The organism is Gordonia sp. VNK21 (assembly GCF_046098115.1).
In the GTDB taxonomy this organism is placed as follows: Bacteria; Actinomycetota; Actinomycetes; order Mycobacteriales; family Mycobacteriaceae; genus Gordonia.
Genome location: NZ_JBJURU010000001.1, coordinates 56,432 through 112,257 on the forward strand (window position 1 = coordinate 56,432; position 55,826 = coordinate 112,257).

Sequence of the window (55,826 nt, forward strand, 5' to 3'; positions counted from 1 at the left end):
ACTGGGCAACCAGCTCGCTCCACAGCAGCCGGGCCGCCCGCCGCTTGGCCACCTCCATGAAGAAGTTCATGCCGATGCCCCAGAAGAACGAGAGCCGCGGTGCGAACTTGTCGATGTCCAGGCCCGCCTCGAGACCGGCGCGGATGTACTCGACACCGTCGGCCAGGGTGTAGGCCAGCTCTAGATCGGCCGTGGCCCCGGCCTCCTGAATGTGGTAGCCGGAGATCGAGATCGAGTTGAACTTGGGCATCTTCGCGCTGGTGAAGGCGAAGATGTCCGAGATGATCCGCATCGACGGCTTCGGCGGATAGATGTAGGTGTTGCGGACCATGAACTCTTTGAGGATGTCGTTCTGGATGGTCCCGGCCAGTTTCTCCGGCGGCACGCCCTGTTCCTCGGCGGCCACCACGTACAGCGCCAGGACCGGCAGCACCGCACCGTTCATGGTCATCGACACCGACACGTTGCCCAGGTCGATGCCGTCGAAGAGCTGGCGCATGTCCAGGATCGAGTCGATGGCCACACCGGCCATGCCGACGTCGCCGGCCACCCGCGGATGGTCCGAGTCGTAGCCCCGGTGGGTGGCCAGGTCGAAGGCCACCGACAGACCCTTCTGGCCCGACGCCAGATTGCGGCGGTAGAAGGCGTTCGACTCGGCCGCGGTGGAGAAGCCCGCGTACTGGCGGATGGTCCACGGCTGGTTCACGTACATGGTGGGGTACGGCCCGCGGATGAAGGGTGCCTCGCCGGGGATCGAGTCGAGCGGGTAGCCCTGGTCGCCGGCGGCCACCGCGTCGCGGTCGGCACGGGTGAAGACCGGCGGCACGGGGATCTGCTCCGGGGTGTGCCAGACCGTCTGCTCGGGGGTGTAGCCGTGCGTCTGGGCCAGCGAGTCGACCAGGGCGGCGGCGTCGCCGGGACCGGCCGGGGCGGCCGGGCCTCCGCCGAGCTCGATGTCCGCGAAATTGGGGATGCTGTTCTCGGTCATGTCTTTCCTCACGCTCCCACGGTGGTTGCGGCGCCGGTGAGCCGGTCCAGAAGTTCGGTCAGGACGGTCACCGCGTCGATGCCCGCCTTCAGTGAGCCGTCCGGCGGTGAACCGGCCGGTGACGGCCCGTCCGGCCATTCGCGCTCGGGTCCGGCCAGCAGCAGGTGGTCGATGCCGGCGGCGCGGGCCGCGGCGGCCACCCCCGGACCGTCCTCCTGGTAGCGGGCCTTGGTGCCGCACAGGACGGCGATGGAACCGGGGTGCTCGGCGACCAGCGCAGCCACGCCGTCGGCGTCGACCGGCCCCGGATTGACCGCGGCGATGCCGCCGGCCGCAAGCAGATTGGTCACGAACGTGGTGCGGCCGTTGTGCTCGGCCACGGAGCCGAGCGGCAGCAGCAGGATCGACGGCCGGGCGCCGGCGTCGGCGGTGACCGCGTCGGCGCGGTCACGCAGCGCCTCGAAACGGCGCGCCACCCGGGCCAGGTTGGGGGCCGCGGTGGCCACCTCCACGGTGCCGGCGGTGCCGGTCAGGGTCGGCTCGCCCAGGTTGGGGAACTCGCTGACGCCGGTGACGGCCTGCCGGCGGTGCGCCACATCGTCGTCGCGGACGTTCAGGGCCGCCTCGATCTCCGCGGCCACGATCCCGTCGTCGAGGGCCGCCTGATAGCCGCCGGCCGCGTCGAGCCGGGTGAACAGCTCCCAGCCCGCGGCGGCCAGGTCGTCGGTGAGCGATTCGACGTACCAGGAGCCGCCGGCCGGATCGAGCACCCGGCCGATGTTGGACTCCTCGAGCAGCAGCAGCTGGGTGTTGCGGGCGATGCGCCGCGAGAAGGTCGACTTGGTGGTGCGCGCATCGGCGGGCAGCGAGGCGTCGAAGCCCAGCACCGTCACCTGATCGGCCCCACCGACCCCGGCGCCGAAGGCGGCGATGGTGCTGCGCAGCATGTTCACCCATGGATCGCGCTGGGTGAGCATGGCCAGGTCGGTGACCGCATGGGTGATCGCGGCTCCGGCCTCCGGGCCGCCGAGCACCTCGGCGACCCGCGACCACATGGCGCGCAGCGCACGCAGTTTGGCGATGCCGGCGAACTGGTCGTCGTCGACGGAGACGGCGAAGGTGATCTGGCGCAGCGCTGCGGCCGGCGTGAGCCCCGCCGCGACCAGGTCGCGCACGTGCGCCAGCCCCGCCGACACCAGCAGGCCGAGCTCCTGGCTGTTGCTGGCGCCGGACTGTGCGAAGTCGGTGCCGTCGACGCGGAAGGTCCGCACCCCCGCCGGGAGGTCGGCGGCCAGACCGGTGGCCTCGGCGACCGGCACGCTCGGGCGCCCGGAGTACGCGGCGGTGTACGGCGAGAGCCCGAGACTGTGCACGGTGCCGGCGGTGGCTTCGGCGGCCTGCGGGGCCGCCGGGGCGCCCGCGCGGAACTCCAGGTAGGCGCGGGCGGCCTCGATGCCGGCGCTGCCCGCATCGAGGGTCACCGGCAGCAGGTCGAGGTACACCCCGGCGAGCACCCGGCCCAGATCGGCCGGCGCGAGTGCGCCGCCGACGCGCAGCCAGAGCCCGGAGGTGCCGCTGCCGGCGGCGTCGAGCAGGGCCTCGTTGACCTCGGCGGCGCTCTGCCCGGGGTCGTCACCGAAACGCTCGGTGACCCGCCAGCCCAGATTCACGTCGCGGGCCGGGTCGGCGCCCCGCACGAACGGGAACGATCCGGGCAGGCCGTTCTCGGCGCGCTCGTCCTTGCGGGTGTACAGCGGCCGCACCGTGACGCCGTCGCGGGTGTGGGTGGCGAGCAGGTTCTCGGGAGTGTCCCCGAGTTCGTCGGGGGTCACCCGGCGGGCTTTGGCCAGTACCTCCGCTGCCGCGGTTGACCAGCGCTGATAGTCTTCTGCCAGCTCGTTGTCCGAGCGCTCGCTCTGTTCGGTCATAGAAGCGAAGCCTTCCATATGTGTTCGGGTCGCACATCTCACAGCAGACTAACCGATGGGCGCACCCTCACAGCAGGCCGGTCCCGGCTCGGCGCCGGAGCCGGGAGTGACTCGCCAGTAGACTCGTCGGAGTGTCCTTCACCGCCCGCCGCCGGCCGATCGAAGAGCCGGTCGACCTGTCCGGCGGACCCCTTGCGCCCGCCACTGAAGGGCGCCGGGTCAATCGGCGGGGAATCCGGCGCGCCGTGCTCGGGGCGCTGGTCTTCGTCGGTGTCCTGGCCGCGGCCTATCTGGTGCCGTTGCCCTCCGTCGAGCGTGTACGGGAGTGGTCGGACGGACTCGGCCCGTGGTTCGTCGTGGTCTTCTTCTTCGCCTATGCGGTGATCACGATCGGGCCCATCCCGCGCAGCCCGTTCACCGTGATGTCCGGGGTCCTCTTCGGTCCGGCCACCGGTTTCGCGGGTTCGATGCTCGCCTCGACCGCCGCGGCGCTGGCCGCCTTCGTGCTCGTCCGCCGATTCGGGCGGGAGCGGGTTCAGCCCTATCTGCAGCACCGCTGGCTGCGGGCGGCCGAGCTGCGTCTGGAGCGGCGCGGCTGGCTGGCCGTCGGCTCGCTGCGGATGATCGCCGCCTGCCCGTTCTCGGTGTGCAACTACGCCTCGGCACTGTCCTCGGTCCGGCCGGCGCCGTACCTGCTGGCCACCGTGATCGGCATGGCGCCGGGCACCGCTGCGGTCGTCTTCCTCGGCGACGCCCTGGCCGGCCAGGCCGATCCGGCGATGATCGTCGCCTCGGCCGGACTGTTCCTGGCCGGTGTCGCGGGCCTGGTCCTCGATGCCCGGATGCCGGTGACCGGCGGTCGGGACGGCGCTCCCCCGGCGGTCGGCGCCGACTCTCCGGCAGCTATCAAGTAAAAATGCTTGAATCTTATCTATCAAGTTTTTACACTTGATATCACCGTGTCATGTCCAGAGGCTTGATGGGAGCCGCCGATGTTCGTCCTCACCGCCGACCAGCGCGGCAGCAGAACCGATCGGGACCGGGTGGCCGACGTCCTGCGCGACTATGCGACGGTACCGGCCGTCCGCGGCATCGACCGGACGGCCGGCGACGAGTTCCAGGCGGTCTTCGACGACGCGGCCACGGTCGCCGGCCTGGCAGTCGACCTGGCCGTCGAGGGTCACTGGTCGGTGGGCATCGGCGTCGGCGAGGTGGAGCGGCCGCTGCCCGACCAGACCCGCGCCGGCCGCGGACCGGCCTTCGAATTCGCGCGGACCGCGGTGGAATCGGCCAAGGGGCACCGTCACCGGCTGTGGATCGCCGGCGACTCGCGATGGTGCGTGCACGCCCAGACCGCCGCCTGGCAGCTGGTGGACCTGCTGTCCGGACGGTCGGCCGCAGGCCGCGAAGCGGTGGCCCTGATCGACGAGGGACTCACGCAGTCAGAGGTGGCGGGCAGAATCGGCATCACCGCGCAGGCGGTGTCGCTCCGGCTGCAGGCCGCCCGCTGGGATCTGGAGGATCCGAGCCGGCGGCTGCTGGTGGACCTGCTCAGGCTCAGCGCCGCCCCGCCGCCCGCGTGAACCGCCTCCACAGCGTGGGAACCGAGGCCGGCCGATGCCGACCGGCAGAACAGGAGCCGCCGTGACCGTCATCGTGCTGTTGAGCGCGGCCGTCGTGCTCGCACTGGCCGCCGCCGCGATCCGTCGCGCGCTGGTGTCCGACACCCGGCGCACCGACCGGCAGGTGCTGACCGTCGACGTGGCCGCGAGTCTCGTCCTGGGTGCACTGCTGGCCGCGGCGGCCGTCTGCGCCGCTGTCGCGCCGCCGCCGTCGGACGCCGTGCGGATCACCGGCCAGGTCCTCGCCGTGCTGGTGGCCGCGACCGGCGGCGGCTATCCGGTGCGGATCGTCCTCCACGCCGGTGGCATCCCCACCCGCACCGACAACTTCGACGACCCTCCCGACGCCCCGGCGCTGCTGCGCGGCGGCCGGGTGATCGGGGTGCTCGAACGCACGGCGGTGGCGATCTGCCTGATCCTGGGTTGGCCGGCCGGGCTGGCGGTGGTGCTGGCCGTCAAGAGCCTGGCCCGGTTCCCGGAACTGCGCGAGCACCCGGCCAGTGAGCAGTTCATCCTGGGCACCTTCGCCTCGGTGCTCTGGGCCGCGGCGGCCGCCGGCGTCGGCTGTCTACCCGCCTGAGCCCGCGCCGCGGTCAGTTCGGGCGCGGCGGATCCACCCAGCCGGCCTGATCGGTGGCCGGACGGGTGTACTCGGTCTGCGAGTATTCGGCCTGCGGGTAGGCCGTCGGCGCCGGCGGCACCGGATCCGGCGGATAGACCGAGGGCGGATCGCCGGCGCCGAGGTTGGCCCGGGCCGCGGCCGCTTCGGCGCGCGCCAGGGCCTCGGCCGCCTCCGAATCGACGGGGCTGGTGAACCAGTCGTCAACGTCGTCGGATTCGACGTTCTCGGGCACCGGACCGGGCTCGTAGCGGAAGACTCCGTCGGCGTCCTGCCCGGCGAACGAGCGGGCGAAGCCCTGCAGCGCCGAACCGAAATCGGACGGGATCACCCAGACCGTGTTGCCCTCCCCGGCCGCCATCTCGGGCAGCTGCTGCAGATACTGGTACGCCAGCAGTTCCGGGGTGGGCTGGGCGGCCTTGATCGCGCCGAAGACCTTCTCCACCGACTTGGCCTCGCCCTGGGCCCGCAGATAGGTCGCCGCCCGGTCGCCCTGGCCCCGCAGGATCCGGGACTGGCGATCGCCCTCGGCGGCCAGGATCGCCGCCTGCTTGGCGCCCTCGGCCGCCAGGATCTGACTCTGCTTGGCGCCTTCGGCCGTCTTGATCGCGGACTCGCGCTGACCCTCCGCGGCCAAAATGGTGGCCCGCTTCTCCCGGTCGGCCTTCATCTGCTTCTCCATCGACTCCTGGATCGACGGCGGCGGCATGATCGACTTCAGCTCCACCCGGGCCACCCGCAGGCCCCAGCGCCCGGTGGCATCGTCGAGCACCCCGCGCAACTGCGCGTTGATCGAATCGCGCGAGGTCAGCGTCTCCTCGAGGGTCATCCCGCCGACCACGTTGCGCAACGTGGTCATGGTCAGCTGCTCCACACCGGCGATGTAGTTGTCGATCTCGTAGACCGCGGCCTGCGGATTGGTCACCTGGAAGTAGACGACGGTGTCGATCGACAGCGTCAGATTGTCCTCGGTGATCACCGGCTGCGGCGCGAAGCTGACCACCCGTTCCCGGATGTCCACCCGCGCCCGGATCCGGTCGATGAACGGCACCAGCAGCGTCAGCTCACCCGAGGCGGTCCGGATGTACCGGCCCAGCCGCTCGATCACCGCGGCCTCGGCCTGCGGGATGAGCGCCACCGATTTGAACAGGATCGCCGCGACCAGCACGATCAGGATGATGACGAGAAAAATGCCCACGGCTCCGGCCTCGCTCATGGCTCAGTTGTCCTTCCCGACCACTGCCGTGGCCCCGTCGATCTGACGAACGATGACTGTACTGCCCTGTGGATAGGTCTCGGCGGTCTGCGCTGCGCGCGCCGACCACACGTCGCCGCCGATCTTGACCCGGCCCTTGTAGAGGTCCACCGGGGCCAGCACCACCGCCTGCTGCCCGACGAGCGCCTCGGCATTGGTCGGCACCGCCGGCCTGCGATGCAGGTGGCGGCGGGCCACCGGCCGCACCGTCACCAGCAGCAGCAGGGCGACGACGGCGAAGACCACCGGGGCGACCCACGGCTGCGGGTCGAAGAGGAACTCGGTGAGCGCGGCGGCCAGTGCACCGCCCCCGAGCATCAGCAGCACCAACTCACCGACCGCCACCTCGGCGGCGATCAGCAGAACGCCGGCGGCGAGCCAGAGCAGAGCGACCATGGCACCCATTCTGCCCGACCGGGACCGTGCGGCGGGCCGGTCGTCATTCAACCGGCGCGGCGCGGCCGAGTGCACGCGGTGCGGCGGGCCGGGCTACTCCGGTGCTTCGGTGACGAAGTCGATCAATTCCTCGACGCTGCGCAGCAGCGGGACCTCCAGATCACGGAAGCTCGAGACGGCGCCGAGCACCCGGCGCCAGCCGTCCTGCGGCGTGCCCCAGCCGAGCTCTCGGCAGATGCCGGTCTTCCAGTCGGTGCCCATCGGGATGGTCGGCCAGGCGTCGATGCCCACCGACGCCGGTTTGACCGCCTCCCACACGTCCACATACGGGTGTCCGCACACCAGCACGTGCGGACCGACGCCGGTGGTGAGCTTGGCCTCCTTGGTACCGGCCACCAGATGGTCCACCAGCACCCCGGCCCGGCGGTGGGCGGCGGGGGCGAAGTCGGCGAGCGCATCGTCGAGATTGTCCAGTCCGTCCAGGCTCATCACCACCACGCCCTCGGCGCGCAGGTCGTCGCCCCAGACGCGTTCGAGCAGCGTCGCATCGTGCAGACCCTCGACGAAGATCCGGCTGGCCCGGGCGGTGCGTGCCCGCTGCTTGGGCAGCGCGCGCGAGCCGGAGGCGGTCTGGATGGTCTGCGGCGCGTTCGGTCCGCGCCCGCGCGGCCGGACCAGTGTCACCGGGGCGCCGTCGATCAGGAATGCGGCCGGATACATCGGGAACACCCGGGTGCGGCCGTGCCGGTCCTCGAGCCGGACCAGATCCGCGGCATAGGTCTTCTCCCAGCCGACCACCGCACCGCAGAATCCGGTGGCGGCGTCCTCGACCACGAGGTCCCGTTCGGCGGCCACCTCGGGGGCCCTGGGCTTGGTGCGGCGCGGCTGTGCGAGCACATCGCGACCGTAGCGATCGTCCATCACGGGTGCTCAGGGTAGGCGAGAAAGCCCCGATCGGCCCGCCGACGCTCCGCGTATCGTGGTCACGACATGTCTAGATCACTTCCCCGGGCCCGAGCGGCCCTGCTGCGTTCCTGGCCGGCCTGCGCGCTGGCGGTGTGGTCGGCCGCCTGGCGGGCCGGTCTGGCCGCCCCCGACGACGTCCTGCACACCCTGCACGACTACGCCCAGGCCCACGAGATCGACCCCGCACCCGGCACCGGGATCGACGCCGGCGGCACCGAACTCGACCTGCTCCATCTGGTCGGCGCGGCGCCGCTCACCGCGATCGTCTCACCGGCTCCCGGGGATGCGCAGGGTCTGCCGCCCGGCGCCCTCACCGAGGCGGCGCTCAGCGCCGGTGAGGTGCTGCTGCTGAGCCGGACCGGGGCGCCGTCGCTGGCGATGACCGCCCACGGCACGGCCGAGCGCTGCCGGTGGGCGGTACGCGCACTGTCCGGGCCGGTCGACCTCGAGGCACTCGGCGCCGAGCGCGGACTCGGCGACCTGGAGTACGAGCTGCGCGAGGCGGTTGCCGAGGCGGCGAACGTGATCGCCGGTCTGGCAGGCCCGCGGACCGGCGGGCCGGCCGACCTGCGCGATGCGCTGGCCGCCCGCACGGCGGCCTCGACGCTGGACCTGCCGCCGCACGACCGGCAGCGCGTCGACCGGATCCTGGCCACGGTGACCCAGCTCGATGCGATCATCGACCTCGCCCGCGGGCCGGGGATCTCCGCCGAACAGCTCGCGTCCGCCGACGACCAGCTCCGGCGCCTGGCCGCGCTGACCCGCCGGGCACGGACGGCCGCGGTGAACGCGCTGCTGCGCGACTACCGCACGTCCTGATCGGCGGGAACCGCACCGGTCAGCAGCCGTCGCCGCACGAGTTCCCGTTGTCGCCCACACCGGGGGCGGTCAGCTCTCCCCCACCGTCGGCGTACCGCTCGACCAGGTCGGCGATCATCGCGATGAAACCCGGATCGGTGCCCACGGTGGCGGCACGGACGTAGTCCAGGCCGAGTTCGGCGGCCAGCTCGCGGGCCTCCTCGTCCAGATCCCAGACCACTTCGATGTGGTCGGAGATGAAGCCGATCGGCGCGACCAGCACCCGCTGCACACCGGCGGCGGCCAGATCCCGCAGATGATCACCAATGTCCGGTTCGAGCCAGGGCACCTGGGGCGGGCCGGACCTGGACTGCCACACCAGGTCGAAGTCGCCGAGGCCGAGCCGTTCCGCGGTGGCCGCCGCGGCCGCGGCCACCTGGCGTGAATACAGCCGGTCGCCGACGCGTTCGTCGGCGGCGATCGGGATGGAGTGCGCGGTGAAGACCACCCGCACCGGGTCCGCGCCGTCGAACCGCTCGAGTCCGGCGCGAACGGCACGGGCCGAGGCGTCGAGGAAACCCGGCTCGGTGGAGAACTGCGGGAGCCGGCGCAGCAGCAGGTCCGGCTCCCCCGCGTGCTCCACGGCCCGTGCGATGTCCTCGTGATACTGCTTGCAGCCCGAGTAGCCGCCCCACGCCGAGGTGGCGAAGACCAGCGCCCGCCGGTGCCCGTCGGCGAGCAGACCGTCGACCGCCTCGTCGATCAGCGGATTCCAGTTGCGGTTGCCGAAGTAGATCGGCAGGTCCCGGCCCCGCCGGTCCAGTTCCGCGCGCAGGGCGTCGATCATCTCCCGGTTGAGGCCGTTGAGCGGTGAGCCACCGAAGTGCACGTAGTGCTCGGCGACGTCGTCGAGCCGATCCGGCGGCACACCGCGTCCGCGGGTCACGTTCTCCAGGAAGGGCCGGATGTCCTCGACCCGCTCGGGTCCGCCGAAGGAGAGGAACAGCAGCGCATCGAAGGGCCGCCGGTCGTCCGGGGCCGCTGCGTCGGCAGCCATCTCTGCTCAGTCCAGGAAGCTGTCGGGGAACCAGGTGTTGTGGCTCGCGCCGCCGTCGACGTAGACGATCGAGCCGGTAGTGCCCGGCAGGAAGTCCGACAGCAGTGCACACACGCTGGTGCCCACCACCCCGGGATCGTTCACGTCCCAGCCGATCGGCGAGGCCCCGTCCCAGTACTCGTTGAGCATGTTGAGCTTGCGCGCATCGTCGGTGGCCGTCCCCGAGATGGCCTTGGCGGCGAGCGTCTTGATCGGGCCTGCGGCCACCAGGTTGGAGCGGATCTTCTTGGCGTTGCCCACTTCCCGGGCCACATAGCGGTTCACCGATTCGAGGGCGGCCTTGGCCACACCCATCCAGTTGTAGTCCGGCAGCGCGGTCCGCGGATCGAAGTCCATGCCGACGATCGAGCCGCGTTCGTTCATCACCGGCAGCACGGCGCGGGCCAGCGAGGCGTAGCTCCACGCGGAGATCTCGAAGGCGCGGGCCACATCCGGTCCCGGGCCGTCGAGGAAGGGCACGGCGTCCGGCCCCATCAGCGTCTTGGGCGCGAAGGCGATCGAGTGCACCACGCCGTCGACGCCCTGCGGGGCCAGCTCCCGGACCTTCTCGGCCAGCGCGCCCAGGCTCTCCTCGTCGGTCACGTCCAGCGGAATCGCCGGCGGCACCTCCTGCGGCAGCCGCTTGGCGATGCGGTCGATGAGCCGCAGCCGCTCGGGGATGCCGGTGATGATCACCGTGGCACCCTGCTCCTGCGCCACCTTGGCGGTGCTGAAGGCGATCGATGCGTCGGTGATGATGCCGGTGACCAGAACGGTCTTGCCGGCGAGGATGCCAGTCACGTGAGAACTCCTGTGCGGGTTGATTCGTCGGGGGATACGGTGCGGCGGGACGCGGTCGGGTCAGTGCCCCATGCCCATGCCACCGTCCACGGGCAGCACGGCACCGGTGATGTACGAGGCCTGATCGGAGGCGAGGAAGCTGATGGCCGCGGCCACGTCCTCGGGCTTGCCGGTGCGGCCCAGCGGAATGGCCTGCTTGGCCATCTCGATGTACTTGTCTTCCATCTCCGCGGTCATGTCGGTGTCGATGAATCCGGGGGCGACGACGTTCGCGGTGATGTTGCGGGTGCCGATCTCGCGGGCGATCGACCGGGCCAGCCCGATCAGGCCGGCCTTCGAGGCGGCGTAGTTGGCCTGGCCGGGGACACCGGACTGGGCGACCACCGAACCGAGGAAGATCATCCGGCCCCACCTGGCCCGCTGCATCCCCCTGGTGGCGGCCTTGGCACAGCGGAAGGCGCCGGTCAGATTCGCGTCGATCACCTTCTCGAAGCTGTCCTCGCTCAACCGCATGAGCAGCATGTTGTCGGTGATACCGGCGTTGGCCACGAGCACCTCGACCGGCCCCTGGTGTTCGGCGACCTCGGCGAAGGCCCGCTCGACGTCGGCGTTGTCGGTGACATCGCACTGCACGCCGAACAGCCCGTCCGGGGCGCCCGAGCCGCGGTGGGTCACGGCCACCTTGTGACCGTCGGCGGCCAGGCGGCGGGCCACCGCGAGCCCGATACCGCGATTGCCACCGGTGACCAGCACCGAACGCGAGGGTTGCGCCGAAGTCTCTTGGTTCTCTGCCATGGTTGTCCAACCTATCTCACGAGGGGCCCGGTGCGGGCCACGGGGCGAAGCGCCGCCGCCCGGCCGATGCGGGTCGGCGACTGCGGTCAGGGTATGCGGCGGTTGAGCACCAGCGCGCCGGCGGCGGCCGCGATCGCCAGCAGGGTGCCGGAGATCAGCCACGGCCGGGAGTTGTCGCCGCGCTCGGTCTCGTAGCCGATCTTCTTCTGCAGGGTCGAGTAGACCTTGTTCAGTTCGTCGAGGGAGGCGGCGGTGTAGAAGCTGCCGCCCGACAGATTCGCGATCTTGCGCAGCGATTCGTCGTCGACCGGGACCCGGACGCGCTCTGTGCCGCCCTGACCGTTGTCGAGTTCGATCACGCCGTTGAGGGTGCCGAAGGAGATCGTCGAGACCGGGATCCCCTCCTCCTTGGCCTTGCGCGCCGCGGTGAAACCGCCGCGCGGATCCTCCGGGGATTCGGGCACCGTCTGTTTGCCGTCGGAGAGCAGCACGATGTGCGCCGGCGGGGCGGCGTCGTCGCCGCCCAGGGCGCTGTTGAGGGTCTTGATCTGCTCGAGGGCGGCGAAGATGCCCTCACCGGTCGCCGTCTTGTCAGCGAGCCGCAGGTTGCTCAGCGCCCGCTTGGTGGCGTCGTGGTTCGGGGTGGGCGAGACCAGGGTGGACGGGGTGCCGGCGAAGGTCACCAGGCCCAGGTTGATGCCGCTGGTCAGTTCGTCCGCGAAGCGTTTGCCCGCGGCCTCGGCGGCCTGCAGCCGGGAGGGCTGCACGTCGGTGGCCTTCATCGAATTGGAGACGTCGATGACCAGCATCACCGTGGCCCGGTTGCGGGGTACCTGCCGGTCGGCCATCGGTCCGGCCAGTGCCACGGTCAGCAGCAGCAGCGCCACCGCCAGCAGCGCGAACGGCACATGGGCGAACCGGTCGCGATCGGTGCGGGCCACGCTCTGGAGCACCGTGGTGTTGCCGAATCGCAGCGCCCGGGTCCGGCGCCGGCGCATGACGGCCACGTACAGCCCCACCAGCGCCACCACCAGCAGAATGCTCAGCAGCCACCACGGGTGGGCGAACCAGTCCCCCATCAGCGCACCCCCGCCGCCCGCCGGCGACGGCCGACGAAGCGCACGGTGTCGGCGATCCAGTCGCTGTCGGTCCGCAGGGTCAGTACCGAGCCGCCGCAGCTGCGGAAGGCGCGGTGCACCTGCTCGCGGTGGGCGTGCGCCGCGGCCGAGAAGTCCTCGCGGAGCCGTTCGGTGATGTCGACGTCGACCAGTTCCCCGGTCTCGGCGTCGGCCAGAGTGGCCGGGCCGACGGCCGGCAGCTCCACATCACGCGGGTCGAGCACCTCGAGCCCGAGCAGGTCGTGGTGGGCGCCGATGGCGCGCAGCGAGCGCACCCAGTCCAGCGGCCCGAGGAAATCGCTGACCACCACCGCCAGACCCCGCCGGCGCTGCGGCCGGCGCAGTGCCTCGAGTCCGGGGTTGAGGTCGCCGCGCACACCGGGGGCGCTGCGGTGGGTCGTGGCGATCGCTTTGAGCAGGGCGCGGTCGTGCGCCCGGCCGGCCCGCGCCGGGATGCGGGCGGTGGTGTCGCCGGTGACGATCACGGCGCCGTGCCGGTTCCCGCCGCCCGATGTGAGGTAGACGATGGCCGCGGTGCCGGCGACGGCCAGATCGCGTTTGGTGCGCGTGCCCGATCCGAAGTCCAGGCTGGCCGAGGCGTCGACGACGAACCAAGTCTCCAGTTCGCGGTCGGCGATCATCTGCCGGACGTGCGGTGCGGTGGTGCGGGCGGTCACCGACCACTCCATCCGGCGGATGTCGTCGCCGGGCTGGTACGGCCGCGCCTCGCCCGGTTCGGAGCCGGGGCCGGGGATCAGGCCGAGGTGCTCACCCTGCAGGACGCCGTCCAGTTTGCGCCGGACGGTCAGCTCCAGCGTCCGCAGTGCAGCGGTCAGCTGCGGATCGTCCAGCCTTCCGTCGGCGAAGGACGGCAGCTCGTCAGCAGCGGGCATGGGGTCAGGACGCTCCGGAACCGGTCGGGCCCTGTGTTTGCTGGGCGGACTGCGGCTGCTGGGTTGCCGACGGCTGCTGGGCCTGCGGCGGCCGGGCTGCGGTCTGCGGCTGCTGCGGCGCAGCCGGTGCCGCGCTCACCTGGGGCAGGCCCACGGTCTGCAGCACCCGAGTGATGATCTGGTCCGGGGTCACCTCGTCGGCGAGCGCGTCGTAACTGAGCACCAGCCGGTGACGCAGCACGTCGGGGATGATCTCGACGATGTCCTGCGGAATCACGTAGTCGCGGCCGCGGATCACCGCCAGGGCGCGGGCGGCGGCGACGATGCCCAGGGTGGCGCGCGGGCTGGCGCCGTACGAGAGCCAGGTGGCCACGTCGGTCAGGCCCAGGTCCCCGGGCCGCCGGGTCGCGTTGATCACTCGGACCACGTAGTCCACCAGCGCGTGGTGCACGAAGGCGCCGGCGGCGACGTTCTGCAGACGGATGGTGGTCTCCGGGTCGAGGATCTGCGAGGCCGTCGGGGCCACGGTCCCCATCCGGTAGACGATCTCGCGCTCCTCCTCCACCGTGGGGTAGTCGACGAGCACCTTGAACAGGAAGCGGTCGCGCTGCGCCTCCGGCAGCGGGTAGACGCCCTCGTTCTCGATCGGGTTCTGGGTGGCCATCACCAGGAACGGGTCGGGCATCGGGTAGGTGACGCCGCCGATCGAGACGTGCCGCTCGGCCATCACCTCCAGCAGCGCCGACTGCACCTTGGCCGGCGCCCGGTTGATCTCGTCGGCCAGCAGGAAGTTGGCCACCACCGGGCCGAGCTCGGTGTCGAACTCCTCCCGGCCCTGCCGGTAGATCCGGGTGCCGATCAGGTCGGTGGGCACCAGGTCCGGGGTGAACTGGACGCGCGAGAAGCTGCCGCCGATCACCGTGGCGAAGGTCTCCACCGCGAGGGTCTTGGCCACACCCGGCACGCCCTCGAGGAGGATGTGGCCGCGGGCCAGCAGGCCCACCAGGATCCGCTCGACCAGCTGATCCTGACCGACGATGACGCGCTTGACCTCGTACATCGCGCGTTCGAGGAGCTTGCTGTCCTCTGCGGTGAGGGTGTTCTCGGTGCTCGCGGGTGCACTCAAGCCGGGCTCCTACTCGTTCATCTGCCGTACGTGACGTCGATCTCGGGAACAGCCTACCGGCCCGGTGCCGATCGTCAGGTCAGGCGTACGACGTTCGGCATAGCGCCGTCGGTGCGCACCGGCGAGATCTTGACGACGTCGCCGGACTGCGGCGCCTCGATCATCGTGCCGTCGCCCAGGTACATCGCGACGTGCTGGCTGGCGTTGGGGCCGTAGAAGATCATGTCGCCGCGCTGCATGTTCGCCAGGGGGACCTGCGGCCCCGAGGTGTACTGGTAGCCGGTGTAGTGCGGCAGATCGATGCCGATGCCGGCGAAGGCGTAGATCATCAGGCCGGAGCAGTCGAAGCCCACCTTGTTGTAGTCGCCGTGGCTGTCGGCCACACCGCCGTCCCGGATGCCCAGGGTGGGGCCGTTCGCGTCGCCGCCGCCCCAGGCGTAGGGCACGCCCATCTGCGACTTGGCCCGGTTGACCACGAGCTCCACGGCCTGCGGTCCGCGTAGGCCCGGCCGGACGGTGCCGCCGCCGCCCCCGAACAGCGAGCCGAGCGAGCCGTTGCCGATTCGCGAGATCAGGCCGCTCGAGCCGCCGTCGAGCGAGCCGCCGCCGAGTCCGAGTTCGTCGAGCAGTTCCGAATGCGGGATCTGCTGCTGGCCGATGAGTTCGGAGAGGATCTTCTGTCCCGCGTCGACCGCCAGGGTGGCCGCCGCCTCGGCGGCCTGGGCGAGCATGTCGTCACCCGCGACCGGCTTGGTGGGAATCTTGCGCAGCAGCTGATCGGCCTGCTGGGCGATCTCGTTGGGGGTGCCGGAGGCCTTCGTCTCGCTCTTGCGCAGCGCCGCCAGCTTCTTGGTGAGCTTGGTGCGCTGGTCCACCAGGCCGGCGCGCTTGTTCTGCTGGTCGGACATGGCGCTGCGGGCGTCGTTGACGGCGGTGATCGCGTCGGCGCGGCGGGCCGCGGCGCCCTGGGCCGCGATGTCGGCCTGCCGGCGCGTGGCCGAGGTGGCGGCCACCTTGTTGGCCTGCTGGTTGCGGACCACCTTGAGTCTGGTGATGGTGTCCCGCTGCTGAGCGGTCACGTGGTCGACGGCGCTGAGCCGGTCGAGCACCTGCTGGGGATCGTCGGTGGCGACGTACTCGGTCATCGACCCCAGGCTGTTGCCCTGACGGTTGACCGTCCGCATGAAGTCGTCGAATTCCTTCTGCGCCTTGGACACCAGGGCATCGGCCTGGGTGAGCGACCGGCGGGCGCTGGTATCGGCCGCGGCGGCCACCTGCTGGGCCGCGACGGCGTTCTGGAAGTCGACGAGGGCCTTGTTGACGTTCTCCTGCTTCGCCGCGACCTGGTCGGCGAGGTCGGCCAGGTTCTGGTCCACCGTGGCGATCTGATTCACCAGCCCGGCGATCGGCGACGAGGGTTCGGCGAAGGCCGGACCAACGCCTATCGTGGCGGCGAGTGCGAGCACGCCGATGGCGCCGGTGCGCACCTTCAGGCGTGCGGTCTTACTGTGCCGTTTCAACGACGATCTCCCTAGCTCGGCCCATTAAGCACCCGAGTAACCCTGAGTCTCGACAGTGAGAACCCACCCCAGGCACAACTAATGTGTCTCTAGCACCGTATGTCACATCAGTCCCACCGGAAACCGCGCACGATGAATTACAAGGGCGTGATTACCTGCGGAAATGCACTGAGCAGCAGAAAGTTCGCCGCATTCGCGACATAACAGTTAGATAACGCTCGGGGCCGGGCCGCGGTCCGGCCCGGTGAGCTCAGGAGGCCGGGGTGCTCGAGGCCTTCGCATCGGCCTGCGCGGCGGTGCCGTCACCGGCCTCCCCGTCGGCACCGTGCGGTGCGGCGGCATCGCTTTCGGCGGCCTCGGTCTGGGCGGGGTCGTCGCGCCGGGCACGGAGCATGATCAGCCGTGCGAGCACGGCGCCCACCAGGACCACCACGATCATGACGACGGTGATCACCGTCCAGTTCACATAGGGGTCGGTGGCCCGGTCGTAGATCTCCTGGGTGGCCGCCACCGGATTGCTCATGGTGGTCACACCGCTGGTGCCGTCCTCGAGCTGCACCCGGCTGAAGTCGTCGGATGCGGTGCCCACACTGCCCGGGCCGAAGACCAGCACGGTACCGCCGGTCTGCTCCTGCAGCTGCGTGGCGATGTCCCGGTAGACCGTGAACGGGCTGAACGACTCCTCGAGCACCACCACGTGCAGGTCGTGCCCGTCCGCGTCGGCCTGGGCGACGATCTTCTCCAGGCCGGGCACATCCCCGGCCGGCGCCGAGACGCCGGTCTGCTCGAGTTGCGCGGCGATAGCGGGCAGGTCGAGGTGCTTCCACTGCCCCGTGGTGTCGGCGGGGGCCGCGAGCGTGAACGTGGCGGGGCCCGGCGTCATGGCTGTCTCCTCGAGGGCTGCGGCGCCCGGTGGTGCGGAACTTTTCGTCGCTCACCATACGGCAGAGGCGTCGCCGCCCCGCCGAAGCGGCCGCGGTGTCGCCGATCCGGATCCCACCGGGGCGGCGCCGGCGACGTGTTTCACCGGAATTTCCCGGACCGGTCCTGGGAATTTCCTCGCCCGGTCACCCCATCCGACCAAACCAGTACGCGCGTACTGCTATGATGGTTCGCGTAGCAACATCGGCGTCCTACAGCCCGGCCGCCTGTTGTCACCGATTCCCCGTCGGCGCAGCCCGTCGGCGGTCCATGCACGATGAGACTGGAGCACACGTGAGTATCAATTCGTTTGGCGCCCGCGGCACCCTGGAGGTGGGCGACAACTCCTATGAGATCTTCCGTCTGAGTGCCGTTCCCGGCACCGAGAAGCTGCCCTACGCGCTCAAGGTTCTGGCCGAGAACCTGCTGCGCACCGAGGACGGCGCCAACATCACCACCGAGCACATCAATGCGCTCGCCCACTGGGACCCGGATGCGCAGCCGAGCGTCGAGATCCAGTTCACCCCGGCCCGTGTGCTCATGCAGGACTTCACCGGTGTGCCCTGTGTGGTCGACCTGGCCACCATGCGTGAGGCCGTCGGCGCCCTCGGCGGCGACCCGAACAAGGTGAATCCGCTCTCCCCCGCCGAAATGGTCATCGACCACTCGGTGATCCTGGACGTCTTCGGCCGGGCCGACGCCTTCGAGCGCAACGTCGAACTCGAATACCAGCGCAACGGTGAGCGCTACCAGTTCCTCCGCTGGGGCCAGGGCGCCTTCGACGACTTCAAGGTCGTCCCGCCGGGCGTCGGCATCGTCCACCAGGTGAACATCGAATACCTGGCCCGCGTCGTGATGACCCGTAACGGCCAGGCCTACCCGGACACCTGCGTCGGCACCGACTCGCACACCACCATGGAGAACGGCCTGGGCGTCCTGGGCTGGGGCGTCGGCGGTATCGAGGCCGAGGCCGCCATGCTCGGCCAGCCGGTCTCCATGCTCATTCCGCGGGTCGTCGGCTTCAAGCTGACCGGCGAGATCCAGCCGGGCGTCACCGCCACGGACGTGGTGCTGACCGTGACCGACATGCTGCGCCAGCACGGCGTGGTCGGTAAGTTCGTCGAGTTCTACGGCAAGGGCGTCGCCGAGGTGCCCCTGGCCAACCGCGCCACCCTGGGCAACATGAGCCCGGAGTTCGGCTCCACCTGCGCGATCTTCCCGATCGACGAGGAGACCGTGAACTACCTGCGCCTGACCGGCCGCACCGACGAGGAGCTCGCGCTCGTCGAGGCGTACGCCAAGGAGCAGGGCATGTGGCACGACCCGGACCACGAGCCGGCCTACTCGGAGTACCTGGAACTCGACCTGGGCACCGTGGTGCCGTCGATCGCCGGCCCGAAGCGCCCGCAGGACCGCATTCTGCTGTCCGAGTCCAAGGTGGCCTTCCGCAAGGACATCCACAACTACGTCGAAGAGCACATGCCGACTCCGGAGTCCTCGCTCGACGAGGCGATCGAGGAGTCGTTCCCGGCCTCCGATCCGGCGGCGCTCTCCTTCGCCGACGACGGCTCGGTGAACGTGCAGTCCGCCGCCAACGGCGCCGAGGGCCGACCGTCCAAGCCGGTCACCGTGACCTCCGAGGGCACCACCTTCGTCCTCGACCACGGCGCCGTCGCGGTCGCGGGCATCACCTCGTGCACCAACACCTCGAATCCGTCGGTCATGCTCGGCGCCGGCCTGCTGGCCCGCAACGCCGTCGACAAGGGCCTGACCACCAAGCCCTGGGTCAAGACCAACATGGCCCCCGGCTCGCAGGTCGTCTCCGACTACTACGAGAAGGCCGGTCTGTGGCCGTACCTGGAGAAGCTGGGCTTCTACCTGGGCGGTTACGGCTGCACCACCTGCATCGGCAACACCGGTCCGCTGCCGGAGGAGATCAGCAAGGCCGTCAACGACAACGACCTGACGGTCACCGCGGTGCTCTCGGGCAACCGCAACTTCGAGGGCCGCATCAGCCCGGACGTGAAGATGAACTACCTGGCCTCCCCGCCGCTGGTGATCGCCTACGCCCTGGCCGGCACGATGGACTTCGACTTCGAGACCGACCCGCTGGGCCAGGACTCCGACGGCAACGACGTCTTCCTCAAGGACATCTGGCCGTCGCCGCAGGAGATCGACGACACCATCAAGACCGCGATCAGCCAGGACATGTTCCGCGAGTCCTACGCCACCGTCTTCGACGGCGGCGAGCGCTGGCAGAACCTGGAGACCCCGGAGGGCGACACCTTCGCATGGGACGAGAATTCGACCTACGTGCGCAAGGCCCCGTACTTCGACGGCATGCAGCTCCATCCGGAGCCGGTCAGCGACATCAAGGGCGCCCGCGTGCTGGCACTGCTGGGCGACTCGGTCACCACCGACCACATCAGCCCGGCCGGACCGATCAAGCCGGGCACCCCGGCCGCCCAGTACCTCGATGCCCACGGCGTCGAGCGCAAGGACTACAACTCGCTGGGCAGCCGTCGCGGTAACCACGAGGTGATGATCCGCGGCACCTTCGCCAACATCCGTCTGCAGAACCAGCTGCTCGACGGCGTGTCCGGCGGCTACACCCGGGACTTCACCCAGGAGGGCGGCCCGCAGTCGTTCATCTACGACGCCTCGGTCAACTACCAGGAGGCCGGCATTCCGCTGGTCGTGCTGGGCGGCAAGGAGTACGGCTCCGGTTCCTCGCGTGACTGGGCCGCCAAGGGCACCGTGCTGCTCGGCGTCAAGGCCGTCATCACCGAGTCCTTCGAGCGCATCCACCGCTCCAACCTGATCGGCATGGGCGTGGTCCCGCTGCAGTTCCCGGCGGGCGAGTCGGCCAAGACCCTGGGCCTGGACGGCACCGAGGTCTTCGACATCGAGGGCATCGAGAAGCTCAACGAGGGCGTCACCCCGGAGACGGTGCACGTCACCGCCACCAAGGAGGACGGCAGCAAGGTCGAGTTCGACGCGGTGGTCCGTATCGACACACCCGGTGAGGCCGACTACTACCGCAACGGCGGCATCCTGCAGTACGTGCTGCGGAACATGATCAAGAGCTGACCCCGGCTCAGATAGGTAACCCCGATGCCACGGGTCAGCAATGACCGCCTTGCCGCGCGTCGTCGAGAGATCCTCGACGGCGCGCGGCATTGCTTCGCGGAGTACGGCTACGACGGCGCCACCGTGAAGCGACTGGAAGAGGCCACCGGAATGTCCCGGGGCGCCATCTTCCATCACTTCAGGGACAAGGAGGCGCTCTTCCTGGCACTGGCCCGGGAGGACGCCGAACGCATGGCGGACGTCGCAGCCCAGGAGGGCCTCGTTCAGGTGATGCGCGATATGCTCGCCCGTCCGAAGGACTTCGACTGGCTGGGCACCCGGCTGGAGATCGTGCGGAAGATCCGCAGTGATCCCGCCTTCCGGGAGGCCTGGTCAGCCCACAGTGCCGATCTCGAGGCGGTCACCCTCGCCCGGCTCGAACGCAAACGTCAAGACGGCAGTCTGCGCGACGATGTGCCCACCGAGGTGCTGGTGACTTACCTCGACGTGGTGCTCGACGGTCTGATCAGCCGGATCGCCACCGGACAGTCCACCGACGACCTGCACGCCGTGCTCGATCTGGTGGAGACCTCGGTGCGTCAATCCGTCTCGTCGAACTGACCGTCTCGCCCGGGGCGGGAGAGCCCCGACAGCGCAAGTCCCGGCCGCAGTGCGGCCGGCAGGACCAGGCCCGGATCCCGGAACATCCGAGATCCGGGCCTGCTCGTCTCCGGCCCGCGCCCCCCGGGCGGCTGGTCAGGCGAAGACGGTCGGATCCGGTCCCACCCGGCCCGCGCCGCCGGGCCGGTCGAGGACGTCGATCGCGGCGACCTGGGCGTCGGAGAGCTCGAAGCCGAACAGGTCGAGATTCTCGCGGAGCCGTTCGGGATGCACGGACTTGGGGAAGACGATGTGGCCGTGCTGCAGATGCCAGCGCAGCACCACCTGTGCCGGGGTGCGGCCGAGTTCGGCGGCCGGGCCGGTGACCTCGGGCAGTTCGAGCAGGTCGTACTTGCCCTGTCCGAGCGGGCCCCAGGCTTCGATCCGGATGCCGTGCGCGGCGCAGAAGGCGGTCACCTCGGGCTGCTGATGCGCCGGATGCAGTTCGATCTGGTCGACCGCCGGGACCACCGCGGTCTCGTCGAGGAGTCGCTGCAGGTGACCGGGCAGGAAGTTGGAGACCCCGATCGAGGTGGCCAGACCGCGATCCCGGATGCCGATGAGCTTCTCCCAGGCGTGGACGTAGTTGTCGGCGGCCGGGGTGGGCCAGTGCACCAGATACAGGTCCACCCGGTCCAGTCCGAGCCGCTCGAGGCTCTGTGCGACGGCGGTGTCGGGGTCGTCGCCGTCATGCCGGTCGTTCCACAGTTTGGTGGTGACGAAGAGTTCCTCGCGGGCGAGGCCGCTGGCGGCGATCGCCCGGCCCACACCCGCCTCGTTGCCGTAGACGGCCGCGGTGTCGATGTGCCGGTAACCCAGCTCTAGCGCCTGGGTCACGGCGCGTTCGGTCTGCTCCGGCGGGATCTTGAACACCCCGTATCCGAGCTGCGGGATGCGGTGGCCGTCGGTGAGCGCGATCTGAGGAATCGGTGACATCTCTCCACCGTAGAACCGGCGCGGGCATGCCGCTGGGCCGGCCGTGCCGAAACGCACCGACCGAGCACACGCTCGGCTACCGTGAAGGTCACTGCCCGACAGCACCGAAGGAGCATGACGTGTATCCAGGAACGTTCGCCGCGACCTCCCCCGACAAGCCCGCACTGATCCGGCCGTCCACCGGGGAGACCGTGACCTACGGGCAGCTCGATGCGAACTCCACCCGGATCGCCCACTACCTGCGCGAGACCCTCGGGCTGCGGCCCGGGGACACCGTCGCCATCGTCTCGGACAACGATCTGCACGTCTTCGACGCCTACTGGGCGGCGGTGCGCAGCGGCATGTACGTGACCGCGGTCAACTACCACCTCACCGCCGGTGAGGTGAACTTCATCCTCGGCGACTGCGAGGCCTCGGCGCTCTTCGCATCCGCGGCGGTGGCCGACGCCGTCTCGGCGGCGCACGAGCTGCCGGGCCTGGCCGATCCGTCCCGCCGGATCGCCTGGGGCGGAGCGCTTCCGGGCTTCACCGACTACCCGGACGTGCTCGCCGCGGCGAGCGACGAACCGCTCACCGATCAGCCGCGGGGCACCGACATGCTGTATTCGTCGGGCACCACTGGGCGGCCGAAGGGCATCAAGCCGACCCTGCCCGCCGGCCAGGTCGACGAGATCCCGGATCTGATCAGCGCGGTCTTCGGCCCCGTCTACCAGTTCGGCGAGGATTCGGTGTACCTCTCCCCCGCACCGCTCTATCACGCTGCGCCGCTGCGCTATTGCGCAATGGTCAACTCCCTGGGCGGCACCGTGGTGGTGATGGATCACTTCGACGCGCAGGAGGCGCTGCGGCTGATCGAGGAGTACCGGGTCACCCACAGTCAGTGGGTGCCGACCATGTTCGTGCGGATGCTCAAGCTCCCCGAAGCGGTGCGCGCCCGGTACGACGTGAGCTCGATGCGCGTGGCCGTGCACGCGGCGGCGCCCTGCCCGGCGGAGGTGAAGGCCAGGATGATCGAGTGGTGGGGTCCGGTGATCAACGAGTACTACGCCGCCACCGAAGCGGCCGGAGTCGCCCTGATCAGCTCGCAGGAGGCGCTCGACCATCCCGGATCGGTGGGCCGGGCCGTCCTCGGCGTCGCGCACGTCTGCGGCCCGGACGGCGCGGACCTGCCCGCCGGTGAGGTCGGAGTGATCTACTTCGAGCGCGACGAGATGCCCTTCGTCTACCACAACGATCCGGCCAAGACCGCCGAGGCGCAGCACCCGCAGCATGAGAACTGGGCCACCACAGGCGATCTCGGCTACCTCGACGACGACGGCTACCTGTATCTGACCGACCGCAAGGCCTTCACGATCATCTCCGGCGGGGTGAACATCTACCCGCAGGAGGCCGAGAATGTGCTGATCAATCATCCGGCCGTCTACGACGTCGGGGTCATCGGACTGCCCGACGAGGAACTCGGCGAGGTCGCCGTCGGCTTCGTCCAGCTCACCGCCGACGCCCAGGCCTCCGACCGGCAGTCCGCCGACGAACTGGCCGCCGAGCTGCTGGAGTTCACCCGCGGACAGCTGGCGACCTACAAGACGCCTCGTGAGATCCGCTTCGTCGACGATCTCCCGCGCACCCCTACCGGGAAGCTGGTCAAGGGCGAGCTGCGTGCGCAGGTCCTCGGCCGCTGACCCCGCGGGGCGGTGGCGGCTGGATTGCCCCGATCGTCCGGATTCGGTAACGCAGCGATAACAATCGCCCGTTCGGGCTAATTCCGGGACGGTCTCCGCCGAACTCTCCAGTGTCGGCAGTCACAGCTGCTTCCCAGCCTCGGTGCCGGCACACAACCCGTCAGCGGGTCGGGGAAAGCCCGAGCGTTCTCATGAATCATCAGCTTCCGCGGCACCGTCGAGGTGCGTTCGGTGTACGTCAACACCGGCGAGCCCGCCGGCCTGGTAGTGGAGGTGGACGACGGTCAGGTGCTCGGCACCCCGTTCAGCATCAGCCACGCCCCCGGCGCGGTGAAGCTGGAGCCGGCCAGCAATCCCCCGCATGCCAGCCTGATCACCTCGGTCCCGGTGTACGCCCACGTCGACGCGGGTGAAACGGTGACGGTCACCTTCGAATTCATCGACACCAACGCCCAGAACCTGGGCCGGATCGACGTCGGCTACCGTGCCGCAGCACCGCAGACCGTGTACATCCACCCCGGCGAGCCGATCATGGTGACCGTCTACAACGAGAAGATCGGCTATGTGGAGCCGCGCAATCCGGCCGGACGCACTCCGCTGCAATCGATTCCGTCCGGACCGGTGTGGCGGCCATGAGGTCCGGCCACCGGCGGGCGGCGTGCTCCGTCGCAGCCCTGGCCGCCACCGCCCTGGTGGCCGGCTGCGGCGGCGGCGAACAGTCGGCGCCTCAGGACCGGCAGGGCGATCTGCCCGCCCCGGTGTCGGCGACGGTCGCCGATCCGGCCGCCCCCGAGTCGCTGACCCTGGCCGGACAGACCGCGCCGACCAGACCGGTCAAGACCGACGCGTCGGGGGCGCTGCTGCCGCCGCAGAACGTGGCCGAGCTCGGCTGGTGGGCCGACTCCGCGCTGCCCGGTTCGGGAGCGGGCACCGTGGTGATCACCGGACACATCGACGAGGCCGACCAGGGCGACGGTTTCGCGAAGAGGTTCACCGCGCTGCATCGAGGCGACGAGGTGACCCTGCACACCGCCGGCGACCAGAGCGTGAGCTACCGGGTCGGCGAGGTGCAGACGGTGAACAAGGACGGCGGACTGCCGGTGGACCGGCTCAACCGTCTCGACGGGCCGGAGACGCTGGCCCTGGTCACCTGCGGCGGACCGTTCGTCGGACCCCCGCTGGGATACCGCGACAACATCGTGGTCTGGGCTTCACCGGAGTCCGCCGCGCGCTCCTGAGGCGTCGAATCGGTACCGGTCACACCGTCGCACATCACGCCCGGCCCTCACCGTGGCCGGGCGTGATGTGCGACGCATTTCGCCGCGGACCCGGAGCCCGGCTTTCGGGACCCGGCACACCTCACCTACCATCACATAGGTTTGCCTAACCTTTCATAGGGAGTGTGTCGTGTCCGTTTCGACGACGTCCGCGCCGTCGTTGTGCGTGGTCATCTGCTGCTACACCGATGATCGCTGGGATCTGCTGGTCCGGTCGATCGAGGCGGCGCTGCAGCAGGTGAACGAGCGCGACGAACTCCTGGTGGTCGTCGACCACAATCCACCGCTGCGCGAACGCCTGGCCCGGCACCTATCCGATCCGCGGGTCCGGCTGCTCGGCAACGCCGAGGGCCCGGGCCTCTCCGGTGCGCGGAACACCGGGCTCGGTGCGGCCGCCGGCGATGTGATCGTCTTCCTCGACGACGACGCGGTGATCCTCGGCGGCGCCCTGGCGGTGCTCCGCGCCCGGTTCGCCGATCCGGCGGTCACCGCGATCGGCGGCGCGGTGCACCCGGACTGGACGACCGGCGCCCCGGACTGGTTCCCGGCCGAGTTCGGCTGGGTCGTCGGCTGCGATTACCGGGGCCTGCCCGGCGACGGGGGTGCGCTCCGCAATCCGATCGGAGCGGCGATGGCCGTCCGCCGCGACCCCCTGGCGGCGATCGGCGGCTTCTCCGCCCAGCTCGGCCGCACCGGCACCTTCCCCGCCGGCTGCGAGGAGACCCTGATGGGGATCGCCCTGCGCCGCGAGGACCCGCAGGCCGGCATCGTCCGGGAGACCGGCTTCGCCGTGCGGCACTGCGTTCCCGCCGAGCGCGGCACCTGGCGCTACTTCACCCGCCGCTGCTACCAGGAGGGCCGGTCCAAGGCGGTACTGGCCGGGCTCTCGAGCACCGGTGAGGCGCTCTCCTCCGAACGCGCGTACTCGCTGCGGGTGCTGACCTCCGGCCTGTGGCGCTACCGCACGCATCCGGCCGCCGCAGCCGCCGTCGTCGTCGGCTTCGCCTGCACCGCTGCGGGCTTCATCGCCGGCACCCTCACCAGCCTGCACCATCGCCAGTCTGCGGCGACGCCGCACCGAGAGGATCTGAAGTGACCCCCCTGCTCCGTCTGCTGCGCCACCCGCGCACCTCCCGCTTCGCGGCTCTGGGCCTGCTCGGCTACTTCGTGGGTGAATGGATCGTCTCGGCGTCCTGGCGCGGCGCCTTCACCTACCGGTGGGCCCGATCGGGTGAACTGGGCATCCCGTACTGCGGGCGCGGCGACATCCCCTGCAGCGCCATCTGGCCGGTGATGGACGCCGGCATGATCATCACCGGGGTGGCGATCATCGTCATCGCCGCCTCCTGGCGGGCGCTGAACTGGGCGCCCAACGCCGCGACCGCGGCCCTGATCGCCGGCGGTATCGGTCTGATCGGCGCCGCCGTGATCACCGAACGCGTCGACTACCAGTGGCACGTCATCGCCCTGGACGTCTTCTTCGTCTTCACCACCGCAGGCTGCCTGCTGGTCGGCGTCTCCAACACCACCTGGCTGCCCGGCTCCGGCCGCACCGTGCTGACGGTGGCGGGCACCCTGGCGACCGTCGGCTACTTCGCGCTCACCGGCGGCCTCACCGGCTGGCTCGGCCCGGGCGGCACCGAGCGCGTCGTCATCTACTCGCTGCTGGCCGGCCTGCTGATCGCGGGCCTGCGCGGCGCCAAGCGCATCGACGCGCGGCCGGCCGGGCAGGGCGTGGCCGACGACGCACCCACCGAGACCTTCGAGCCGATCGCCGCCGGCGACCCGGCGCGTCCGGCCCTGGTCGAAGAGACGGTCCATTGACCGCTCGCACCGCCTCCACCGCCCGGCGCGCGGCCCGTCTCGCTCCCCTGCTGGCGACCACTCTGGCCGCCGGCCTGATCACCACGGCGTGCAGCAGCGCCGCGGCCGACGAACCCGAGGTGCTCTTCGCCGACGAGTTCGACGGCCTGGCCGGCCCCGTCGGGCAGCCCTGGACGATGGAGACCGGCGGGGGCGGCTGGGGCAACGACGAGATGCAGGTCTACACCGACGATCCGGCGAACGTCCGGATCGACGGCGACGGCCATCTGGCGATCAGTGCCCGCTACGACGACGGCCGGCTCACCAGCGGCCGGGTGAGCACCTACGGCGGCTACTCGGTGCGGTACGGGACGGTCTCGGCCCGCATCGCGCTGCCCGCCGGCCAGGGCCTGCATCCGGCCTTCTGGCTGCTCGGCGATAACATCCGCTCGGTGGGCTGGCCCACCGCCGGCGAGATCGACGTGATCGAGACCCTCAACGATGCCGGCGAATACCACACCTCGGTCAAGGCGCCGCGGGACTCGGTGGACCGCGGCCAGGAGGTCGCCGCATCGGGCGTCCCGGACGAGCCGCTGGCCGGCGAGTTCCGCACCTACTGGATGCGCAAGGAGCCCGGCCGGATCCAGACCGGGATCGACGACACCACCCTGCTCACCGCAACACCCGGCGATCTGGCTCCGGACGCTCAGTGGGTCTTCGACGCCCCGTTCCATCTGCTGCTGAACCTGGCCGTGGGCGGAAACTGGTCGGGACCGCCGGACGAGCAGCGCACCCCGAATCCCTCCACCATGCTGATCGACTGGGTGCGGGTGACCGCGCTGTGAACGACGAGGACCTGCATTCACCCGTGAACGACGAGAACGCTCTGTCCGTGCCGATGACCCCCGGCGGCCCGCCCGAATGGCCGGGCGCCACCTGGATCGCGAGCCTGAACCTCGCGGCCCTGCCCACCACCGGAGCCGGCGCGCCGCGCCGGGTCACGCTGCCCGCACCCGCCGCCGACGGCTACACCAGGGCCAGGGTCCTGATCCGCGACGGCTACCGCCCGCTGCGCTTCGCCGAGGCGGCCGTCGTCGACGGTGACCTCACCCTCGAGCTGCCGGCTCTCGAGCAGGCCGCACCGGCCGCTCCGGCGGCGCTGCCGCCGATCAGCGTGGTGCTGTGCACCCGGGACCGGCCCGACGACCTGCGCGGCGCACTGCGCTCGCTGCAGGCGCTGGACTACCCCGACTTCGAGATCGTCGTCGTCGACAACGCCCCGAGCACCGACGGCACCGCGCAGGTGGTCGACGAGTTCGGCGACCCCCGCATCCGCCGAGTCCTCGAGCAGGTGCCCGGCCTGGCTAGTGCCCGCAACGCGGGACTGCGCGCCGCCGCCCACGAGATCGTCGCCTTCACCGACGACGATGTCGTGGCCGACGCCGGCTGGCTGCGCGGCATCGCGGCCGGCTTCGCGCGGGCCGACGACGTGGTCTGCGTCTGCGGGACGGTGCCGAGCGGCGAACTGCGCACCCTCTCCCAGGCCTACTTCGACTGGCGCGTCTCGTGGGGCGAGAATCTGCAGAGCCGCGTCTACCGGCTCGCCGAGCCGCCGGCCGACCTTCCGCTCTTCCCCTTCCAGGTGGGCGCCTACGGCACCGGCGCCAACTTCGCGCTGCGCGCCGAGGCCGCCGCCGCGATCGGCGCCTTCGACGAACGGCTCGGGGCCGGCACCGCGACCCGCGGCGGCGAGGATCTGGACATGTTCTTCCGGGTGCTGGCCGCCGGTCACGCCCTGGCCGCCGAACCGTCGGCGATCATCTGGCATCGGCACCGGTCGGACAGCGACGCCCTGCTCAGCCAGGCCAAAGGCTACGGCGTGGGGCTCGGGGCCTGGCTGACCAAGGTTGCGCTCACCAAGGAACACCGACGGCTCGCGCTGCGCGTGGCGCGCCGCCGGGTCGGTGCTGTGGGCCGGGCCGGAGCGGCGTACGCCTCGGTGGCGGCGCCCCCGGCCGAGGTCACCGACGGCTTGCCGCGCTCGGTGGGCCGCACCGAGGTCCTCTCGGTGCTCGGTGGGCCGCGCGCACTGTGGCGGGAGAGCCGCCGCCGGCCGCGCAGCACCTGGTCGGCCGCGGCGACGGGAACCCGGCGATGACCGGCGTCCTCGAGGCCGCACCCGCGACCGCACCGATCCCGCCGGCCCCCGAGGCCGCTGCCTCGCCCCCGCGCCTGCGCATCCCGGATCTCGCAGCACTGGGGGCCGTGGCCGGGCTCCTGGGTCTGCTGCCCCTGGGCGTGGTGGTCAAGAGTCTCCTGATCGGGGCGTTCTCCCTGCTCGGGCCGGGTGCGGCGGTCCTGACCTGGGTGCGGGTGCCGCGCGCCGCCCGGCTCGCGGCGATCCCGACGGTCAGCCTGGCGCTGGTGACCCTGACGACGATCACCGCGATGTGGTCGTACCGCTGGAACGTGACCGGCATCCTGGTGCTCGGTGCGCTGGCCGTGCTCGGCAGCAGCGGCTACTGGTACGCGTCCCGCGCCGCCTGGCCCGACGTGCGGCGCTGGCCCGCGCGGGCCGGTGCGGGACTGCGCACCGTGGCGACCGGTGCCGGATGGACGGTGCCGACGGCCCTGTGCCTGGTGGCACTGGCGATCTGGGCGGCGGCGATGCCGTCGCTGCCCGGCGCCGAGGCGAACTTCTACGGTCTGGTGCTCTCCGGCAGCGGCGTTCTGCTCATCCCGGCCACCGTGCTGGCGACCATCGTCTTCCTGTGGGCGGTGGTCACCCGCCGATTCGGGGCCGCGGTGCTGGCGGTGGCGACGACGATCGTCATCCTGCGCGGCACCACCTGGGCCGGCACCGAGGTCCCGCTCTACGACTGGACGTACAAGCACATCGGCGTGGTGCGCTACATCCAGGAGTTCGGTCACATCACCCCGCCCGGCACCGACATCTACACCCAGTGGCCGGCGGTCTTCGTCACCTCGGCCTGGTTCTGCAATCTGACCGGCCTGGATCCGATGACCCTCGCCCACCTGTTCGCGCTGCTGATCCACGTGCTGATCGCGGTGATCGTCTACTCCGGTGCCCGGCTCATCGGGCAGCCGCCGATCACCGCCCTGATGGCGGTCTTCATCGCCGAGATCGCCAACTGGGTGGGCCAGGACTACTTCGCTCCGCAGGCGTGGACCATCATGCTGGCCTTCGGCTTCCTGGTGCTGATGCTGGCCTCTCGCGGTGCTCCGCAGGCCGGGGTGCTGGCGATCATCCCGTTCGCCGCGATCGTGCCCAGTCACCAGCTCACCCCGTTCTGGCTGGTCGGGGCGGTGGTACTGCTGGCGATCTTCCGGTACGCCCGGCCCCGGTGGGCGATCGCGGCGATGATCGCCATCGTCGGCTGCTATCTGCTGCTCAACCTCCAGGCCGTGGCACCGTACGGGATCTTCTCCGGCGGCAATCCGGTGGCGAACGCCGCGAGCAACATGCCGATGTCCGGGGTGCCCGCCAAGTCGCACACCTCCATGGTGTGCCGCGGTCTGTCGGCAGGTGTGATGCTGGCGGCGGCCGCGTCGGCGGTGTGGGGCCTGCGCCGAAAGCACCGGCATGTGCTCAGCTGCTCGATCATCGCCTTCTGCTCCCTCGGACTGCTGGTGGCGCAGGGGTACGGCGGCGAGGCCATCTTCCGGGTGTACCTGTACGGTCTGCTCGGCTGTGCCCTGCTCATCGCCCCGGCGATGATCGCTCTGCTCGACCGGTGGCGCGCCGGACCGCTCGGCAAGCTCACCGCGGGCGCCGCCGCCGGCGGTCTGCTGGCCGCCTCGCTGGCCGGCCTCTACTCCTTCTACGCGCTCTGGCCGATCGTGGTGGAGACCCGCGCCCAGGTGACCACCATCTCCCGGCTGGTCGACGAGGCCGAGCCGGGCAGCCGGTTCATGATGATGGCGGCGAGCGGGATGCCGTTCCGCGGCACCGCTCACTACGCGGCCATGACGCTGGCCAATCCGTACTGGGACGATCCGCTCGAGCTCGAATACGGTGCCCGTCAGGACCTGTTCCCCAACGACGAGCAGCTCGGTTACCTGAACTGGCGGGCGAGCCAGCTCGACTATCCGTCGTACGTGCTCTTCACTCCGCAGTCGGACCGGCGCATGGAGTATTACGGCACGTTCGCGCCCGACGCCGACGACCGCTTCGCAGCGGTCCTCGACGCCGATGCGCACTGGCAGAAGATCTACGACGACGACGGCACGGTGGTCTTCCGGTTCGACCCCGAGCAGAATTGACCCCGAGCAGAATTGACCCCGAGCAGATCTGGCCCCGATCAGGGACGGCGGAGCTGCGGTCCGTCCGCCATCGGCTACTGGCCGGCAGAGAACCGCACGGCGGCGGTCAGCTGGGCCGCGATCGAGGTGCCGGGGCTCAGCGGCCACCGCCGCATGATGTACTCGGCGGCCTCGTCCACCGAGAGCCGGCGGGTGGAGTTGCCGGTCCGGACCCAGAACTCCGGCGAGGCGCTCTTGCCCGGCCGCAGGTACACCGGCCGCGGCGAGGCACCGGTGCGCAGCCGGGCCACCGGTGCGGTGGTGCCGCCCCGGGTGACCTCCTCCACGGCGATCGAGACCAGCGTCGCCGCGTGCTGCCCCAGCGCGGTGGTCAGCAGATCGCGCAGCCACAGCTCGTAGCGGTCGGCGTCGGGCTGGCGCAGCGTGGCGTAATCCTGCTCGAGTCCGAGCAGCCGGCCGTCGTCGTCGACACCGATCAGCAGTGTCCCGCCGTCGCTGTTGAGGAAGGCCGAGACGGTCTTGGTGATCACCTGCTCCATCCGCGGATCCTTCTCCCCGGTGCGCAGATTGATCCGGGCGGTGGACTTGTACTCCACCCGGTCGGACTCGCCGGCGCTGAGCAGCTCGTCGATCGAGGCCTGCTGCGGTCGCTGGAAGTGTGCGGCGATCATGCTGTAGACCAGCACAGCGGCCACCGCGCCGAGAAGTGCCAGCAGGACGGCCATCGGGGATCGCAGGTGCGCGGTGGGACGGATCGCCCATGCCACTAGAAAGCCCAGTGCCGCACCGAGTATCGACAGCACCATCGAGGTGGACGCCGACAGCTGCGCCCGGTCACGGAGGATCCTGCGGGCGACGGCGCCGAACAGTCCGGCACCGGCGAGCACCACCACCAGAGTCAGCGACACCATCCAGAGCGGAGTGGACTCACGAACCGAATTCCACACGGCGCGAGCTCCTTTCGTGACCGTCAGGCCAACTCGATGAGTTCCTGGTACTCGTCGGACCAGTGATCCTCGGTACCGTCCGGCAGCAGAATCACCCGCTGCGGGTCGAGGGCGGCCGCGGCCCCCGGATCGTGGGTCACCAGCACCACGGCCCCGGTGTAGCTGCGCAGCGCGTCGAGGACCTGCTCACGCGAGACCGGATCGAGGTTGTTCGTCGGTTCGTCGAGCAGCAGCACGTTGGCCGCCGAGGACACCAGCCCGGCGAGCGCCAGACGCGTCTTCTCGCCGCCCGAGAGAGTGCCGGCCGGCTGCTCGAGCTGTGGTCCGGTGAACATGAACGCGCCGAGCAGCCCCCGCAGGTCCTGCTCCCCCGCATCCGGGGCGGCGTGGCGGATGTTCTCCCAGACCGTCGCCTGATCGTCGAGGGTGTCGTGCTCCTGGGCGAAGTAGCCCAGCTTGAGGCCGTAGCCGGCCTCGACGCTGCCGAGATCGGGCTCTTCGGTGCCCGCGAGCAGCTTGAGCAGAGTGGTCTTGCCGGCGCCGTTCAGGCCCAGCACCACCACCCGGCTGCCCTTGTCGATGGCCAGATCCACCCCGGTGAAGATCTCCAGCGAGCCGTAGACCTTGGTGAGCTCACTCGCCGTGAGCGGGGTCTTGCCGCACGCGGCCGGCTCCGGGAACCGGATCCGGGCGGTCTTATCGGCCACCCGCTCCTCGTCGAGCTCGTCGATCATCTTCTCAGCACGTTTGAGCATCTGCTGTGCCGCAGTGGCTTTGGTGGCCTTGGCGCCGAGTTTGGCGGCCTGGGTGCGCAGCGCCGACGCCTTCTTCTCGGCGTTGGCGCGCTCCCGGCGCCGCCGCTGCTCGTCGGTCGCCCGTGCGTCCAGGTAGCGCTGCCAGCCCATGTTGTACACATCGGCCTCGCCGCGCACCGCGTCGAGGAACCAGACACGGTTGACCACGTCGGCGAGCAGGTCCACGTCGTGACTGATCACCACCAGGCCGCCGTCGTGGTTCTGCAGGAACGCCCGCAGCCAGGAGATGGAGTCGGCGTCGAGGTGGTTGGTGGGCTCGTCGAGCAGCAGTGTGGTGTCGGACTTGCCCGAGCCGTCGGAGGCGGCGAACAGGATCCGGGCGAGTTCGATCCGGCGACGCTGACCGCCGGACAGCGTCCGCAGCGGCTGAGCGAGCACCCGGTCGGGCAGCCCGAGGCTGTTGCAGATCCGGGCGGCCTCGGACTCGGCGAGATAGCCGCCGAGCGCCCCGAACCGCTCCTCGAGCCGGGAGAACTTGGCAATGGCCTTGTCGCGCAGGCGATCGTCGTCCGCCTCGGCCATGATGGTCTGCTGTTTGGCCATCTGCTGGAGGATCTCGTCGAGACCGCGGGCCGAGAGCACCCGGTCCTTGGCGAGCACGCTCAGATCCCCCTCCTTGGGGTCCTGCGGCAGGTAGCCGAGCGGACCGCTGCGCCGGACCGTGCCGGCATAGGGTTCGGTCTCACCGGCCAGAATCCGCAGGGTGGTGGTCTTGCCGGCACCGTTGCGGCCGACCAGGCCGATCCGGTCACCGGGAGCGATGCGGAGGGCATCGCCGGGCGCCGACAACAGGGTCCGGGCGCCCGCACGCACCTCGAGGTCGGTGGCAGTGATCACGACGGGCCAGTCTACCCGGCAACCGGGTACCGGCTTCACCACGGCTCCGGCTACCGTGTGAGTGGTGCAGAGGCAGCGCTCAGAACTCCAGACCGTCCGGGCCGGGCTGCTCAATCGTCTGCACGCAGGCACCCGGTCGGTCGCCGTCTTCGGGCCGATGGAGGTACCCGATCCCGCCGACGCCCGCCGTCGCCTGAGCGCCTATCTCGACGCCGGCCCGGCGACCCGGGTGGGTCTGCGGCCCGACCCGGCGCGCCGGCGCTGGCGCTGGGACCCGGAGTCGGTCGTGGACCAGGTGGTCGCGGTCCCGCCGGCGTCCTCCCCCGAAGAGTTGCTCACCGCTCTGCGGTCCGCCGCACCGTTCCGGCTCGGCTTCGCCGGGCCCTACACGACGGCCGAATTCGATCACGGCGTCGGCGAGGTCCAGTCGGCGTTGCTGGCCGCGTTGGTCGCCAACGGCGTACTCGATCCGCGCCGGCCCGAGGTGCTCGCCGCTGTCACCGCCCCGCGCGCCGGCCTGACCTCCGCGGCGCTGCGCACCCTGGCCGCCCATCCGATGCGGATCGCGGCGATCCTGCGCCAATTGCACGAGCAGCCCGCGGCGGAGCCGCCGACGGCCGCGGAGCCGGTCGGCTGGGGTTCGGGACCCGATACCCGGGCCGCGGTCCTCGACGCCGAGACGGTGGCTGCCCTGCGTGCCCGGCCGGCCTCCGGGACCCGGCCATCGGTCAAGACCCTGATTCTGTGCGCTCTGGTCGCCGCTCTCGCCGACGCCGGGGTGCCCCTGGACCCATGGCTCACGATGCCGGTGGATCTGCGGCGCTATCTGCGGCCCGGCGTCAATCCGCTCGGCAACATGGTCGCCGGCGTCGAATTCCACCACCGTCCCGGCGACGATCCGGCCGAGCTGCACCGCCGCATCGGCGTCGCCGTGGCCTCCGGCCGGCCGGTCGCCGGCGCCCTGCGCAGCTCGGTCGCCGGTGCCGGCGCGATCCTCGGCCGGCGGGCACTGCGCCCGGAGGCACTCCCGCCCGGCCCGGCCCGGCTGCTGTTCTCCGGGATCCACGGTTCCCCGATGTTCTCCCTCTTCCGATGGACCGATCCGGCCTCGGCGGTGGCGCTGTGCCGCTCCGATCCGGCCGGTCCGACCGACATCACGGTGACCTCCATCGAGGTGCACGGTCGCTGCACGCTCACCGCGAGCTTCTGGCCCGACCATCAGGACGGCGATCGCCTGCAGACCGCCCTCGACCGCATCGCCGCGGATCCGCTGCGCTATCTGGACTGAGTGCCCGTGCGGCTGGACCGCCACGCCCGCACCAGCGGCGTCGTCACCAGGACTGCGGCCGTGCCCTCTGCGGCGAGCAGCGCCCACGCCGCGGCGATCACTCCGTGATCGTCGATCCACAACAGCGTCAGCGACAGCATGAGCCCGGCGCTGATCAGCTGGACGGCCAGGGCAGGCAGCAGCCGGCGCCGGATCCGGCACAGCGCGGTGTAGGCCGCGCCGCACGCGGCGAGGGGCAGCGCCGCCGCGGCCGTCTGCAGCACCCGGCCGCCGTTCTCGGCGTAGTCGCGTCCGGCCAGGGCCAGGACGACCGGGCCGAGAAGGATCAGCGCCAGACAGGCCAGCACCGAGACACCGCCGAGGATGGCCCCGAAGCGGGCGCTGAGCGCCGTGAAGCGGTCCGGCCGGGCGGCCACTGCGGCCACATAGGGTCCGGTGAGCATCGTCTGCAGCACCAGCACGGCGCTCATCAGCGACCACACCAGCGCGAAATAGGCGTTCTGATCCGCGCCGACCCGCGCGATCACCACCATCGGCAGGATGAGCGGAGCCAGGGCCGTCACCACGAAGACCCCGTAGTTGGCGGCCAGGAACCGCGCCTGCTCCCGGCCCGGCGGCAGCAGTTCGCCGGCCGCCCCGGACATGCCCGCCGCGCGCACCCGCCGGGCCACCGGTACCGCGATCACCGCACCGGCGAGCACCGCGGTGAGGATCCAGGATCCGGTGATGGCCAGCCGGCCTGCCAGGCCCGCGAGCAGCGCGGCGCCGGCCAGTTTGGCGACCGCGTGCCCGATGTTATTGCCCGCGGCCCAGTCAGCCCGGTGCAGGCCCACCGCGAGGTGGTCGAGCATCGCGAAGAGTGAGAGTGCGACCACGAAGAGCGGGAAGAGGAGCAGTTCGGTGCGCCCGCTGAACATCTCGTCGACCGGTCCCACCAGGACGAAGATGCTGCCGAGCAGCAGGCCCGCCCCGGCACCGGCGGTCAGGCCGCGGCGGACGATCCGGCCGCGGGCCGGTCCGGCGACCGGCAGGAAGCGTTCGAAGTAGGCGCCCAGACCCAGGTTCCCGAAGGAGGCGAGCATGGTGGCCGCGGTGATCACCGCGGCGGCGGCGCCGACCTCGGCCGCCGGATACAGCCGCCCCATCACCACCCAGTAGACCAGGCCCAGCACCGCGGTCCCCGCCGCCGAGACCGCCAGCGCCAGAGAATTGCGCGCGATCGCGGTGTCGGCGTCCGGCGCGGTCGCGTCCGGGGGTGCTGTGGCAGTCATGATCGTGGGAAGGCTACCCTAAGATCCGTGCGGGGAGGGGTCGGCACCGGGCCGGGGTCCTCCGCGGTGACATGCGATGACATCGCCGCGCGGCGGCCCGGCGTGGCCGATCTCACTCCCCCGGTTCCCGACTCTCAGTTCGGTGAGGCTACCCTAAACAAATGTCGCATTCCGGCGATCGGCCGGAATGCGCCGACCCCCGACTTCAGGAGCAGACCGTCCGATGACCCCCAAGCTGGGTCAAAGCGCCGGCGGTGCGGTCGGTACGGGTCTGCGACGGATCAGCGAGCGGCAACAGGACTCTCCATGAGCAACGGCATCACCTGTTCGGCGAACCGCCGCGCCTCCGCGGCCAGCGGCCAGCCGGACAGGATCCAGGTGCGCGCGCCGAGCTGTTCGGACAGTCGCTCGAGGCTCTGCGCGACGGTGCGCGGGCTGCCGATCAGGTAGTTGCCCGAGCCCTTGCCGGCGATGTCGAAGGGAGGTTCACCCGAGGTCCAGGTGGTCAGCCCGGCCGCCAGCCCCGGGGCGAACTCGAGTTCGTCCCGGCCGGGCAGCCGGCCGGCGCGCAGCGCCTCGATGCGCGCCTGCACCTGAGGGTCCGGCGAGGTGATCTCCTCGAGTCCCGGGAAGCCGAAGGATCTCAGGTTGCGATCGGCCAGCCGCCTCATCTCGGCCGGATCGGTCTGGGAGAGCTGCCACTCGAAGTGCTCCCACGCCTGCTCGTCGGTGTCCCGCACGATCACGCTCGCGAGCACCCCGCAGGGCAGTTCCCGGCCGGCCTGCGCCGCCGCGGCGCGGACGGTGTCGAAGGTGCGGGCGAGCCCGGCGGGTTCGGCCAGGAAGCTCAGGTAGACGTCGAGCACTTGCGCGGCGTGGGCCACTCCGGCCGGCGAGGCGCCGGTCCCCCACAGCGCCAGCCGTTCCTGCCGCGGCCCGGGAATGGCCGGCTTGTACTGCGGTCCGGCCGTGAAGTACTCGCCCTCGACCGCGGAGGGGTCGTCACCGTACATCCGGCGCACCGTCTCCCAGTACTCGGCCGAGACGCGGTAGCGCTCGTCCTTGCCCTCGAAGCGCCCGTAGCGGGCCAGTACCGGGTCGGCGCCGTTGACCTGATTGATGATCAGTCGTCCGCCCGAGTAGTGATCGAAGACCTGCGCCTGCTCGGCCATCATGGCCGGGGGTTTGGCACCGGGATACTCCGGCACCAGAAAACGCAGCTGTTCGGTGGCCGAGACCAGGGCGATGGGCTCGCGTGCGGTGCACAGCACCCCGTAGTAGCCGAGCCGATCGATCTCCGCGACGGTCTGCCGCAGGTGCTCGAGCGACGGGGCCACCCGGTGTTCGCTCTGCCACGGTACGGTTCCGTCGGCACGGTTGAGATACCAGAGGAACCGGAAGCCGTCGCCGTCCTCACTAGTCATATTGGTAAGCCTAGCCTTAGCATTCCTCGGGCTCAGCATCGACCGACGGTGGCGTGCGCCACAGAGCCGAGGTGTCGTAGCGTGACCGTCATGAGCCCAGCCCGCCGCCCAGACACCGATCTGCTGGTGGTCGGCGCCGGTCCGGCAGGCCGGGCCCTGGCGCACCGCGCCGGCGCCGCGGGGCTGTCGGTGAGGCTCGTCGACCCCGCGCCGCACCGGCCGTGGACGCAGACCGTGGGGATGTTCACCGACGATCTGCCCTCCTGGCTCGACCGTTCGGTGATCGCCGCCGCCGACGAGACGATCGTCGTCTTCACCCCGCACCGCCGGGTGGTCGGCCGCGGATACTGCATCCTCGACACCGCGGCGCTGCAGCAGGCACTGACCCTGCACACTGTGAGCGTGGTGACCGCCGCCGCGGCCTGGGTGAGCTCGTCGGCGGTCCGGCTGGCCGACGGACGGCTGCTCACCGCGCGCACGGTGATCGATGCGCGCGGGAACCGCGCCGCAGCGGTGCCGCACCAGCGCGCCTACGGCGTCCGGCTCCACCACGACGGACCGGCCCCGATGGTGCTGATGGACTGGAGCCGGAGCCCGGCCGCGGCCCCGACGTTCAGCTACCGGGTACGGCTCTCGCCCACGGCGATGCTGGTCGAGGAGACCTCGCTGGCCGCCTGCGACGGACCGGCTGCAGCCGTCCTCGCCCTGCGCAACCGGCCGCACCAGATCGCGGCCGCCGGGGACGCCGGGGTGCCAGGTGACGCCGGCGGCGAACCGGAACTGGTCGACTTCCCGCTGCATCCGGCCCGGCTCCCCTGGCGGGTCCCGGCCGGCGGTGCGCTGGCCTTCGGCGCGGGCGGCGGGCAGATGCATCCGGCCAGCGGCTACAGCATCGCCGAATCGCTGCGCAGCGCGGAGCTGCTGGCCGGCGCACTGGCCGCCGGCGCCGATCCCCGGCGCGCACTCTGGCCGCCGGCCGCCCGCCGCACCTATCTGCTGCGCCTGCTCGGCCTGCAGGTCCTGCTTCGTCTCGACGGCGCCGAACTGTGCCGCTTCTTCGACGCCTTCTTCTCACTGCCGGTCGCCGATCAGCGCGCCTACCTGTCCACCCGCGACGACCCGGCCGGACTCGCCCGCACCATGCTCGCGGTCTTCGCCCGCGCCGGGATGCGCCTGCAGTCACGGATCGCCGCCACCAGTGCGGTGGCGGCGATCCGGCTGGCGGTGACGGCTACTGCTGCTGCTGCCGGCTCTCGGCGATGGCCTTGTCCACGTCGAGCTCCTTGAGCTGTCCGATCAGCGAGTCGAGCGCCTGCGGCGGCAGCGCGCCGGCCTCGTTGAACACCAGGTGTCCCTTCTTGAAGGCCATCAGCGTGGGGATGGAGCGGATGCTCGCCGCCGAGGCCAGCTGCTGCTGGGCTTCGGTGTCGACCTTGCCGAAGACGATGTCGGCGTTGTTCTCGGCCGCGGCCTCGAAGGTCGGGGCGAACTGCCGGCACGGACCGCACCAGCTGGCCCAGAAGTCCACCAGGACGATGTCGTTGTCGAGGACGGTCTGCTCGAAGTTCTCACCGGTCAGTTCGATTGCGCTCATAGTCCGTCCAACCCACCGGTCCCGGCGCCTATTCCATCGCTCGACCCGGATGACCGCACAGCCGGGCCCAGCGCGACGGTCCGCGCCGGCGGCAGCGGCCGGCGACGTCCGCGGACCAGCAGCGCCACCGCCACCCCGGCGGCCACGCCCAGCACGGTGTCCAGCGCCCGCATGACCAGCAGATGCGCCGTCGGCTCGGGTTCGGCGAGCATCGTCATCACCATGATCAGCGGGGTGAAGAAGCCGATCGCGATCGCATAGTGCCGGGTCATGAACAGTTCGGTGGGCCACAGGAGCAGTGCCGCCACCGCGGCCACCGCCCAGGGCGGGAGCCCGGGACCGAGCAGCCCGGCGGCCACCACCAGACCGGCGAAGGTGCCGAGCAGCCGATGCGCCGCCCGGGTCAGCACCAGCCGTCCCTCGCCCGGCCGCCGTCGATCGCCGCCAGCGGCACTGCCGCGGCAGCCATCGCCCAGTTGGCGTGGTCCACGCCCAGCGCCAGGCCTAGGCCGCCCGCGGTGCCGACGGCCAGCCCGTAGCGCACCGCGTGCACCCTGATGCCCGGCGCAGGACGGCGCAGCACCTGACCTATGCCGTAGAGCCACGGCCGGCCGGCCGGCGGATGCGGGGTGCCGATCGTGCCGATCAGGATCGCCAGCAGAGCGGTACCGGCGCACAGTCCGATCGCGGCCAACGGCGTGGTGAGTCCGGCCGGCGCTGTCGCGGTGGCGCCGAGCGCGAAGATGAAGAAGAACGGGCCGGCCGGGCGCAACCGCACCGCATCGGCGAGCAGTGAGCTGACCATCGCGAACGCGGTCTCCACCAGCACCAGCACCCAGATCGGCAGCAGTGCGGCGGTGGGCAGGGCCAGGCTCGCCAGCACCCGCAGTGCGTGACGATGATCGGCGCTGTCCGGACGCAGCGCGGAGGGTACAGAAGGCACCGGCTCAGCTGGTCAGCTGAGCCGGTGCCGGTGAGAGGTGGGCGGCGTTCACACGGTGAAGCCGAGTGCGCGGAGCTGCTCGCGGCCGTCGTCGGTGATCTTGTCCGGTCCCCACGGCGGCAGCCACACCCAGTTGAGCTCGATGTCGGTGCACAAGCCGGAGTTGATCAGCACCCCGCGGGTCTGGTCCTCGATCACATCGGTGAGCGGGCAGGCGGGTGAGGTGAGGGTCATGTCGATCTTGGCGACGGCCTCGTCGGTCACCTCCAGCCCGTACACCAGGCCGAGGTCCACGACGTTGATCCCCAGTTCGGGGTCCACCACGTCGCGCATGGCCTCCTCGACGTCGTCGAGGGTCGGCAGCGAGGTCTGCACCTGCTCCGGTGCTCCGGCCGGCGTCCCGGCCGTATCGGTCTGTGTGGCTTCGTTGGTGTCGGTCATGACTGTGCTCCCACTTGTCGGTCGACGGTCCTTCCCAGAACGTCTTTGAAGGCCATCCAGCCCAGCAGCGCGCACTTCACGCGCGCCGGATATTTGCTCACGCCGGCGAAGGCGATACCGTCGCCGATCACGTCTTCGTCGCCCTCGTCGGCCCCGCGCGAGGACACCATGGCGTTGAAGGAGTCCACGGTGGCCAGGGCCTCCTCCACCGGCAGCCCCACCACCTGGTCGAACAGCACCGAGGTGGAGGCCTGCGAGATCGAGCAGCCCTGGCCGTCGTAGGACACGTCGGAGACCACGCCGTCGGTCACCTTGACCCGCAGCGTCACCTCGTCACCACAGGTCGGATTCACGTGGTGCGCTTCGGAATCGAAGGGCTCGCGCAGCCCGCGGCCGTGCGGATGCTTGTAGTGGTCCAGGATCACGTCCTGGTACATCTGCTCCATCCGCATCTCAGCGCCCCCCGAAGAATCGCTGGGCGGTGACGATCGCATCGGCCAGGGCGTCCACCTCGTCGATCGTGTTGTAGACGGCCAGCGAGGCGCGGGCGCTGGCGGCCACCCCGAGCCGGCGATGCAGCGGCCAGGCGCAGTGGTGACCCACCCGGATGGCCACACCCTCGTCGTCGAGCACCTGCCCCAGATCGTGCGCGTGGATCCCGTCTACCACGAACGACAGTGCGCCGCCGCGGTCGTCCGCCTCGGCCGGTCCGATCAGCCTCAGGCCGTCGATCGCCAGAAGCCGCTGCAGACCGTGTTCGACGAGCATGCGCTCGTGGGCGGCGACGGCGTCCATGCCGAGCTTCTCCAGGTACTCCACGGCCGCGCCGAGGCCCACGGCCTGTGAGGTCATCGGCACGCCCGCCTCGAAGCGCTGCGGGGGCGGCGCGTAGGTGGAGACCTCCATGGTGACGGTCTCGATCATCGAACCGCCGGTCAGGAAGGGCGGCAGCTGCGACAGCAGCGCGGCCCGTCCGTACAGCACGCCGACGCCGGAAGGCCCGAGCATCTTGTGCCCGGAGAAGGCGGCGAAGTCCACGCCCAGACCGGCGAAGTCCACTGGCAGGTGCGGCACCGACTGGCAGGCGTCGAGCACGGTCAGCGCACCCACCTCCCGCGCCCGCGAGACCAGCTCGGCCACATCGCTGACCGCGCCGGTCACATTGGACTGGTGGGTGAAGGCGACGATCTTGACCGACGGATCCAGAGTGAGCGAGTCCAGGTCGATGCGCCCGTCGTCGGTGACCCCGTACCAGCGCAGGGTGGCACCGGTACGCCGGCACACCTCCTGCCAGGGCACCAGATTCGCGTGGTGCTCCAGTTCGGTGATCACCACGGTGTCGCCCGGCCCGAGCGGCCTGCCGCCGGCCAGCGCCGTGCACCGGTCGTCGCTGAGCGTGTACGCCACCAGATTCAGCGATTCGGTGGCGTTCTTGGTGAACACCAGCTCGTCGACGGCGGCGCCGACGAAGCCGGCGATCGCGGCGCGGGCGTGCTCGTACGCATCGGTCGCCTCTTCGGCGAGCTGGTGCGCACCGCGGTGCACGGCCGCGTTATGCGTCAGCAGGAAGTCGCGTTCGGCGTCGAGGACCTGCAGCGGACGCTGCGAGGTGGCACCCGAGTCGAGGTAGACCAGCGGTTTGCGGTCGCGCACCGTCCGCGCCAGGATCGGGAAGTCTGCGCGCACGGCCGTGACGTCGATCCCTGTCGAGACGGTCATCGGTCCCCCTTGTCGTAATGGTGCTGCCGGTCGGACGGCCGGAAGCTACTGCGCGGCGGCGGCGGAGGTGAACCGCACGTAGCCGTTCTCCTCCAGCTCGTCGGCCAGTTCGGCGCCGCCGGACTCGACCACCCGGCCGTCGACGAAGACGTGCACGAAGTCGGGCTTGATGTAACGCAGGATCCGGGTGTAGTGCGTGATCAGCAGGATGCCGCCGGTCTCGCGCTCCTTGTAGCGGTTCACACCCTCCGAGACGATCCGCAGGGCATCGACGTCCAGGCCGGAGTCGGTCTCGTCGAGGATGGCGATCTTGGGCTTGAGCAGGCTCAGCTGCAGGATCTCGTGGCGCTTCTTCTCGCCGCCGGAGAAGCCCTCGTTCACGCTGCGCTCGGCGAACGCCGGATCGATCTCCAGCTCGGTCATCGCCTCCTTGGTCTCCTTGACCCAGTGCCGCAGCTTGGGGGCCTCGCCGCGCACTGCGGTCGCGGCGCTGCGCAGGAAGTTCGACATCGAGACGCCGGGCACCTCCACCGGGTACTGCATGGCCAGGAACAGGCCGGCGCGGGCGCGCTCGTCCACGCTCATCTCCAGCACGTCTTCCCCGTCGAGGGTGATCGAGCCGCCGGTGATCTCGTACTTGGGGTGACCGGCGATGGCGTACGAGAGCGTCGACTTACCCGAGCCGTTCGGGCCCATGATCGCGTGCGTCTCACCGGAGTTCACGGTCAGGTCCACACCCTTGAGGATGTGGATGGGTTCGGCGTCGGGATCGGACTGGGCGACGTCGACGTGCAGATCGCGGATCTCGAGAGTGGTCATGATTTCTGGGTATTCCTTCGTGTCTGTGGGCTGTGGGCGCGGCTCAGGCGCCGGCGGATTCGAGCTCGGCTTCGATGGCCGCTTCGAGCCGCTCACGCAGCTCCGGCACGGTGATCTTGGCGAGCACCTCGCCGAAGAATCCGCGGACCACCAGTCGACGCGCCTGATCCTCGGGGATACCGCGGGCCTGCAGGTAGAACAACTGCTCGTCGTCGAATCTTCCCGTGGCGCTGGCGTGGCCGGCTCCGACGATCTCGCCGGTCTCGATCTCCAGGTTCGGCACCGAGTCGGCCCGGGCGTTGTCGGTGAGCACCAGATTGCGATTGAGCTCGTAGGTGTCGGTGCCGTCGGCGGTGGGCCGGATCAGCACGTCGCCGATCCAGACGGTGTGCGCCTCGCCGCGCTTGTCGCCGGACAGGTCGCCCTGCAGGGCACCCTTGTAGACCACTCGCGAACGGCAGTGCGGCGCAGAGTGATCCACCAGCAGCCGCTGCTCGAGGTGCTGGCCCGCATCGGCGAAGTACAGGCCCCACAACTCGGCGTCGCCGCCGGGTGCGGTGTACTGAACATGCGGCGAGAGCCGGACCAGGTTGCCGCCCAGACTGATCGAGAAGTGCCGGACCACCGAGTCCCTGCCCAGCGACAGATGATGGGTCGCCACGTGCACCGCGTCGTCGTCCCATTCCTGGACGGCGACCACGGTCAGGTGCGCGCTGTCGCCGACGATCAGCTCCACGTTCTCGCCGACCGTGCCGCCACCGCGCTGATCGAGCACCACGACGGCCTTCGAGAAGGCCTCGGCGCGGATCTGCAGGTGCGAGTACGCCACCTCGCCGGCCCCGGGACCGGTCACGGTGACCACCACCGGATCAGCGACCTGCGCCTCGGCGGCGACCGTGATCACGGTGGCCTCCTGGAACGACGAATACGCCTGTGCCGCCACGCGATCGAAGGGCACGCCGGCGGCGCCGAGGCGCTCGTCGGTGCGGCCGACGGTCTCCACACTCACGCCCTCCGGTTCCCCGGCGACGGAGACGCCGGTGCGGCCGGTGGCCGGCGCGGTGCCGTCGTGCAGGCCGCGCAGGCGACGGAACGGGGTGAAGCGCCAGGCCTCTTCGCGCTGGGCCGGCACCTCGAAGGCGTCGACCTCGTAGGAGGTGAAGAGCTCACCCTTGTTGGCCACCGGGGTCGCGGCGGCGGATGCGGTCTCGGTCATCAGCCGACGCTTCCTTCCATCTGCAGCTCGATCAGGCGGTTCAGCTCGAGTGCGTACTCCATCGGCAGTTCCTTGGCGATCGGCTCGACGAAGCCGCGCACCACCATGGCCATCGCCTCTTCCTCGGTCAGTCCGCGGCTCATCAGGTAGAAGAGCTGGTCGTCGCTCACCTTGGAGACGGTGGCCTCGTGTCCCATGGTCACGTCGTCCTCGCGGATGTCGACGTACGGGTAGGTGTCGCTGCGGCTGATCTGGTCCACCAGCAGCGCGTCGCAGACCACAGTCGAACGGGAGCCGTAGGCGCCCGGGTTGACCTTGATCAGGCCGCGGTACGACGACCGTCCGCCGCCGCGCGCCACCGACTTGGAGACGATGTTGCTCGAGGTATGCGGGGCCAGGTGCACCATCTTCGATCCGGTGTCCTGGTGCTGCCCCTCGCCGGCGAAGGCCACCGAGAGCACCTCGCCCTTGGCGTGCTCACCGGTCAGCCACACCGCCGGGTACTTCATCGTCACCTTGGAGCCGATGTTGCCGTCGACCCACTCCATAGTGGCGCCGGCCTCGGCCTTGGCCCGCTTGGTGACCAGGTTGTAGACGTTGTTCGACCAGTTCTGGATGGTCGTGTAGCGGCACCGGCCGCCCTTCTTGACGACGATCTCGACGACCGCCGAGTGCAGCGAGTCGGACTTGTAGATCGGCGCGGTGCAGCCTTCGACGTAGTGCACGTAGGCGTCCTCGTCGACGATGATCAGGGTGCGCTCGAACTGCCCCATGTTCTCGGTGTTGATCCGGAAGTAGGCCTGCAGCGGGATGTCCACGTGCACGCCCGGCGGCACGTAGATGAACGAGCCGCCCGACCACACGGCGGTGTTCAGTGCGGAGAACTTGTTGTCGCCGGCCGGGATCACCGAGCCGAAGTACTCCTGGAAGATCTCCGGGTGCTCACGCAGACCCGAGTCGGTGTCCAGGAAGATCACGCCCTTCTCCTCCAGGTCCTCGCGGATCTGGTGGTAGACGACCTCCGACTCGTACTGGGCGGCCACACCGGCCACCAGACGCTGCTTCTCGGCCTCGGGGATGCCCAGCCGGTCGTAGGTGTTCTTGATGTCCTCGGGCAGTTCTTCCCACGACTCCGCCTGGCGCTCGGTGGAGCGCACGAAGTACTTGATGTTGTCGAAGTCGATGCCGTCGAGGTCACCACCCCAGCTCGGCATGGGCTTGCGGTCGAAGATCCGCAGCGCCTTGAGCCGCTGCTCGAGCATCCACTCGGGTTCGTTCTTCTTCGCCGAGATGTCGCGCACGACCGCCTCGGACAAGCCGCGCTGCGCCGAAGCGCCGGCTTCGTCGCTGTCGGACCAGCCGTAGCCGTAACGGTCGAAGGACGCGATCGTCTCTTCTTGCGTCAGCGGGGTGCCGGCGGCGGGGTCGGTGACCGTCATCGTGAGGCCTTTCCATCGGGGGACTGTTGGGGCTGTTTCTGCGCTGCGGCGCCGTCCGGCACCGCCTGCAGTGGTACGTGAGTGGTACAGACGCAGTCGCCGTTGGCGATGGTCGCCAGCCGCTGTACGTGGGTGCCGAGCAGTTCGGTGAATCGCTCGGTCTCCGCCTCGCAGAGTTCGGGGAACTCCGCGGCGACGTGGGCCACGGGGCAGTGGTGCTGGCAGATCTGCACACCGGTACCCACCTGGCGGATGTTGGCCGAGTAGCCGGCGCCGGTGAGCGCGTCGGCGATCGCCGCCGCGGTGCGTGCCGCGTCGCCGTTCTCGCCGGCCGGGGCCACGCCGGAGACGATGCCCTCGACCCGTTCCCGGGCGAAGGCGTCGACGGCATTCTGTCCGGCCAGCTCGCGCAGTTTGCGCAACGCCGCGCCGGCGAGGTCATCGTAGGCGTGGCGGAGTTTGCCACGGCCCGAGGGACTGAGCTGGAACCATTTGGCCGGGCGGCCCCGGCCGCCCTTGCCGAATCCGGCCGGCGCGGTCTCCACATCACCGGCACCGACCAGGATGTCCAGGTGCCGCCGGACTCCGGCGGCGCTGATACCCAGGTGCTCGGCGATGTCACCGGCGGTCATCGGCCCCTCGTCCACCAGCAACGACACCACGGCGGCGCGGGTCTGCCCGTCCGCTCCCGGTGCATCGGCGAACTGCTCGATGAGCAGTCGCCGGTCCTCGTCGGTGGATTTCACAACAATATTGTGACGTAATTCCGACGCAGGTTCCAGCAAGGGTGGCCTAAGGCACCCGATGAGAGGGCGTGTCGGACGCGCCGGGCAAGGGCCGAACGGCCCAAATCGGGGCCCCGCCGTCACCGCCGGTCCGGTTCCCGCGGCGCCTGACGTCCGCCGCCGCGGGCATGCCATAGAGTCTTGCGATGTGCGGCAAGTCCCCGGTGTGCGCCCTGCGCTCGACTACCTCGGCCTGTCCCGACCGGTGCGGCCGCGGGACTCCGAGGACACCGGCGACTACGGCATCACCGTCGCGCGGATGCACGACGACGAGCGCGAGGTCGGGCCGCTCAACGCGCTCGAGACGCGTCGGCTGCGGCGGATCCGGCTGTTCGGCACCACCGCCTCGGTCCTGATCCTGCTCGGCTCGCTCGGCACCGGCATGATGCCGGTGCTGCAGAACCCGATCGTGGGCATGCGGGTGCTGTCCCTGCCCTCCCGGATGTTCAACACCGCGCTCACGATCAGCATCGGCGGCACCGCAATGCTGGTGATCGCCTGGGTGATGCTCGGCCGCTTCGCCGTCGGCCGGTTCGGGGTGGAGGTGGCCGAGGGCACGAGCCCACCGCGCCGGATGACCAGCGGACAGGCCTACCGCACCCTGCTCATGTGGTGCACCCCGCTGCTCGTGGCGCCGCCGCTGCTCAGCAAGGACGTCTACTCGTACCTGGCGCAGAGCGCGATCGCCTACCGGGGCCAGGACCCGTACACCTACAGCCCGATGCGCGGGCTGGGCGTGGACCATCCGCTCACCCTGTCGGTGCCCAACCTGTGGAAGGACACCCCGGCGCCGTACGGCCCGCTGTTCCTCTGGTTCGGCGAACAGATCACCCGGGTCACCGGCGAGAGCATCACCGCCGCGGTCTTCCTGCATCGGCTGCTCGCCCTGCTCGGCGTCGCCCTGATCGTCTGGGCGCTGCCGAAACTGGCCCGCCGCTGCGGTGTCTCCGCCGTCGCCGCCCTCTGGCTCGGCGCCCTCAATCCGCTGGTGATCCTGCACCTGGTGGGCGGGATCCACAACGAGGCGCTGATGATCGGCATGATGCTGGTCGGCGTCGAACTGTCGTTCCGGGCCATCTACGGCAGCGCCAGCCTGCACAGACCCGGCAGTATCCTGCCCAGCCGCGCCGGCTGGCTGCTGCTCGCCGGCAGCGCCGTGATCGCGGCCTCGGCGATGATCAAGATCGCCTCGCTGCTCGCCCTCGGTTTCGTGGGGGTGGCCCTGGCCCGGCGCTGGGGCGCCACCCTGCCGGCCCTGCGGCACGCCCCCATCCGCCAGTGGTGGCCGCGCCTGCGCCGACCGCTGGGCGCCCTGCTCGGCGCCGCGGGCATCACCGGAGCGGTCACCGTGCTGGTGACCGCGGTGATCTGCCTGGGCACCGGCCTGGGCTTCGGCTGGACCTCCACCCTGAGCACCGGCGGCATCGTCCGCTCGTGGATGTCGATGCCCACTCTGGTGTCGGTGGTGGCCGGCCGGATCGGACTCTGGCTCGGTCTGGGCGAGCAGACGCAGGCGATCCTGGACGTGACACGCCCGATCGGTCAGCTGATCGCGGCGATCTTCGTGATCCGGTGGCTGCTGGCGACCCTGGCCGGGCGCATCCATCCGCTCGGCGGGCTGGGCATCGCCATGGCCACCTTCGTGATCTTCTTCCCGTTCGTGCAGGCCTGGTACCTGCTGTGGGCCATCATCCCGCTCGCCGCGTGGGCCACCACCCGCTGGTTCCGGGTGGGCACGGTAGTGATCTCCGCCATCATCGCAGTGGTGGTGATGCCCACCAGCGCCGACACCAGCCCCATGGTGGTGGCGATCGGCCTGCTCACCGGGCTGCTCACCGCGGCTGTGGCCAGCATCTTCTTCTTCATCGACCACCCGGTCCGGCTCTGGCTCAGCCGCCGCACCGCCCCCTGACCCGGCTGCCGACCGCCGGATCGCGCAGCCTAGGCTGGACCTGTGCGCGCCTACGAGTCCTCCACCCCTGCCCTGGCGGTGCGTGGGCTGGTCAAGCGCTACGGCGAGGTCACCGCGGTCGACGGGCTGGATCTGGAGCTGGCCCGCGGCGATATCCTCGCACTGCTCGGCCCCAACGGGGCCGGCAAGACCACCACGGTGGAGATCTGCGAGGGCTTCGGCGTGCCCGATGAGGGCACCGTCGAGGTCCTCGGACTCGACCCGATCGCCGACAACGACGCCCTGCGGGCCCGCATCGGGGTCATGCTGCAGGGCGGCGGCGCCTACCCGGGCGCCAAAGCCGGCGAGATGCTCAGACTCTGCGCGGCCTACAGCGCCGATCCGATCGATCCGGGCTGGCTGCTCGACGTCCTCGGCCTGACCGAGGCGGCCGGGACCCCGTACCGCCGGCTGTCCGGCGGCCAGCAGCAGCGGCTGGCCCTGGCCTGCGCACTGGTGGGCCGGCCCGAGCTGGTCTTCCTCGACGAGCCGACGGCCGGACTCGACGCCCACGCCCGCATCCTGGTCTGGGAGCTCATCGAGCGACTCGCGGCGGACGGCGTCGCGGTGCTGCTCACCACCCACCTGCTCGACGAGGCCGAGCAGCTGGCCGACCAGATCGTGATCATCGATCACGGCCGTGCGGTCGCCGCCGGCACCCCCGCCGACCTGACCAGCCGGGACACCCGGGACCAGCTCCGGATGTGCACCAGCGATCCCATCGATCCCGACCAGCTCGGCGGCGCACTCGGCGACGGCTACCGCTGTCTCCCGGCACCCTCCGGCGGCTATCTGATCGACGGCCGGATCGATCCGCCGCTGATCGCCGCGGTCACCGCCTGGTGCGCCCAGCGACAGGTGCTGGTCACCGAACTGGTGGTGGGCCGCGACAGCCTCGAAGACGTCTTCCTCACTCTCACCGGCCGGCAGGTGCGCTGATGACCGAGACCGCCGGGAATCCCGGATCCGATGCCACCCGTCACGGGGAGACCCGCCACGGGGACAACCGCTTCGCGCCCGGCACCTTCCGGCCGGCGCCCCGCCCGGCGTCGCTGGTGCGGATGCTCGCCGCGCAGACCCGGATGGAGACCACACTGCTGCTGCGCAACGGCGAGCAGCTGCTGTTGACCCTGTTCATCCCGGTCACCATGCTGGTGGGTCTGTGCCTGCTGCCGCTGAGCACCGAGATCGGCGACAGCGCCGCCGACCGGGCCGACACCTTCGTGCCGGCGATCATGGCCATCGCACTGATGTCCACGGCCTTCACCGGGCAGGCCATCGCGGTGGGCTTCGATCGCCGCTACGGCGCGCTCAAGCGCCTCGGCGCCACGCCCATCCCCCGCTGGGGCATCATCGCCGGCAAGTCGCTCGCGGTGGTGATCGTGGTGGTTCTGCAGACGCTGCTGCTCGGCGCGATCGGCGCCGCCTTCGGCTGGACCCCGCAGCCGGCCGGCCTGGTCATCGGTGCCGGCCTGCTGGTGCTCGGCACCCTCGCCTTCGCGGCTCTCGGACTGCTGCTCGGCGGCACCCTGAAGGCCGAAGTGGTACTCGCCCTGGGCAATCTGATCTGGTTCGTGCTGCTAGGCCTGGCCGGTCTGGTCGTCTTCGACGACCGGGTGCCCGGCGCCGTCCACACGATCGCCCGTCTGAGCCCGTCCGGGGCGCTCGCCGAAGCGCTGACCCGGGCCACCACCGAGTCTCACGTCGACGTCTTCTGCGTCGTCGTCCTCCTCGTCTGGGCCGCCGTCGGCGGCCTGCTCGCCGTCAGGTGGTTCAAGTTCGAATGAGTAGTTCAGCCCCTACCACGTCCGCCCCCACGACAACCGGCAGCGGCCCATCGGCGTTGTCCCGATGGTTCGGCTTCCGCACGCCGAGCCTGCGTTTCCTGTACGCGTGGGCGATCGCCGATCTGGCCGCCAACGTGCTGCTGGTGGTCACCGGCGGCGCTGTGCGCGTCACCGACTCCGGCCTGGGATGCCCCACCTGGCCCGAGTGCACCAGCGGATCGGTCACCCCCCATCCGGCGATGGGGATCCACGGCGTGATCGAGTTCGGCAACCGGATGCTCACCTGGGTGCTGGTGGTCGTGGCCGTCGGCACCTGGGTTGCGGCCATGCGGTACCGGCCGCACGACCGCACCAGTCGCTGGCTGGCCACCGGTATCGCGCTCGGCGTGCCCGCGCAGGCGATCATCGGCGGCATCACGGTGCTCACCCAGCTCAATCCGTGGGTGGTGGCGCTGCACTTCCTGGCCACCATGCTGATCATCTCCCTGGCCACCTGGCTGGTGTACCGCACCGTCCCGGGCGCCGCGCCGCAAGCGCGCGACGATTCGCCGATGGGCCGGCTGGCCGTGGCGCTGGCCTGGCTGGTCTACGCCGTCACCTGGGTGACCGTCTACCTGGGCACGGTGGTGACCGGTTCCGGTCCGCATGCCGGCGACGAGGATGCGCATCGCAACGGGCTCGATCCGCGGATGGCCACCCAGTTGCACGTCGACGCGGTGTGGGCCCTGGTCGGCGCGGCGGTGGCGCTGATTCTGCTGGCGGTGATCGCGCGGCTCTCCTGGCGCCGGACCGCACTCGTCTTCGGCGCGATCATCGTGCTGCAGGGCGTGATCGGCTACGTCCAGTACGCCCTGGAGCTGCCCGAGACGCTGGTCGTTCTGCACATGCTGGGCAGCGCCCTGCTGATGGTCGGCGCCACCGCGCTGGTCCTGCACGCGGCCCGTTTCGGCCGGACGGCCGCCGCGGCCGAGCCCGGCGACCGGAACACCGGCGCCGCGCTGCCGGCCACCGCCGGCGCCTCCTGAGCCGCGAGCCGGTCCGGGCGGCGATGCCGTCCGCATCGGCGATGCGAGTTCAGCGGTCGGGATCGTGCCGGGCGGGCGGCATGAGCCTGCGGTCGCCCCGGCTGAGGGCCGCTCTGGTCCGGGCCCGGGCGGCGAAGGCCGCCAGCGAGGCCCGGTCACGGCCCGAGGGTGCGACGTCGAGCAGTGCGGCCGCGCGCGGATGCAGCATGGCCCGGATCGCGCCCGGCGGCACCCTGCGCGGATACCACGTGGACGGATCGAGGGTCTCCTCGCGCAGCTGCACGGCGTCCGGGGTCAGCCGGAGCTCGCGCGCACAGAAGTCCTCGAAGTACTCGCGGAACTCGCCGTAGCTCGCCGGCACCGCCCGGTCGGAGATGTCGTACTTGCCGTACCAGCGGCAGCACTGCCGGTACAGCTCCTCCCGATCCGGCCCCGACAGGGGGCTGTGGAAGTGCTCGACGGAGAAGAACAACGCGTCGACGTAGGTGGCGTGCTGGAAGTGGAAGAGTTCCGGGTTCAGGGAGTGGTAGCGGTGTCCCTCCGAGTCCGTGCCTTTCACGTGTGCGTGCGCGGTGCGGATCACCGACCGCAGATCCCGGTTGCTGTAGGCGATGTAGACCATCTGCCCCACGGCGCGCTGTTTGTGCGCCCACAGCCCGCCGTGCACATGCTCCACCAGAGCGGCGGCATTGCCCGGATGCAGAATCTGCAGGGCGAGCGCCCGCGGCAGCGCATACGCGAAGCGCTTGTCCCCCAGATAGCGGTACACCAGCGGCATCGGCACCCGCCGGCGGGCGTCGACGGCGCTGTGCCCCCGGCTGCCGGCCGTGGCCACGGACACGTCGTCCGCCTGCTGCGTCATGCCCCGAGTCTAAAAGTGGCCCGAGGCGTTCTCACATGTCAGGACGGGGATCCGGGACTAAGAGGGGACCAAAGTCCCGGGCGTGCGCGGATCAGTCGACGATCTTGCGGTTCCGGGCCCGCGGGAAGTGCTTCTGGTGCGCCACCCAGCCGGCCATCCGGCGCCAGTGCGACGGTCGCACGGTGGCCTTCGCGGTGAGGGCGCGGTCCCATTCCTCGGCCTCTTCGAGTCCGTCGACGGCCTCCACGACGGCCTTGGCCTCGTCGAGGGTGCGGACCACCCGGTCGCCCAGCACGCCGTCGCCCTCACCGACGAGGGTGATCCGCACGCCGGCGGCACCGACCGGCTGCAGGACCGCGCTGGCGCTGCCGCCCTCGGCGGCCACGTACTTGCGGATCGAGGCGACGACGCTCGCGGGCGGGGTGATCGGGGCCGGCGCGGCGTCGGTGTCGGTGGCGGTGCTCTGCTCGGTCATGTGCATCATGATAGCGGCGTGTAGAACTGGGATATGCGTGCGATCCTCGTCAACGAACTCGGCGGCCCCGAGGTGCTCTCCCCGACCGACCGTCCCGACCCGGCACCGGGCCCCGGCGAGGTCCTCGTCGCGGTGCGGGCCGCCGGTGTGAACTTCATCGACACCTACTTCCGCAGCGGCCTCTATCAGCGTCCGCTCCCCTACATCCCGGGCAACGAGGGCGCCGGGGAGATCCTCGCCGTCGGCGAGGGCGTCACCGATCGCAAGGTGGGCCAGCGGGTCGCCTGGTGCGACGGCGACGGCAGCTACGCCGAGCAGGCGGCGCTCCCGGCCGACCGGGTGCTTCCGGTGCCGCCCGGCGTGCCCGACGAGGTGGCCGGCTCGTCCCTGCTGCGCGGACTGACCGCGAACTACCTCCTCGACGGCAGCGCGCGTCCGCAGCCCGGCGACACCGTGCTGGTCCATGCCGGCGCCGGCGGGGTGGGGCTGCTGCTGACCCAGTGGGCCACCTCCCGCGGCATCCGGGTGATCACCACCGTCTCCACCGAGGAGAAGGCCGAGCTGTCCCGTGAGGCCGGTGCCGCTCTGGTGCTCGAATACGGCGAGGACCTGGCCGACAGGGTGCGCGCGTTCACCGACGGCGCCGGTGCGCATGTGGTGTACGACGGCGTCGGCGCCGCCACGTTCGAGCAGTCCCTGGCCGCCTGCGCCGTCCGCGGCACCGTGGTGGTCTTCGGGGCGGCGAGCGGCCCGGTGCCGCCGTTCGACCTGCAACGCCTCAACCCGCTCGGCTCGCTTTCGGTGACCCGCCCCACGCTGGCCCACTTCATCGCCGACGGCGCCGAGTTCGAGCGCCGGGCGGCGGAGTTCTTCGGTGCCGTCGCCGACGGAGTTCTCACGCCGCGGGTGGGCCAGTCGTATCCGCTCGACGACGCGGCTCGCGCACACCGGGATCTGCAGGCGCGGGGCACCACCGGTGCCACCGTGCTGATCCCGTGACCGGCACGCAGCGCTCCGGCCCGCCGAGCGCGGGACGGCTCGCCGTCGCGGCGATCGCGGCGCTCGCGCTGGTGATCGTGGTGGGGTGGTCGTCCTGGGATCCGGTGCTCCTGGTGCTCTGCGGCACCGCCCTGCTCACCGTGGCGGTGGCGGCGCTGGCCCTGCCGTCGGCCGCGCCCACAGTCCCCGGACCGGCCGCGGACCCACCGGTTCCCCTGCGCATCCAGTGGGAGCGGGCGGTCGAGCAGCACGCCCGGATCCTGTCGGCCTACGGGCAGTACGAACTCGATCCCGCCATGCTGCGCAGCGACTGGGCCCGCGCCGACCGCCATGCCCGCAACACCGGTACCGACGGACTCGCCGAGACCGACGCCCGCGCCTGCGAGCGGGGCCTGAAACTCCTCACCCACGCGGACGCGACCGACGGCCCCGAGCAGTCCGCCTATCTCGAACAGGTGCTGGCCGTCGTGGACGGTCTGACCGACCGCGGCGCCGTGGCGCCGCCGGAGAAGCTGCACACCGAACTGGCCGGGCGTGTCCAGCGCGCCATCGAGGCCTGAGCGGCTCAGAACGACCGGTCGGCCACCCAGCGTCCGCGCAGGGTGTACATGCCGGCGGTCTTCACCGACGAGGGCCCCACATTCATCCGGATCACCGGTCCCAGCTCGCGATCGAACGGCGCCTGCCCCACCGCCAGCCCGACCAGCGCGGCGTCGTACGGCGGCGAGCTCGCCCGGCGCATGATGTCCGCGCGCACCTTCAGCAGCACCGAGGTGTTCACGGCGCTGAACCGGAAGCCCGGCTCAGCCGTCGCCGGGGAACGGTCGATGTCCGGGAACTGTCCGGGCACGACGACGATCCGGTCCACCGGTTGTCCGGCGGACCTCTCCGTCAGCAACGGAGCGGCGGCCTCCCGGACTCGCGGTTCGAGCTCGGTCAGGTCCAGTCCGGCCAGCTCCGCCCGGGCGAAGACGTTCCGCCGGTCGGCCAGCCCGCGGTCGGCGTCACGCCACCGCGACTCCGAGGCGTCGCGTGAGGACCTCACCTCGTAGCCGTCCCGGCGGCGCAGCGTCAGCACGCAGCCGGCGACGACGGCCAGAGCGACCAGGAGCAGGATCACCGCGCCGGCCGTGGAGTCGAGCAGCGCCGCGCCGGTGATGCCGATCGCCGCCGCGCCGGCCGCCACCGCGATCGGAATGCCGGGATTGTGGCGCATGCTCAAACCGCTATACGCGGGCCGGAGATTCGCCATCGGCCCGTCCACCGGTCAGGAGAAGTAGCTCGCGATGGTGGGGCCGTTGAGCACGGCGTCCACGGCCAGGCCGCAGAACAGCAGCGCCAGGTACTCGTTGGACTTGAGGAAGATCTTGAGCGGTTTGACCTCTTCGCCCTGACGGACCCGGCTGTAGAGCCGGGTGACCCACCACAGGAACCAGGCGCCCGAGGCCACCGCGACCGCCAGGTAGATCCAGCTGGTGGCCGGAATGAGAGCGAAGGAGACCAGAACGGTGATCCAGCTGTAGACCAGGATCTGCTTGGTGACGTGCTCCTCTGTGGCGATCACCGGCAGCATCGGCACTCCGGCGGCCCGGTAGTCCTCGCGGTAGCGCATGGCCAGCGCCCAGGTGTGCGGCGGCGTCCAGAAGAACACCACCAGGAACATGATCACCGGCTGCCAGCTCAGAGTTCCGGTGACCGCGGCCCAGCCGACCAGGGCCGGCATACAGCCGGCCGCACCGCCCCAGATCACGTTCTGCCAGGTCCGGCGCTTGAGGATCAGCGTGTAGACGCCCACGTAGAAGCCGATGGTGATCATCACCAGCACCGGCGGCAGCCACTTGTTCCCGGTGCCGAAGTAGAGAATCGCGAACGATGCGGCGGCGAGCACGATGCCGAAGATCAGCGCATTGCGCACCGGTACCGCGTGCCGGGCCAGCGGCCGCCGTTCGGTGCGCTTCATCTTCTGATCGATGTCGGCGTCGGCCACCATGTTCAGGCTGTTGGCGCTGGCCGCGCCCATCCAGCCGCCGATCACGGTGATCAGGACCAGCCCGATGTCGACGTGGCCGCGATCGGCCTGCAGCATCACGGGAATCGTCGAGACCAGCAGCAGCTCGATCACCCGGGGCTTGGTCAGCGCGATGTACGCCAGCAGGGTGGCCTTGATCCGGCTCGGGAGAGACTGCGGTTCAACGGTGTTCCGGGATGCCTCGGCGGAAGGGTTCGCGCTCACGCTTTCCCCAATCTTCAACGCCAGGCTCCTTAAGTACGCAAGAAAGCCGCCGCAAGAATCGCCGATCGGGAATCGCCGGGGCCGCTGTCCTCCTGACCGATGGTATCCCTCCGGCTCCCCACAGAAGAATCCGGGCCGCTAGGCTGGAGGAACCCGCAGCTTCGACCCACAGGAGACACCCCCACCGTGGCCGTTACAGATGAGATCCGTGCGCTGACCCAGCAGATCTACCCCGACGACTGGACCGATGTGGACTCCCGTGCGGTGGACACCGCCCGGATCCTCGCCGCCGACGCCGTCCAGAACTGCGGCAGCGGCCACCCGGGGACCGCGATGAGCCTGGCACCGCTCGCCTACACCCTGTACCAGCGGATCATGCGGCACGATCCGGCCGATCCGGCCTGGG

54 protein-coding genes and 1 pseudogene are annotated in these 55,826 nt (G+C 70.7%); 23 read left to right on the forward strand and 32 right to left on the reverse strand.

The window, feature by feature from the left end; genetic code table 11:
• Positions 1-988 (reverse strand): methylmalonyl-CoA mutase family protein (locus ACJMNC_RS00330; RefSeq protein ID WP_408945974.1); only part of this gene is annotated, 988 nt, incomplete at its 3' end.
• Between the two features lie 8 nt (positions 989-996).
• Positions 997-2,916 (reverse strand): methylmalonyl-CoA mutase family protein, encoded by a 1,920-nt coding sequence (locus ACJMNC_RS00335; protein ID WP_408945975.1) that lies wholly within the window; start codon positions 2,914-2,916, stop codon positions 997-999.
• A gap of 131 nt (positions 2,917-3,047) precedes the next feature.
• Here ACJMNC_RS00335 and ACJMNC_RS00340 point away from each other — a divergent pair, with 131 nt between their 5' ends.
• From ACJMNC_RS00340 to ACJMNC_RS00350, 3 genes are all read left to right on the forward strand, one after another.
• Positions 3,048-3,830 carry a TVP38/TMEM64 family protein gene (locus ACJMNC_RS00340; RefSeq protein WP_408945976.1) on the forward strand — a complete coding sequence of 261 codons (783 nt, stop codon included), beginning with the start codon at positions 3,048-3,050 and terminating at the stop codon, positions 3,828-3,830.
• A gap of 78 nt (positions 3,831-3,908) precedes the next feature.
• Positions 3,909-4,499, forward strand: coding sequence for a hypothetical protein (locus ACJMNC_RS00345; RefSeq protein WP_408945977.1), 591 nt, complete (start codon positions 3,909-3,911; stop codon positions 4,497-4,499).
• 61 nt (positions 4,500-4,560) lie between these two features.
• On the forward strand, positions 4,561-5,118 hold the full coding sequence (locus ACJMNC_RS00350; protein ID WP_408945978.1) for a hypothetical protein: 558 nt from the start codon (positions 4,561-4,563) through the stop codon (positions 5,116-5,118).
• A 13-nt stretch (positions 5,119-5,131) separates the two neighbouring features.
• Here the strand turns inward: ACJMNC_RS00350 and ACJMNC_RS00355 are convergent, their stop codons facing one another.
• From ACJMNC_RS00355 to ACJMNC_RS00365, 3 genes are all read right to left on the reverse strand, one after another.
• Positions 5,132-6,373, reverse strand: coding sequence for an SPFH domain-containing protein (locus ACJMNC_RS00355; protein WP_408945979.1), 1,242 nt, complete (start codon positions 6,371-6,373; stop codon positions 5,132-5,134).
• A 3-nt stretch (positions 6,374-6,376) separates the two neighbouring features.
• Positions 6,377-6,808, reverse strand: a complete 432-nt coding sequence (locus ACJMNC_RS00360) for an NfeD family protein (RefSeq protein ID WP_408945980.1) — start codon at positions 6,806-6,808, stop codon at positions 6,377-6,379.
• Between the two features lie 93 nt (positions 6,809-6,901).
• Positions 6,902-7,729: a DUF3097 domain-containing protein gene (locus ACJMNC_RS00365; protein ID WP_408946435.1), complete on the reverse strand. Its 828-nt coding sequence runs from the start codon at positions 7,727-7,729 to the stop codon at positions 6,902-6,904.
• 69 nt (positions 7,730-7,798) lie between these two features.
• Here ACJMNC_RS00365 and ACJMNC_RS00370 point away from each other — a divergent pair, with 69 nt between their 5' ends.
• Positions 7,799-8,593, forward strand: coding sequence for a serine/threonine protein kinase (locus ACJMNC_RS00370; RefSeq protein ID WP_408945981.1), 795 nt, complete (start codon positions 7,799-7,801; stop codon positions 8,591-8,593).
• 19 nt (positions 8,594-8,612) lie between these two features.
• On the opposite strand, the gene ACJMNC_RS00375 is transcribed toward ACJMNC_RS00370, so the two are convergent.
• From ACJMNC_RS00375 to ACJMNC_RS00410, 8 genes are all read right to left on the reverse strand, one after another.
• The gene (locus tag ACJMNC_RS00375; RefSeq protein ID WP_408945982.1) at positions 8,613-9,629 is read right to left on the reverse strand and encodes a ferrochelatase; all 1,017 of its coding nucleotides are present in this window, start codon (positions 9,627-9,629) and stop codon (positions 8,613-8,615) included.
• A gap of 6 nt (positions 9,630-9,635) precedes the next feature.
• Entirely contained in the window at positions 9,636-10,469 is an 834-nt protein-coding gene (inhA, locus tag ACJMNC_RS00380) for an NADH-dependent enoyl-ACP reductase InhA (RefSeq protein ID WP_408945983.1), read from the reverse strand.
• Between the two features lie 60 nt (positions 10,470-10,529).
• Positions 10,530-11,264: a 3-oxoacyl-ACP reductase FabG1 gene (fabG1, locus tag ACJMNC_RS00385; RefSeq protein WP_408945984.1), complete on the reverse strand. Its 735-nt coding sequence runs from the start codon at positions 11,262-11,264 to the stop codon at positions 10,530-10,532.
• 86 nt (positions 11,265-11,350) lie between these two features.
• Positions 11,351-12,343 carry a VWA domain-containing protein gene (locus ACJMNC_RS00390; protein ID WP_408945985.1) on the reverse strand — a complete coding sequence of 331 codons (993 nt, stop codon included), beginning with the start codon at positions 12,341-12,343 and terminating at the stop codon, positions 11,351-11,353.
• On the reverse strand, positions 12,343-13,275 hold the full coding sequence (locus ACJMNC_RS00395; protein ID WP_408945986.1) for a DUF58 domain-containing protein: 933 nt from the start codon (positions 13,273-13,275) through the stop codon (positions 12,343-12,345). The genes ACJMNC_RS00390 and ACJMNC_RS00395 overlap by 1 nt, the downstream gene beginning before the upstream one ends.
• A 4-nt stretch (positions 13,276-13,279) precedes the next feature.
• Entirely contained in the window at positions 13,280-14,401 is a 1,122-nt protein-coding gene (locus ACJMNC_RS00400; RefSeq protein ID WP_408945987.1) for an AAA family ATPase, read from the reverse strand.
• A gap of 74 nt (positions 14,402-14,475) precedes the next feature.
• Complete coding sequence (locus ACJMNC_RS00405; protein WP_408945988.1) at positions 14,476-15,921, reverse strand: NlpC/P60 family protein; 1,446 nt, start codon at positions 15,919-15,921, stop codon at positions 14,476-14,478.
• Positions 15,922-16,171: 250 nt separating this feature from the next.
• Positions 16,172-16,804: a DUF6676 family protein gene (locus tag ACJMNC_RS00410; RefSeq protein ID WP_408945989.1), complete on the reverse strand. Its 633-nt coding sequence runs from the start codon at positions 16,802-16,804 to the stop codon at positions 16,172-16,174.
• A 308-nt stretch (positions 16,805-17,112) separates the two neighbouring features.
• Here ACJMNC_RS00410 and acnA point away from each other — a divergent pair, with 308 nt between their 5' ends.
• Together acnA and ACJMNC_RS00420 are read left to right on the forward strand one after the other, a co-directional pair.
• Positions 17,113-19,932 (forward strand): aconitate hydratase AcnA, encoded by a 2,820-nt coding sequence (gene acnA, locus ACJMNC_RS00415; RefSeq protein WP_408945990.1) that lies wholly within the window; start codon positions 17,113-17,115, stop codon positions 19,930-19,932.
• A gap of 24 nt (positions 19,933-19,956) precedes the next feature.
• The gene (locus ACJMNC_RS00420) at positions 19,957-20,532 is read left to right on the forward strand and encodes a TetR/AcrR family transcriptional regulator (protein WP_408945991.1); all 576 of its coding nucleotides are present in this window, start codon (positions 19,957-19,959) and stop codon (positions 20,530-20,532) included.
• A 135-nt stretch (positions 20,533-20,667) separates the two neighbouring features.
• Here the strand turns inward: ACJMNC_RS00420 and ACJMNC_RS00425 are convergent, their stop codons facing one another.
• Positions 20,668-21,507 carry an aldo/keto reductase gene (locus ACJMNC_RS00425; RefSeq protein ID WP_408945992.1) on the reverse strand — a complete coding sequence of 280 codons (840 nt, stop codon included), beginning with the start codon at positions 21,505-21,507 and terminating at the stop codon, positions 20,668-20,670.
• Between the two features lie 119 nt (positions 21,508-21,626).
• Here ACJMNC_RS00425 and ACJMNC_RS00430 point away from each other — a divergent pair, with 119 nt between their 5' ends.
• The 8 genes from ACJMNC_RS00430 (at position 21,627) to ACJMNC_RS00465 (ending at position 30,550) form a co-directional block, all read left to right on the forward strand.
• Positions 21,627-23,186 (forward strand): acyl-CoA synthetase, encoded by a 1,560-nt coding sequence (locus ACJMNC_RS00430; protein WP_408945993.1) that lies wholly within the window; start codon positions 21,627-21,629, stop codon positions 23,184-23,186.
• 231 nt (positions 23,187-23,417) lie between these two features.
• A complete protein-coding gene (locus ACJMNC_RS00435) occupies positions 23,418-23,822 on the forward strand; it encodes a hypothetical protein (RefSeq protein ID WP_408945994.1) in 405 nt (134 codons plus the stop codon).
• Positions 23,819-24,424: a class F sortase gene (locus ACJMNC_RS00440; RefSeq protein ID WP_408945995.1), complete on the forward strand. Its 606-nt coding sequence runs from the start codon at positions 23,819-23,821 to the stop codon at positions 24,422-24,424. The genes ACJMNC_RS00435 and ACJMNC_RS00440 overlap by 4 nt, the downstream gene beginning before the upstream one ends.
• Before the next feature lie 169 nt (positions 24,425-24,593).
• Positions 24,594-25,559 carry a glycosyltransferase family 2 protein gene (locus ACJMNC_RS00445; RefSeq protein ID WP_408945996.1) on the forward strand — a complete coding sequence of 322 codons (966 nt, stop codon included), beginning with the start codon at positions 24,594-24,596 and terminating at the stop codon, positions 25,557-25,559.
• A complete protein-coding gene (locus ACJMNC_RS00450) occupies positions 25,556-26,287 on the forward strand; it encodes a DUF998 domain-containing protein (protein WP_408945997.1) in 732 nt (243 codons plus the stop codon). The genes ACJMNC_RS00445 and ACJMNC_RS00450 overlap by 4 nt, the downstream gene beginning before the upstream one ends.
• Positions 26,284-27,111, forward strand: a complete 828-nt coding sequence (locus ACJMNC_RS00455) for a glycoside hydrolase family 16 protein (RefSeq protein WP_408945998.1) — start codon at positions 26,284-26,286, stop codon at positions 27,109-27,111. The genes ACJMNC_RS00450 and ACJMNC_RS00455 overlap by 4 nt, the downstream gene beginning before the upstream one ends.
• 53 nt (positions 27,112-27,164) lie before the next feature.
• A complete protein-coding gene (locus ACJMNC_RS00460) occupies positions 27,165-28,424 on the forward strand; it encodes a glycosyltransferase family 2 protein (RefSeq protein WP_408946436.1) in 1,260 nt (419 codons plus the stop codon).
• Complete coding sequence (locus ACJMNC_RS00465; RefSeq protein ID WP_408945999.1) at positions 28,421-30,550, forward strand: hypothetical protein; 2,130 nt, start codon at positions 28,421-28,423, stop codon at positions 30,548-30,550. The genes ACJMNC_RS00460 and ACJMNC_RS00465 overlap by 4 nt, the downstream gene beginning before the upstream one ends.
• A gap of 74 nt (positions 30,551-30,624) precedes the next feature.
• Here the strand turns inward: ACJMNC_RS00465 and ACJMNC_RS00470 are convergent, their stop codons facing one another.
• On the reverse strand, positions 30,625-31,461 hold the full coding sequence (locus ACJMNC_RS00470) for a helix-turn-helix domain-containing protein (RefSeq protein WP_408946437.1): 837 nt from the start codon (positions 31,459-31,461) through the stop codon (positions 30,625-30,627).
• A gap of 59 nt (positions 31,462-31,520) precedes the next feature.
• Positions 31,521-33,149 (reverse strand): ABC-F family ATP-binding cassette domain-containing protein, encoded by a 1,629-nt coding sequence (locus ACJMNC_RS00475; RefSeq protein ID WP_408946000.1) that lies wholly within the window; start codon positions 33,147-33,149, stop codon positions 31,521-31,523.
• A 64-nt stretch (positions 33,150-33,213) separates the two neighbouring features.
• Between ACJMNC_RS00475 and ACJMNC_RS00480 the strand changes: the two genes are divergently transcribed.
• A complete protein-coding gene (locus ACJMNC_RS00480; RefSeq protein WP_408946001.1) occupies positions 33,214-34,437 on the forward strand; it encodes a hypothetical protein in 1,224 nt (407 codons plus the stop codon).
• On the opposite strand, the gene ACJMNC_RS00485 is transcribed toward ACJMNC_RS00480, so the two are convergent.
• Together ACJMNC_RS00485 and ACJMNC_RS00490 are read right to left on the reverse strand one after the other, a co-directional pair.
• Entirely contained in the window at positions 34,425-35,708 is a 1,284-nt protein-coding gene (locus tag ACJMNC_RS00485; RefSeq protein ID WP_408946002.1) for a polysaccharide biosynthesis protein, read from the reverse strand. The genes ACJMNC_RS00480 and ACJMNC_RS00485 overlap by 13 nt on opposite strands.
• Before the next feature lie 281 nt (positions 35,709-35,989).
• Positions 35,990-37,132, reverse strand: coding sequence for an LLM class flavin-dependent oxidoreductase (locus ACJMNC_RS00490; protein WP_408946003.1), 1,143 nt, complete (start codon positions 37,130-37,132; stop codon positions 35,990-35,992).
• Positions 37,133-37,222: 90 nt separating this feature from the next.
• On the opposite strand from ACJMNC_RS00490, the gene ACJMNC_RS00495 reads away from it, so the two are divergent.
• Positions 37,223-38,419, forward strand: coding sequence for a lycopene cyclase family protein (locus tag ACJMNC_RS00495; RefSeq protein ID WP_408946004.1), 1,197 nt, complete (start codon positions 37,223-37,225; stop codon positions 38,417-38,419).
• Here the strand turns inward: ACJMNC_RS00495 and trxA are convergent.
• Genes trxA through ACJMNC_RS00545 form a run of 10 tightly spaced genes read right to left on the reverse strand, consistent with a single transcriptional unit; the run spans position 38,364 to position 46,088 of the window.
• On the reverse strand, positions 38,364-38,726 hold the full coding sequence (gene trxA, locus ACJMNC_RS00500) for a thioredoxin (protein ID WP_408946005.1): 363 nt from the start codon (positions 38,724-38,726) through the stop codon (positions 38,364-38,366). The two genes, ACJMNC_RS00495 and trxA, sit on opposite strands and share 56 nt — an antisense overlap.
• Positions 38,723-39,136: an FUSC family protein gene (locus ACJMNC_RS00505; RefSeq protein WP_408946006.1), complete on the reverse strand. Its 414-nt coding sequence runs from the start codon at positions 39,134-39,136 to the stop codon at positions 38,723-38,725. The genes trxA and ACJMNC_RS00505 overlap by 4 nt, the downstream gene beginning before the upstream one ends.
• Positions 39,130-39,669 carry a hypothetical protein gene (locus tag ACJMNC_RS00510; RefSeq protein ID WP_408946007.1) on the reverse strand — a complete coding sequence of 180 codons (540 nt, stop codon included), beginning with the start codon at positions 39,667-39,669 and terminating at the stop codon, positions 39,130-39,132. Before ACJMNC_RS00510 ends, ACJMNC_RS00505 begins: the two co-directional genes overlap by 7 nt.
• Positions 39,670-39,717: 48 nt before the next feature.
• Positions 39,718-40,110: a metal-sulfur cluster assembly factor gene (locus ACJMNC_RS00515; RefSeq protein WP_408946008.1), complete on the reverse strand. Its 393-nt coding sequence runs from the start codon at positions 40,108-40,110 to the stop codon at positions 39,718-39,720.
• Complete coding sequence (gene sufU, locus ACJMNC_RS00520; protein WP_408946009.1) at positions 40,107-40,562, reverse strand: Fe-S cluster assembly sulfur transfer protein SufU; 456 nt, start codon at positions 40,560-40,562, stop codon at positions 40,107-40,109. Before sufU ends, ACJMNC_RS00515 begins: the two co-directional genes overlap by 4 nt.
• A 1-nt stretch (position 40,563) precedes the next feature.
• Positions 40,564-41,829, reverse strand: a complete 1,266-nt coding sequence (locus tag ACJMNC_RS00525) for a cysteine desulfurase (RefSeq protein WP_408946010.1) — start codon at positions 41,827-41,829, stop codon at positions 40,564-40,566.
• A gap of 45 nt (positions 41,830-41,874) precedes the next feature.
• Positions 41,875-42,648, reverse strand: coding sequence for a Fe-S cluster assembly ATPase SufC (sufC, locus tag ACJMNC_RS00530; RefSeq protein ID WP_408946011.1), 774 nt, complete (start codon positions 42,646-42,648; stop codon positions 41,875-41,877).
• A gap of 43 nt (positions 42,649-42,691) precedes the next feature.
• Positions 42,692-43,864 (reverse strand): Fe-S cluster assembly protein SufD, encoded by a 1,173-nt coding sequence (sufD, locus tag ACJMNC_RS00535; protein ID WP_408946012.1) that lies wholly within the window; start codon positions 43,862-43,864, stop codon positions 42,692-42,694.
• Positions 43,864-45,303, reverse strand: coding sequence for a Fe-S cluster assembly protein SufB (gene sufB, locus ACJMNC_RS00540; protein ID WP_408946013.1), 1,440 nt, complete (start codon positions 45,301-45,303; stop codon positions 43,864-43,866). Before sufB ends, sufD begins: the two co-directional genes overlap by 1 nt.
• Positions 45,300-46,088, reverse strand: a complete 789-nt coding sequence (locus tag ACJMNC_RS00545) for a helix-turn-helix transcriptional regulator (RefSeq protein ID WP_408946014.1) — start codon at positions 46,086-46,088, stop codon at positions 45,300-45,302. The genes sufB and ACJMNC_RS00545 overlap by 4 nt, the downstream gene beginning before the upstream one ends.
• A 148-nt stretch (positions 46,089-46,236) precedes the next feature.
• On the opposite strand from ACJMNC_RS00545, the gene mptB reads away from it, so the two are divergent.
• The 4 genes from mptB to ACJMNC_RS00565 all read left to right on the forward strand — a co-directional run bounded on the left by mptB (position 46,237) and on the right by ACJMNC_RS00565 (position 50,851).
• Positions 46,237-48,000, forward strand: a complete 1,764-nt coding sequence (gene mptB / locus ACJMNC_RS00550; protein ID WP_408946015.1) for a polyprenol phosphomannose-dependent alpha 1,6 mannosyltransferase MptB — start codon at positions 46,237-46,239, stop codon at positions 47,998-48,000.
• Between the two features lie 42 nt (positions 48,001-48,042).
• Positions 48,043-48,978 carry an ABC transporter ATP-binding protein gene (locus ACJMNC_RS00555; RefSeq protein ID WP_408946016.1) on the forward strand — a complete coding sequence of 312 codons (936 nt, stop codon included), beginning with the start codon at positions 48,043-48,045 and terminating at the stop codon, positions 48,976-48,978.
• A gap of 143 nt (positions 48,979-49,121) precedes the next feature.
• A complete protein-coding gene (locus ACJMNC_RS00560) occupies positions 49,122-49,826 on the forward strand; it encodes an ABC transporter permease (RefSeq protein WP_408946438.1) in 705 nt (234 codons plus the stop codon).
• The gene (locus ACJMNC_RS00565) at positions 49,823-50,851 is read left to right on the forward strand and encodes a COX15/CtaA family protein (RefSeq protein ID WP_408946017.1); all 1,029 of its coding nucleotides are present in this window, start codon (positions 49,823-49,825) and stop codon (positions 50,849-50,851) included. The genes ACJMNC_RS00560 and ACJMNC_RS00565 overlap by 4 nt, the downstream gene beginning before the upstream one ends.
• Positions 50,852-50,900: 49 nt before the next feature.
• Here the strand turns inward: ACJMNC_RS00565 and ACJMNC_RS00570 are convergent, their stop codons facing one another.
• Together ACJMNC_RS00570 and ACJMNC_RS00575 are read right to left on the reverse strand one after the other, a co-directional pair.
• The gene (locus ACJMNC_RS00570; protein ID WP_408946018.1) at positions 50,901-51,713 is read right to left on the reverse strand and encodes an oxygenase MpaB family protein; all 813 of its coding nucleotides are present in this window, start codon (positions 51,711-51,713) and stop codon (positions 50,901-50,903) included.
• Positions 51,714-51,804: 91 nt separating this feature from the next.
• A complete protein-coding gene (locus ACJMNC_RS00575; RefSeq protein WP_408946019.1) occupies positions 51,805-52,188 on the reverse strand; it encodes a hypothetical protein in 384 nt (127 codons plus the stop codon).
• A 33-nt stretch (positions 52,189-52,221) separates the two neighbouring features.
• Between ACJMNC_RS00575 and ACJMNC_RS00580 the strand changes: the two genes are divergently transcribed.
• Positions 52,222-53,187, forward strand: coding sequence for a quinone oxidoreductase family protein (locus ACJMNC_RS00580; protein ID WP_408946020.1), 966 nt, complete (start codon positions 52,222-52,224; stop codon positions 53,185-53,187).
• Positions 53,184-53,747, forward strand: coding sequence for a hypothetical protein (locus ACJMNC_RS00585; RefSeq protein WP_408946021.1), 564 nt, complete (start codon positions 53,184-53,186; stop codon positions 53,745-53,747). The genes ACJMNC_RS00580 and ACJMNC_RS00585 overlap by 4 nt, the downstream gene beginning before the upstream one ends.
• A gap of 5 nt (positions 53,748-53,752) precedes the next feature.
• Here the strand turns inward: ACJMNC_RS00585 and ACJMNC_RS00590 are convergent, their stop codons facing one another.
• Together ACJMNC_RS00590 and ACJMNC_RS00595 are read right to left on the reverse strand one after the other, a co-directional pair.
• A complete protein-coding gene (locus ACJMNC_RS00590; protein ID WP_408946022.1) occupies positions 53,753-54,403 on the reverse strand; it encodes a hypothetical protein in 651 nt (216 codons plus the stop codon).
• A 51-nt stretch (positions 54,404-54,454) separates the two neighbouring features.
• On the reverse strand, positions 54,455-55,438 hold the full coding sequence (locus ACJMNC_RS00595) for a heme o synthase (protein ID WP_408946023.1): 984 nt from the start codon (positions 55,436-55,438) through the stop codon (positions 54,455-54,457).
• A gap of 168 nt (positions 55,439-55,606) precedes the next feature.
• Between ACJMNC_RS00595 and ACJMNC_RS00600 the strand changes: the two are divergent.
• Positions 55,607-55,826 (forward strand): annotated as a pseudogene (locus ACJMNC_RS00600) (transketolase); the annotation flags it as partial.

Bases quoted from the DNA above. Each gene is read 5' to 3' on its own strand.
- ACJMNC_RS00335 (WP_408945975.1), bottom strand. From the start codon at position 2,916: ATGACCGAACAGAGCGAGCGCTCGGACAACGAGCTGGCAGAAGACTAT.
- ACJMNC_RS00345 (WP_408945977.1), top strand. From the start codon at position 3,909: ATGTTCGTCCTCACCGCCGACCAGCGCGGCAGCAGAACCGATCGGGAC.
- ACJMNC_RS00355 (WP_408945979.1), bottom strand. From the start codon at position 6,373: ATGAGCGAGGCCGGAGCCGTGGGCATTTTTCTCGTCATCATCCTGATC.
- ACJMNC_RS00360 (WP_408945980.1), bottom strand. From the start codon at position 6,808: ATGGTCGCTCTGCTCTGGCTCGCCGCCGGCGTTCTGCTGATCGCCGCC.
- ACJMNC_RS00365 (WP_408946435.1), bottom strand. From the start codon at position 7,729: ATGGACGATCGCTACGGTCGCGATGTGCTCGCACAGCCGCGCCGCACC.
- ACJMNC_RS00370 (WP_408945981.1), top strand. From the start codon at position 7,799: ATGTCTAGATCACTTCCCCGGGCCCGAGCGGCCCTGCTGCGTTCCTGG.
- ACJMNC_RS00375 (WP_408945982.1), bottom strand. From the start codon at position 9,629: ATGGCTGCCGACGCAGCGGCCCCGGACGACCGGCGGCCCTTCGATGCG.
- fabG1 (WP_408945984.1), bottom strand. From the start codon at position 11,264: ATGGCAGAGAACCAAGAGACTTCGGCGCAACCCTCGCGTTCGGTGCTG.
- ACJMNC_RS00390 (WP_408945985.1), bottom strand. From the start codon at position 12,343: ATGGGGGACTGGTTCGCCCACCCGTGGTGGCTGCTGAGCATTCTGCTG.
- ACJMNC_RS00395 (WP_408945986.1), bottom strand. From the start codon at position 13,275: ATGCCCGCTGCTGACGAGCTGCCGTCCTTCGCCGACGGAAGGCTGGAC.
- ACJMNC_RS00410 (WP_408945989.1), bottom strand. From the start codon at position 16,804: ATGACGCCGGGCCCCGCCACGTTCACGCTCGCGGCCCCCGCCGACACC.
- acnA (WP_408945990.1), top strand. From the start codon at position 17,113: ATGCACGATGAGACTGGAGCACACGTGAGTATCAATTCGTTTGGCGCC.
- ACJMNC_RS00420 (WP_408945991.1), top strand. From the start codon at position 19,957: ATGCCACGGGTCAGCAATGACCGCCTTGCCGCGCGTCGTCGAGAGATC.
- ACJMNC_RS00425 (WP_408945992.1), bottom strand. From the start codon at position 21,507: ATGTCACCGATTCCTCAGATCGCGCTCACCGACGGCCACCGCATCCCG.
- ACJMNC_RS00440 (WP_408945995.1), top strand. From the start codon at position 23,819: ATGAGGTCCGGCCACCGGCGGGCGGCGTGCTCCGTCGCAGCCCTGGCC.
- ACJMNC_RS00460 (WP_408946436.1), top strand. From the start codon at position 27,165: ATGACCCCCGGCGGCCCGCCCGAATGGCCGGGCGCCACCTGGATCGCG.
- ACJMNC_RS00465 (WP_408945999.1), top strand. From the start codon at position 28,421: ATGACCGGCGTCCTCGAGGCCGCACCCGCGACCGCACCGATCCCGCCG.
- ACJMNC_RS00470 (WP_408946437.1), bottom strand. From the start codon at position 31,461: ATGGTGTCGCTGACTCTGGTGGTGGTGCTCGCCGGTGCCGGACTGTTC.
- ACJMNC_RS00485 (WP_408946002.1), bottom strand. From the start codon at position 35,708: ATGACTGCCACAGCACCCCCGGACGCGACCGCGCCGGACGCCGACACC.
- ACJMNC_RS00490 (WP_408946003.1), bottom strand. From the start codon at position 37,132: ATGACTAGTGAGGACGGCGACGGCTTCCGGTTCCTCTGGTATCTCAAC.
- ACJMNC_RS00495 (WP_408946004.1), top strand. From the start codon at position 37,223: ATGAGCCCAGCCCGCCGCCCAGACACCGATCTGCTGGTGGTCGGCGCC.
- trxA (WP_408946005.1), bottom strand. From the start codon at position 38,726: ATGAGCGCAATCGAACTGACCGGTGAGAACTTCGAGCAGACCGTCCTC.
- ACJMNC_RS00515 (WP_408946008.1), bottom strand. From the start codon at position 40,110: ATGACCGACACCAACGAAGCCACACAGACCGATACGGCCGGGACGCCG.
- sufU (WP_408946009.1), bottom strand. From the start codon at position 40,562: ATGCGGATGGAGCAGATGTACCAGGACGTGATCCTGGACCACTACAAG.
- ACJMNC_RS00525 (WP_408946010.1), bottom strand. From the start codon at position 41,829: ATGACCGTCTCGACAGGGATCGACGTCACGGCCGTGCGCGCAGACTTC.
- sufC (WP_408946011.1), bottom strand. From the start codon at position 42,648: ATGACCACTCTCGAGATCCGCGATCTGCACGTCGACGTCGCCCAGTCC.
- sufD (WP_408946012.1), bottom strand. From the start codon at position 43,864: ATGACCGAGACCGCATCCGCCGCCGCGACCCCGGTGGCCAACAAGGGT.
- sufB (WP_408946013.1), bottom strand. From the start codon at position 45,303: ATGACGGTCACCGACCCCGCCGCCGGCACCCCGCTGACGCAAGAAGAG.
- ACJMNC_RS00560 (WP_408946438.1), top strand. From the start codon at position 49,122: ATGGAGACCACACTGCTGCTGCGCAACGGCGAGCAGCTGCTGTTGACC.
- ACJMNC_RS00565 (WP_408946017.1), top strand. From the start codon at position 49,823: ATGAGTAGTTCAGCCCCTACCACGTCCGCCCCCACGACAACCGGCAGC.
- ACJMNC_RS00570 (WP_408946018.1), bottom strand. From the start codon at position 51,713: ATGACGCAGCAGGCGGACGACGTGTCCGTGGCCACGGCCGGCAGCCGG.
- ACJMNC_RS00575 (WP_408946019.1), bottom strand. From the start codon at position 52,188: ATGACCGAGCAGAGCACCGCCACCGACACCGACGCCGCGCCGGCCCCG.
- ACJMNC_RS00580 (WP_408946020.1), top strand. From the start codon at position 52,222: ATGCGTGCGATCCTCGTCAACGAACTCGGCGGCCCCGAGGTGCTCTCC.
- ACJMNC_RS00590 (WP_408946022.1), bottom strand. From the start codon at position 54,403: ATGCGCCACAATCCCGGCATTCCGATCGCGGTGGCGGCCGGCGCGGCG.